This window comes from Pseudactinotalea terrae, assembly GCF_009733845.1.
Classification (GTDB): Bacteria; Actinomycetota; Actinomycetes; order Actinomycetales; family Beutenbergiaceae; genus Pseudactinotalea; species Pseudactinotalea terrae.
Genome location: NZ_WNXZ01000001.1, coordinates 1,470,243 through 1,526,017 on the forward strand (window position 1 = coordinate 1,470,243; position 55,775 = coordinate 1,526,017).

Here is a 55,775-nt window from a genome sequence, read left to right on the forward strand (position 1 = left end):
GCGGGCGCGCAGATCAACGCCGACCTCGTGATGGAACGGGCGCGAACAGCGCTCGCGTGAGCCTCGCCGTCAGGGCAGCGGGGCGATCTCACCGACGAGCTCGGCGGGGCCGGTCAGCTCGACGCTCTTGTTGGCCTGGATGACGACGCGCAGCTGACCGCCAGGGACCAGCACCACCCAGTCGTTGGGAGCACCCGCGCCGAACCAGTGGCGGGTGGCGACGGCGGCCGCGCACGCCCCGGTGCCGCACGAGAGCGTCTCGCCCACACCCCGCTCGTGCACGCGCATCTTGACGACGCCGACCTTCTCGGTGCCGACGACCTCACCCTCCTCGTCGACGATCTCGACCTCACGCTCCCCGAGCGGGACGACGATCTCGACGTTCGTGCCTTCTTCGCCATGCGGGTCGACCTGCGGCGCCACCGAGAAGTCCACCGCCTCCAGCAGGTCGAGGTCATCGAGCGCGATCACGGTGTGCGGGTTGGGCATCTCGATCCGCAGGCCCGGCCGAGGCTCGTCGAGACCCGCGAGCACGACGGTGGCATCGAAGCCCTTCGCCAGCGCTGACCGACCGCCCGTGGCCGACCACGTGCCCATGTCGACGGCGTACTCGTCCAGCTCCTTGCGCACCGTCAGGGTGCCGGCACGGGTGGCGATCTGGGTGCTCGCGCCGTCCTCGAGCCTCAGCAGTCCCTGCTGCTCGAGGTAGGCGACGTAGACCCGGATGCCGTTGCCGCACATCTGCGCGATCGAGCCGTCGCCGTTGCGGTAGTCCATGAACCACTCGGCGGCCTCGGCCTGCTCGGCCACCTCGGGCACGACGGCGGTGCGCACGGCCCGGATCACGCCGTCCGCACCGATGCCGGTGTGCCTGTCAGCGACGGCGATCAGCTCGGGCTCGGTGAGCGACTCGGTGCCCTCGGGGTCGGCGTACAGGAGGAAGTCGTTGCCGGTGCCGTGGCCCTTGACGAAGGTGCGCGCGAGGGTCATGGGATCAGCGTACGGGCGCGCGCGAGCAGGTCGTCGCCAGGGCTCAGCCAGTGGATGCGCGCGTCGCGGCGGAACCAGGTGAGCTGGCGGCGCGCGAGCTGCCGGGTGGCGATCACCGTGGCCTCGACGGCCTCGTCCAGTGTCGCCTCACCGGTGAGCACCGATCGCGCCTGCGCATACCCCACCGCTCGTGAGGCGGTGCGGGGCGGCACCATGCCGGCGGCCACCAGCGCCTCGGTCTCCTCGAGGAGTCCGCCGGCGAATATCGAGCGCGCGCGTGCGGCGATCCGCTCCGTGAGCTCGGGGCGGGGCACGTCGATCGCGATCTGGGTCGTGGGGATCGCAGCGACCGGCTGCTGGGGCTGGGACGCGGCGAACGGCTTTCCGGTCAGCCGCACCACCTCCAGGGCGCGCACGACGCGGCGGGGGTTGCGGCGGTCGATGGTGGCGGCGGCCTGGGGGTCCAGCGAGGCGAGCTCGTCGTGGAGCAGCCCCGGCCCCTCGGTCTCGAGCCGGGCCTCGAGCTCGGAGCGCAGCGCGGCATCGGTCTCGGGAAAGGTCATCTCGTCGAGCAGCGCGCGGACGTAGAGGCCGGATCCCCCGACCACGATCGGGACCCTCCCGCGCGACTGGATCGCGGCAACATCCGCGCGCGCGGCCTCCTGGTATGCGGCGACGGCAGCATCCTCGGTGACGTCGAGCACGTCGATCTGGTGATGCCCGATCCCCCGGCGCTCCTCGACCGGTGTCTTCGCGGTGCCGATGTCCATGCCTCGGTAGAGCTGCATCGCGTCGGCGTTGACGATCTCGCCGCCGAGCGCCTCCGCCAGGGCGAGGCCGAGATCGGACTTGCCGGACGCCGTCGCCCCGACGACCGCGATCACCTGTGCTGCACTCACGCTCGCGAACCTACCGGGCGGCAGCGACCTAGACTGGCGAGCGATGTCCGAGCCAGCCGAGTCCGCCGACGACGCCGAGATCGACCAGCACGAGGTGCGGCCGGTGGACCAGAAGCGGCTGCTGGAGTGGCTCAAGCGCGCCAACCAGCGCCACTTCATCAGCAGCGAGGGCGCCGTCGGCGGGGTCTGGAGCGGCGCGCTGTTCACCTTCGCCATCGCCGGCAAGGGCGGCGTGCTGCAGATCCGCGGCCAGCTCACCCGACCGATCGCGATCGAGCGCCGCGAGGAGATGATCGCGCTGATCAACGACCGGCACAGCCGCTCCGCATGGCCGAAGTGCTTTCTCATGGTGCTCGACGACGGCTCGATGCGACTCGCCGCCGACACCGCCTCCTCGATCGCGCACGGCATGTCGGAACGGCAGCTGGAGCGCGCGATGAGAACCGGGTTGAGCGCGGCATTGAGCGCGTTCGCCGAGCTCAACGCCCGCTACCCCGACCCGTTGGCCACCGCACCGGAGGGACTGGCATGACCGACCCCGCCGGCCTCCCCAGCACCTCGGACCTGCCGCAGGGCGTGAGCATCACGCGGATCGCCGGCCTGCTCGTGCCCGACGGCTGGACCCTCGACGATGCCGGCGCCCTCCGGCGCCGCTGGCCACAGCTGGAGATCGCGATCACGATGCAGAGCACCGACGGCGTGCTGCTGCTGTTCCGCGGCTCGCACGTGGGTGCGCCGATCCCGCTCGAGCGCCGCCGGGCGGTCGAGGCGTTCGCCAACGACTGGCACCGCAGCCGGATCTGGCCCACGATCGCCGTCAGCACCACCGAGAGCGCCGTCGTGATGCAGACGCACCTGGGTGTCGACGTGACCGCAGGGCTGACCACCGCGCAGCTGGACGACTACCTGCGGATCGGGATCGGCACCACGCACCAGTTCTTCGCGACGGCGGCCGAGAGCGCCATCCTGCCGAGCCTGCCCGAGACGGGCGGGGCGTCAGCGGACCCGGAGGCCGGGTAGCCCGAGCGAGACCGGCTTCGGTCCTGCGGGCTGGGGTGAGGCGGCCTCGCGCTCGGCCTGCTCACGTGCGTCGGCCTTGGCCTCGTAGGCATCACCCGAGCGGGTGCGCCGCAGTGCGAAGGTGCCGCCCTGCACGCCGGAGTCCGCGATGAGGTGGTGCGGTGCGCTGCGGGTGACCTGCGCCGTGACCATGTCGCCGGGGCGCGGGGCGGGGCCGTCCCAGCCCTGCGGGATGCCGACGTGCACGAGCCGGTTGTCGGGTGCGCGGCCGCTGACGCGACGGGTCGCGCCGTCCTTGCGCCCCTCGGACTCGCCGAGCAGCACCTCGACGGTCCTGCCCACCTGTGCGGCGTTCTCCTCGCCGCTGATCCGCTCCTGCAGCGCGACGAGACGGCCGTAGCGCTCGGCCATCACCTCGGCGGGGATCTCCGGCAGGTCGGCGGCGGGGGTGCCGGGCCGGGGCGAGTACTGGAACGTGAAGGCCGAGGCGAACCGGGAGGCCTCGACGACGTCGAGGGTCGCCTGGAAGTCCTCCTCGGTCTCGCCGGGGAAGCCCACGATGATGTCGGTGGTGATCGCGGCGTCGGGCATCTGGGCGCGGACGCGGTCGAGGATGCCGAGGAAGCGCTCGCTGCGGTAGGAGCGGCGCATCGCTCGCAGGATCCGGTCGGAGCCGGACTGCAGCGGCATGTGCAGCGTCGGCATCACGTTGGGCGTCGCTGCCATGGCGTCGATGACGTCGTCGGTGAACGCGGCCGGGTGCGGTGAGGTGAACCGCACCCGCTCCAGGCCCTCGATGTTCCCGCAGGCGCGCAACAGCTTCGCGAACGCCGCCCGGTCCCCGAACCCGACGCCGTAGGAGTTCACGTTCTGGCCGAGCAGCGTGACCTCGCAGGCGCCCTCGGCGACGACGGCCTTGACCTCGGCGAGGACGTCGCCGGGCCGGCGGTCACGCTCCTTGCCGCGCAGGTGCGGGACGATGCAGAAGGTGCAGGTGTTGTTGCAGCCGACCGAGATCGACACCCAGGCGGCATAGGCGCTCTCGCGCCGGGTGGGCAGCGTCGAGGGGAAGACCTTGAGCGACTCCTCGAGCTCGACCTGTGCCTCGCCGTTGTGACGGGCGCGCTCGAGCAGCACCGGGAGCACGTCGATGTTGTGGGTGCCGAACACGACATCCACGTACGGAGCGCGCTCGACGATGCCGGCCTTGTCCTGCTGGGCCAGGCAGCCGCCGACGGCGATCTGGAGCCCTGGGCGCTGCTTCTTCAGGCTGGCGAGCTGGCCGAGGTTGCCGTAGAGGCGGTCGGAGGCGTTCTCGCGGACGGCGCAGGTGTTGATGACGACGACGTCCGCACCGGCGGCCTCGCCGAGCAGCGACCCGGCGCCCGAGGTGTCGGCCTGGACGTACCCGGCGTCCTCGAGCAGACCGGACATCCGCTCCGAGTCGTGGGCGTTCATCTGGCAGCCCAAGGTCCGCACCATGTAGGTGCGCGCAGTCGTCGGGGTCGTTGCGGGGGCCGTCACGATCCGCGATTCTACGTGTGCTGGCCGCGTGCTCGACGGTGCGCCCGGCGCCCGGTGATCGGCGGTTGTCCGGCCGGTCTGATCGTGTCCGTTCTGTGACCAGTACGCATGACTCACGAAACAACGAGGAGATAGGTTGCAGGACATGTCAGTCGAAGACGTGACGCCCGTCACCGATGCTCCGGACGACCGGTTCCCGGAGCCGACGCCGGACCCGCTCATCGTCCTCAGCGATGTGCAGAAGCACTTCGGTGACCTGCACGTGCTGCGGGACATCGAGCTCACGGTGCACAAGGGCGAGGTTGTCGTGGTGCTGGGGCCCTCAGGCTCGGGCAAGTCCACCCTCTGCCGGGCGATCAACCGCCTGGAGCCGATCGACGAAGGACAGATCACCCTCGACGGCGAGCCGCTGCCCCTGGAGGGCAAGGCGCTGGCCCGGCTGCGCGCCGACGTCGGCATGGTGTTCCAGTCCTTCAACCTGTTCGCGCACAAGACGATCCTCGAGAACATCACGCTCGGCCCGATCAAGGTGAAGAAGGTCAAGCCGGCGCAGGCGAAGGAGCAGGCGATGGCGCTGCTCGAGCGGGTCGGCGTGGCGAATCAGGCCGACAAGCTCCCGGCGCAGCTCTCCGGCGGTCAGCAGCAGCGGGTGGCCATCGCGCGGGCGCTGGCCATGCAGCCCAAGGCGATCTTGTTCGACGAGCCCACCTCGGCGCTCGACCCCGAGATGGTCAACGAGGTCCTCGACGTCATGGTGGCCCTCGCCAAGGAGGGCATGACGATGATCGTGGTGACCCACGAGATGGGGTTCGCGCGCAAGGCAGCGGACCGCGTCATCTTCATGTCCGACGGGCAGATCGTCGAGGAGGCCGACCCAGAGTCGTTCTTCACCAACCCGCAGAGCGACCGGGCCAAGGACTTCCTCGGCAAGATCCTGACTCACTGATTCTCATCAGACGAACCGCAACAGAAGGAGACAACATGCGGAGATCACGACTGACCATGGTGGCGGGCGTGCTCGCTGTCGGCGCACTTGCGCTCGCGGGCTGCCAGGCTGAGCCTGGTGGCGGCGACGGCGACACCGGCGGCGAGAACACCGGCGGCAACGAGGAGACCGATGGTGGCGATGGTGGTGGCGAGGGCCTGACCATCGGCATCAAGTATGACCAGCCGGGCCTCGGGTTCAAGGACGGCGACACGTTCACCGGTTTCGACGTCGACGTGGCGACCTACGTGGCGGAGAAGCTCGGCTACTCGGCCGATCAGATCACCTTCGTCGAGGCACAGTCGGCGAACCGCGAGACGATGCTCGAGAACGAGCAGGTCGACATGATCTTCGCGACCTACTCGATCACCGACACGCGCGACGAGGTCGTGGACTTCGCCGGCCCGTACTTCGTCGCCGGCCAGGACCTGCTGATCCGGTCCGAGGATGCGGGCGACATCACCGGCCCGGAGAGCCTCGACGGCCGGAACCTCTGCTCGGTGTCCGGCTCCACCTCGGCCCAGCGCGTCAAGGACGAGTACGCCGAGGGCACCCAGCTCGTCGAGGTGGGCGGCTACTCCGAGTGCATCCTGCAGCTGATCCAAGGCACCGTCGACGCGGTCACGACCGACGACATCATCCTGGCCGGACTGGCCGCCGACGAGGGCAGCGGTGCGCTGCAGGTCGTGGGCGCACCGTTCTCCGAGGAGAACTACGGCGTGGGTCTGCCCCCGGGCAGCCCGCTCTGCGAGGACGTCAACGCCGCGATCCAGGAGATGTTCGACGACGGGGCGTGGGAGGCCGCGGTCGAGGCGAACACGGAGGGAACCGGCTACACGCCGAACGCGGACCTCAACCCGCCCACGCTGCGGGAGTGCGAGGCCTGAGCTAGCGAATCGGTGGCGGCCGCAGCCCTGCGGTCGCCACCGTTCCGCTGAGACGTTGATGAGGATCGAGGAGAGCGTTGGCTGACTTCCTGACGGTGCTGTCCGAGTACGACATCGCCGGCGCCTACTGGGTGAACATCAAGCTCACCTTCTTCGCCGGGATCTTCGCACTCGTGCTCGGCACCATCCTGGCGATGTTCCGCATCAGCCCGGTGCCGTCGCTCAACTTCGCCGGATCCACCTACGTCAACATCCTGCGCAACACCCCGCTGACGATCATCATCGTCTTCGGCATCGCCGTCCTGTGGCCGGTGCTCAAGGTCGAGTTCTCCGACGTCTTTGCCGTGAACTTCTTCTGGTTGGGCGTCCTCGGCCTCACCGTGTACCACGCCGCATTCTTCTGCGAGGCGCTGCGCTCCGGCGTGAACACGGTCCCTGCCGGGCAAGCCGAGGCGGCCCGCGCGATCGGTCTCCCGTTCCTGGACTCCGCAAGGCTCGTGATCCTGCCGCAGGCGTTCCGGGGAGCGATCGCTCCCCTCGGCAACGTGGTGATCGCTCTGATCAAGAACACGACCGTCGTCGCCGCAGGGTCGGTCGCGGAGATCTCCATCCTGATGCGCGAGATGGTGGAGAACGAGAGCAACTATGTGTATCTGATCTTCCTGACCGTGGCCGTCGGCTTCGTGATCATCGTGGTGCCGGTGGGATTGCTGGCGACCTATCTCTCCAAGCGGCTGGCGGTGTCCCGATGAGCGCGCAGTCGGTCCTCTTCGATGCTCTCGGCCCTCGAGGCAAGCGGACGGCGACGATCATCAACATCGTCGGCGCAGCGCTGCTCGTGCTGTCCGTGGTGTTCCTCCTGATCAAGCTCAAAGACGCCGGGCAGCTGGCGGGCAACCTCTGGTCGAGCGCTCTCAGCGCCAACGCCTGGACGAACTACTACCTCCCAGGCCTTCAGAACACGCTGATCTCGGCCCTCTACGCCGTCGTCCTCGCGTTGTTGTTCGGACTTCTCTTCGGGGTCGGTCGGCTCTCCTCGAACCGTGCGATCCGCTGGTTCTGCGGCTTGGTGGTGGAGTTCTTCCGCGCAGTGCCTGTGCTGATCATGATGGTGGCGGCGGCGGCGATCGGCTACCTCATCGGCCTGGATCGCACCATCGTGCCGCTGGTGGCCGTCGTCGTGGCGCTGACTCTGTACAACGGCTCGGTGATCGCCGAGCTCGTTCGCAGCGGCGTGCACGGGCTGCCCAAGGGCCAGCGAGAGGCCGGCCTGGCGGTGGGTATGACTCGCGCCCAGTCCATCCGTTCGATCGAGCTCCCCCAGGCGCTGATCGCCATGCTCCCGTCGCTGGTGAGCCAGTTCGTGGTCATCCTCAAGGACTCGGCGCTGGGTCAGCTCATCCTGTACTCGGAGCTCCTCCGCTCTGCTCGTCTCCTCGGCAGCGGCGCGCCGTTCCCGATCCTGCAGACGCTCTTTGTCGCAGCACTCATCTTCATCGCCCTGAACTTCCTGCTGGGGTGGATCGCCCAGAAGCTCGCCAAGCGGCTCGGCAGTCGCACCTCGGGGCGCACCAATGCAAGGGCCCCCGGCGGTGGCGCGATCCAGATCGGTGCTGCCTCGGCCGCTCCCGGCGGTGTGCCTGGAGACGACACACCGTAATCCTCGTCTAGGCTCCGTCGCCCTCAGCCTTGAGCGCCTCGTCGATGACACGGTAGCTGAGGCCGGCGGGGTGCCCCTTGCGAGCGAGCATCGCAGCGAGGCGGCGCTTCTTGACCTCGGGCTCGAGCGTGCGCATGGAGCGCAGTCGCTTGTCGACGACGCGGCGTGCCGACTCCTCCTCGTCGTCGGGGTCGACGGACTCGAGCGCCTGCGCGGCCGTCTCGGTATCGATGCCCTTGCGCTTGAGCTCGACGGCGAGCGCTCGCCTGGCCAGGCCTCGCTCGGCCTGACGCGTGCGCACCAGCATCGCGGCGTACTCGGCGTCGTCGACGAGGCCGACCTCCTCGAACCTGTCGAGCACCTTCTCCGCCACCTCCGGCGGGACGTCCTTGCGCGCCATCGCCTCAGCGATCTGGGCGCGTGAGCGGGCCGAGTGATTGAGCTGGTTCAGGGCGACCGTGCGCGCCACCGACTCCGGATCGGGCTCGCCATCCACCGCGGCGGAACCGGCTGGGGGTGGCTCCTGACCGGGCATGCGTGCGCGGCGACGACGACGCTGCTCCGCCGACCGTCCACGCCCACCTGAGCGCGACCCGGCCATCGGTTCCTCCGGCGGCGCTGCCGGATCCACGGCGCCCTGGTCCGCAGTCCCCTGCGCGTCCGCGCGGTCCTCCGCGGCCTGGTGCGACGACTTGCGCGCCTGCGAGCGCGCGGCTGCGTTGCTGGCCGCTAGCTGCGTCGCGTGCTCGAGCGCTTCGCGCGCACGCTGCAGCCGTTGCTCGGGCGACTCACCGGTCCCCGAGCGCTCGTCGGGCTCAGACATCTGCGGCCCCGTCACTGCGTCGTCCTCAGCTCGCGTGTCGTTCGCGACCGCTGCCGGCAGTGGCGGCGCGCCTCGAGGTCACCCGAGGTGCGCCGACCACCATCAGCGATCGTCAGCAGCAGACTCTCAGAAGTCCACCGCAGCGGCCTTGGCCGGCTTGCCTGCCGGCTCGGCTTCCTCGGGCTTGACCTCGGGACGCACACCGATCCCGAGCTTGACCTTGATCTTCTCCTCGATCTCGAGAGCGAGATCGGGGTTGTCCTTGAGGAACGTGCGAGCGTTCTCCTTGCCCTGGCCGAGCTGGTCACCCTCATAGGTGTACCAAGCACCGGACTTGCGCACGATGCCGTGCTCGACGCCCAGGTCGATCAGGCTGCCCTCGCGGGAGATGCCGACGCCGTAGACGATGTCGAACTCGGCCTGCTTGAACGGCGGGGCCATCTTGTTCTTGACGACCTTGGCGCGGGTGCGGTTGGCGACCGCGTCGGTGCCATCCTTCAGCGTCTCGATGCGGCGCACGTCGATACGGACCGAGGCGTAGAACTTCAGCGCCTTGCCACCGGTGGTGGTCTCGGGCGAGCCGAAGAACACGCCGATCTTCTCGCGGAGCTGGTTGATGAAGATCGCGGTGGTGCCGGAGGCGGACAGCGCGCCGGTGATCTTGCGCAGCGCCTGCGACATCAGGCGCGCCTGCAGACCCACGTGCGAGTCACCCATCTCGCCCTCGATCTCGGCCTTGGGCACGAGCGCCGCGACCGAGTCGATGACGACGATGTCCAGCGCACCGGACCGGATCAGCATGTCCATGATCTCGAGCGCCTGCTCACCGGTGTCGGGCTGCGACACGAGCAGCGCATCGGTGTCGACGCCGAGCTTCTTGGCGTACTCGGGGTCGAGGGCGTGCTCGGCGTCGATGAACGCCGCGATGCCGCCGTTGCGCTGGGCGTTGGCGACGGCGTGCAGCGCCACCGTGGTCTTACCCGAGGACTCTGGGCCGTAGATCTCGACGACGCGGCCACGCGGCAAGCCGCCGATGCCGAGGGCGACGTCGAGGGCGATCGAACCGGTCGAGATGACCTCGACGGGCGGGCGGGTGTCATCGCCGAGGCGCATCACCGAGCCCTTCCCGAACTGGCGGTCGATCTGGCCGAGGGCAGCCTCGAGGGCCTTGGAGCGATCTGCGAGCGGAGTTGCCATGTGAGGTTCCTTCTTCTCGGGCTGTTGCGGTGCAACCGCCACCGGGCTGGGGCTGGTCTGGTTGTCGGGATACGCCCTCGCCGAGCGCTGACCCGTCAGTGACGCTATGTCCGACCACCGACATCCAGCTGAGCCGGCTACCCCGTACTGTGGATAGCGGCGCATCTGTCGTCACCTGTGGACACAGTAGCCGAACACGCGTTCTAAGCGCGGATGCCGTCCGCGACACGCCGAGCGCCGTACGCTCGAGCCGTGACCACACCGACCCCACCGGAGAAGTCACCCGCAGACGTGCCCGGGGTGCTCGGCGCCGTCGCCCATGGCGGTGCGCTGCTGCTCCGCGACCTCCTGCTCAACGGCGGCGTGCTGCTGTCGTTGGTCGTCGGCATCGGCGGCGTGCTCACCCGAACGCTGCCGTGGGTATGGCTCGGTCCGGTCATCGGGGTGGCTGGTCTCGTGGTCTCGTTCGCCGGTCACCGTGAGCGCGTCGTCCAGGGCCCCGACGGAGCGACCCGCCGCACGACATGGCCGTCCGGAGTCGTCTGGGCCGCCGCCATCGGCGTCCCGGTCATCTGCGTTCTCGCGATGGCGGCGATGTGGGGTCCTGGTCGATGACGGGCCTCCCCGAGGGCTCCCAGCGCACCGGACGTGAGTGACCCGACGTCGACCTCCCCACCGTCCTACAGTCGGAACGTGAGCGATGAGAGAGGTCCCGTGCCGGCGCAGGCCCTGCGTCGTCGCGCTCACCGCCAGCACTACGGCGGACGCTTCGCCGAGGCGTTGGACACCTACGCGCGTGCGGACGAGGAGAACGGCGACCCCGCATCTCTCAGCGATGTCGGCCGACTGGTGGAGGCGGCACGGATCCGGGCAGGGCAGTCGAGCTCGCACTGGGCTCGCGGCGAGGTCGCCGCAGCAGCGGCCCTCGCCGAGGAGTCGCGAGAGCTCGCCGAACGATGCGGGGATCATGCCGCCCTGGCCGATGCCCACGTCGCGATCGCATTGGTGTGTGCCGCCGTCGGGGATCGGTCCGGCAACGCGCACGCCTACGACGTCGCGCTCGCGCACGCCGCAGCCAGCGGCGAGCGCGACACCACGCTGCGGATCCTCACCAACGTCGGCTCGCAGCTCAACGAGGAGGGGCACCACGCCGCCGCGGTCGTGCGGCTCGAGCAGGCGCTCACGCTCATCGCCGGCGCCGCAGGCTCCGACGAGACCGCGCTGCTGGCCCCGCTCGCGCACCAGAACCTGGGCGAGGCGTATCTGGGCCAGGCCCGTATCGAGGAAGCGCTGCACGAGTTCGGGCTCGCCGAGGCGGGCTGGCTCCAGGCCGACGCGCCGATGCGCGCGCACGCCCTGCTGGGGATGGGCGAGGCCAACCGCCGCCAGGGCGTGCCCACACGGGCCGCCGCCGCCTACCGTGATGCGGTCGCGATCGCCGAGGTCACCGGATCCGCCCAGGTGCTGGTGCCTGCCCTTGCCGGGCTGAGCCGGACCCTCGTCGAGGACGCACCCGAGGGCGCCCAGCAGGCGCTGTCTCGCTGCCTCGCCACACCGGCTGCGCTCGGCGACGTCTCGGCCCGGCTCGCTGCCGGTTGGCTCGCCTTCCACGCCGACGACCTCGAGCACGCACTCCAGCACGCCCGCGAGGCGCAGGCGGAGGCGGGACGACGCCGCGATCCTGCCGGCCTCGCGGAGGCGCTGCAGCTGCACTCGCTGCTCGACCCTGGACGGGCGTCTGCCCGGCTCGCCGAGGCCCGCGAGCTGCTGATGTCCGTGGGCGACCCGATCGACTCTGCCATCAACGCGCTCATGGTCGCCAGGAACGGCCGCGACCGAGACGGTGAACGGGATGCCCGCCGTCGGCTGCACGCCCTCGGGGTCTCCGACGGCGTCACACGCATCGCCGGGCCGCTTCGCGCCCTCGGACCCACCCCGACGGCGGAGATCCAGATCCGCGTGCTCGGTCACCTCGCCGTGCTCCGACGAGGCCGACCGCTGCCGGTCTGGTCATGGCAGTCCCGCAAGTGCCGCGACGTCGTCAGGATCCTGGCCGCACATCCCCGCGGCATCGGGCGCGAGGCGCTCGCCGAGCTGCTCTGGCCCGGCGATCCTGGTGTCGGCGCCAGGCTCTCGGTCGTGCTGTCGACGCTGCGCACCCTGCTGAACCCGGATCGCAGCGGCACCGGTGCCCTCGTCGCGGACCGCAGCACGGTGAGATTCGATCTCGATCGCGTCGAGATCGACGCCGTCGAGCTGGAGCGGCGCGCCACGGCCGCGCTCAGGATGGTGAGCGATCCACGGTCCCGGATCGCCGCTCTCGAGGAGGTCGTCGCCGGCTACACGGGCGCGTTCGCCGAGGACGAGCCGTACGCCGACTGGGCCGCCCCTGTCCGAGCGCGCCTGGCTGCGCTCGCCGACGAGGTGCGCCGAAGGCTTGCGGACGAGCTGCTCGAGCTCGGCCGGCCCGCCGCCGCGGTCTCGTGGTACCTCGGCCTCGTCGCCGCGGACCCCTACGACGAGCCTTCCCGGCGCGGGCTGCTGCGCGCGCTGCACGCCGACCGGCGTCACGGGCAGGTACGTCGCTACTACGCCGACTACTGCGCGGCGATGGCCGAGCTCGACGTTCCGCCGGTGCCGCTGGCGGCGCTGCTGGAGCCGCCACCTGCCACCGCTCGCCGCGGGACCTGAAGGTTTCCCGAATCCTGGTGAGCGATGGTTCGGGGACCCCATCCCCTGCGAGGAGCGCATGTCGCCCGTGTCTCCCGGCCTCCGCCCGAGCCCGTACTTCGACCCGGTGTAGTCAACCGGTCGCTGTCCCGTCCCGGTCACCCGCGTGCTGCGCGGCGGCGCGTTCGGCTGCCCGCTTGCGCCGCTTGCCCTCGTGCATCGCGGCCACCCGTGCGACCGGGATGCCGTGACCCTCCTCGAGGACATCCCCGGGTACCTGCTGAGGTGACGGGAGGGACGCGGCCCAGGGGTCGCCGTCGAGCATGGGAAGAACGGAGCGGATGGTGAAGTCGGCGGGCACGACGCCGTCGAGGTCACCCCAGGCGACGGGGAACGAGACCGTGGCGCCGGGGCGTACCCGTGGGCTGTAGGCGCACGCGAGGGAGGCGCCGCCGGAGCGGGTGGCGTCGATGAAGACCTTCCCGCCGCGGTCGGCCTTGATGTAGGCGGTGGTGGCGATGCTCGGGTCGAGGCGCTCGGCGCGCGCGGCGAGCGCCCGGGTGGCCGCCGCGGCGTCCGGGAGCTCGACGTCGGCGACCGGGACGATCACGTGCACGCCTTTGGAGCCGGAGGTCTTGAGGGCGCCCGAGAGGCCCGCCTCGGCGAGCGCGCGCTCGACCAGTCGCGCGGTGGCGATCACGACGTCGAACCCGCTCCCTTCCGGTGGGTCGATGTCCAGGACGAGGTGGGTGACCTGGCCGGCGAGGATCTCGGTGCGCTCGCTCGGGTCGTCGGCGATCTCGGGGAGCATGAGTGTCGGGTGGTACTCGACGGCGCGCTGGTTCCCGAACCAGAGGAGGGTGCGCAGATCCTCGCAGAGCGAGTAGTGGATCTCGCGGTTGCCCGCATCGGACCACACGGTGGTGCGTCGGATGAAATCGGGCGCGTGGTCGGGGAGGTTCTTCTGCATGAAGGGTTGCTGACCGGGCCGGACGCGAACCACTGACAGCGGCCGACCTGTCAGCTCGCGCAGGATCGACCCCTGAGCGGCCTCCAGGTAGTCGATCAGGTCACGTTTGGTCGCGTCCGCGCCGCCGAACAGCGGCGCGTCGAGGTTCGTGAGCTCGACGCCCGCGCGGGTCTCGGTCTTCTTCGCCACCCGGCCAGCGTGCCACTCATCGTTCGGTGGCGCTCGAGCTCGGGACGCTCGCTGTCGCGAACCGCGATACTGCGCCGTGGTGCACGAGCAGTCCGGCCACTGAGCCCAATCCGTTGAAGAACTGACATCAACGTCACTCAGCCCGCTCGAAACGGTCGATCAAACCCCTGCTCGAAGGATCGACGCGCAGCTGCGGACCATGGCACCTCCGGTTCTCACGCACCAGGCAGTGTCATCCGCCAGCATGGGCGCATGCACATCACGATCGCGGCGAGGTACTGCGGGCCGTCGTCGTCGGGGAACGGAGGCTGGAGCGCCGGGATGCTGGCGCAAACGCTGCGTGCCTCGACGCCGGCCCGGCTCGGTCCCGTCAGGGTCCGGCTGGATGCTCCCCCGCCGCTCGACACCCCGCTGGACGTCACGATCGAGACCCTCACCGATGATGGCGGTGACCTCGACCCGGTCGCCATCCTCACCTCCGGAGGCATCACGATCGCCACCGCCACCGGTGCGCCGGACTGGCGTTCCGAGCCGCCACCCTTCGTGACGCCGAAGGAGGCAGCCGCCACCGCGGCCGGTTATGTCGACCCCGACCTGCACCCGTTCCCGCAGTGCTTCGTGTGCGGCACCGCCCGCGAACCCGGCGATGGCATGCGCCTCACCCCCGGGCGGCTCCACGAGGGCAGCACGGCCTGCCTGTGGCGCCCCGCCGACGCGTTCGGCACCTCGCCACCGGCCGAGGCCGCGGTCTGGGCGGCGCTCGACTGCCCCAGCGGCTGGACCTCGGACATCCTCGGCCGGCCGCTCGTGCTCGGCACGATGACGGCCGAGATCCTGCAGCTGCCGGATCCGCAGCTGAGCTGCGTCGTCACCGGCCGGATGGACCGCAGCGAGGGCCGCCGCACCTGGACCTCGTCGGCCCTGTGGAGCCCCGGCGGTGAGCTCCTCGCCCGGGCCGAGCACATCTGGTTCGCCGTGGACGCCGCGACCTTCAACGCGATCCTCGCGGGCTGACCGTTCAGGTGAGCAGCAAGCGCTCGATGCGTTTCGCCGTCGCCCAGATCCCCACGGTGCCGAAGATCGCGAGGTACGCGACGTGCACGAGCAACCCCGCGTGCAGGTCGCCCAGCATCAGGCCGCGCACGAGATCGACCCCGTGGTACAGCGGCGTCGCCTGCACCACCCACTGCAGCGCGGCCGGGTAGGTCGACAACGGGTAGAACGTGGCCGAGAACAGGAACATCGGCAGGATCGCCAGCTGCACGTACTCCAGGTGGGTCCAGCTGCTCATGTAGGTCGTCGCCGCCATGCCCACCGAGGCGAACGCCAACCCGATCAGGGTGCAGGCGGGGATCGCGAGCAGCGCCCACCAGGAGTGCACGAACCCGCCGATCGCAGCCACGGCGAGGAACGCCGTCGAGTAGATCAGTCCGCGCAGCAGCGCCCACGAGATCTCCCCGATAGCGACGTCGGTCGGCCGCATCGGGGTGCTGAGCGCGGTGTCGTAGGTCTTGGCGAAGCGCAGCTTCCAGAACACGTTCTGGGTGGAGTCGTACACGGCGCCGTTCATCGCGGAGGTCGCCATCAGCGCGGGTGCCACGAACACCCCGTAACCGATCGCGACGCCGTCGACCATCACATCTCCCACCAGCGCGCCGATGCCCACCCCCATCGCGAACAGGTAGAACACGGGCTCGAAGAACCCGGAGACGATCGTCAGCCAGAAGTGCCGGGCCGCGCGCGCGTTGCGCTCCACGAGGGCGAGGGGCAGCGCGAACGCGACCGGGAACGGAATCCGGGACCGACGGCGATCGCTCACCTCCTGCGTGGTGGTCACCATCACGCTCCCATCCGGGAGCGGAGCGCACGCACCCCGAGCAGGTACCCGCCCACGGCCCACAGCAGCAGGTAGGCGATGTGCAGGAGGTAGCCACCCAGGTCGAGCACGAACGGCGATCCGGGGCCGAGAGCGGCCGCCCGGGTGAGCGCGCCCGCATGCGTGAGCGGCGAGACCCACGCGAGCGCCTCCAACCAGGCGGGCAGCTGCGAGATCGGGAAGAACGTCCCCGAGAACAGGAACAGCGGCATGATGACGAACCGGCTGAGCACGTTGTACCCCTGCTCGGAGCGCACCCGGCAGGAGTAGAAGTACACGGGCATCGCGAACGCGAGCCCGCCGAGGATCGCGAACACCACGGCACCGAGGACGCCCCAGCCGGACAGCGCGCCGAGCGCGATCGACACGATCGCGAACACACCCACGGTGGTCGCGACCCGGATGGCCGCGTACACCACGTGCCCGCGCACGAGATCCTGCACCCGCAGCGGGGTCGCCAGCATGGCCTCGTACGTGTGGTGCCACTTGATCGCACCCATGACCGGGAAGGTCGCCTCCCCGACGCCGGTCTGCATCGCCTGCGCCGCCAGCAGCCCCGTCGCGACGAAGGCCAGGTACGGCACGCCCTCGACCGCCGTCCGCTCCCCCGAGTCGATCAGCGAGCCGAGCCCGATGCCCATGCCCGCGAGGTACGCGAGCGGGGCCAGGAAGGAGGAGATGATCGTGCCCTTCCAGACCCGCTTGTACACGGCCATCCAGTACGCGAGCACCGAGAGCCAACCCCCGCCCGGCGGGCTCTCGACGGCGGTGCTCACCCCGGCCGGTGTGGTCGCCGTCATTCGATCAGGCTCCGCCCGGTCAGGCGCAGGAACACGTCCTCGAGCGAGGCGCGGCGCACGAGCGAGGACATCGGGTGCACGCCGCGCGCCGTCACCTGCTCGAGCGCAACGTCGCCGTTCTCGACATACAGCAGCAGCCGGTCGGCGAGCACCTCCACCCGGGCGCCGATGCCCTCGACGTCGGCGGCCCGCTCGGCGTGGTCCGCCACGTCGAAGCGCAGCTCGAGCACCTCCCGCGAGGCATGCTCGGCGATCAGCGCCCGTGGCGAGCCCTCCGCGACGATCCTGCCCTTGTCCATCACCACGAGCCGGTCGCAGAGCTGCTCGGCCTCGTCCATGTAGTGCGTGGTCAGCACCAGCGTCACGCCCTCACGCTTGAGCCGGAACAGCCGGTCCCACAGGATGTGCCGGGCCTGCGGGTCGAGACCCGTGGTGGGCTCGTCGAGCAGCACGATCTGCGGGGTGTTGATCAGGCCGCGCGCGATCGTGAGGCGTCGTTTCATGCCGCCCGAGAGCTTCTCGACGATCTCGTCACGCTTGTCCACCAGCTGTGCGAACTCCAGCAGCTCCTCGGCGCGTGCGCGCACGGTCGCGCGCGGCAGCCCGAAGTAGCGGCCGTACACCAGCAGGTTCTCGAAGACGGTCAGGTCCGCGTCGAGCGCGTCCTCCTGGGGGACGACGCCGAGCCGTGCCTTGATCTTGCTCGCCTGGCTGGCAGGATCCATCCCCAGGATCCGGATCGTGCCACCGCTCGCGGGCGAGGTGCAGCCGATGATCTTCATCGTCGAGGTCTTGCCCGCCCCGTTCGGGCCGAGGAACCCGAACGACTCCCCCGGCGCGACCTCGACGTCGATGCCGTCCACCGCCGTGAAGTCACCGAACGACTTCCGCAGCCCGACGGCCTTGATCATGGGTTCACTGGCCACCGGGGAACGCTAGCAACTGTGGTGACGCGCGCTGCGCTACTGCAGCCGGGCGAGCACGAGATCGGGCGCGGATCCGTGAGCAGCCGAGGCGCGCCAGCCGATCAGGGTCCCGGAGCCCTCGGCGAGGTCGGCCTCGACGGCGGCCTGAGGCTGCCGGTCGAGGATCACGTCCACACCCGCGCCACCGGTCCCACGCACGAGCAGCGTCTTCGCGACCTGCTCCGTGGTGCCGTCGTCGAGGGAGCGCTCGAGGTCGGCCTCGCTCCCCTGCTGCTCGATCACCGAGCGCAGCACCGCGAGGTACACCGGGTCGCCGAGCGCGTCGTACACGTAGCGCGTGCCCAGCACGGAGTGCTCGAGGGTCCCGATCAGGTGGGCGCCGCCGCCGTCGAGCGCCTCAGCGCGATACGTCAACGGCACCTGCCAGGCCACGCCGTCGTCACCGGTCGCCAGCAGCATCGTCTCGATGCCGACCTCGCCGGCCGGGTCATCGAAGCGGTAGCTGGCCACCGGGCGCGGCGCGGCGGGGTCCGCGCCGTCGTACCAGGGCTGCTGCGGGAGCCAGGCGGCCACGATCTCGGCCTTGGAGGGAACGAGCGTTGCCTTGTGGAGGATCGCCATCCGACCAGCGTAGACGTAGGTCAGCGGCGCTTCGGAGGTTGCCGGCGGTGATGCCAGCGGAGCTCGTCGGGTAGCTGCTGGGCGTCGCAGATGGCATCCCACACCTCACGCGGCGACTCGCCCTGGGCCAGCGCCTGCTCACCGGTGCGGTGCTCGAGCGCGCCGAGCACGAGATCGGCGGCCACCGAGGACGCGCGGGCGCCGAACGCCGCCTCCATGGCGGCCCAGAACTCCGAGTGCTTCATCGCGTGCGCCGCTCGGCGAGCCCCTTGACGTACGCGGCCTGCCCGACGTGCGCGGCGCACTCGTCCATGACGCTCACGAGCCGGACCGCCGCGGTGACCGGCGGGTCCCACGAGGTGTCGACCACGCGCTCGAGCTCGGCCCCGGTGAGGCCCTCGAGGTAGCGGCCGGTCGCCTCGCGCACCGCGCGGTGGTACGCGAGCAGCTCGGCAGGGGGCGTGCGTACCTGTGCGACGTCGGCGCTGCTCTGGCCGTATCCGTGCACCTCCGGCGCGAAGGGCAGCGCGAAACGGTCGTAGAAGCCCTGCGAGGTCCACACCTGCTCGGTGCCGGCGAGGCCGGCGACGTGGTCGTCCTGAACACGCGAGAGGTGCCACAGGAGCCAGGCGATCGTGTTCGCCTCGGCGTCGGGACGCCAGGTCGCATCCTCCTGCGACAGGTCCGCCGCGACCGCGGCGACTCTCTCGGCCACCCGGTCGAAGGCATCGGAGAGCATGGCGCGGAGGTGTTCGTCGGCGGTGTGCTCACTCATGGCAACCATCCTCGCGCATCGCGCTGACATCGCTCCCGACCGCGGGTGTCGGTCCAGGGTGACACGATGAACCGATGAGCGCTCCTGCCGACCCGTTGGCGGGGTTCAGCGCGCCTACGCGCACGTGGTTCTCCGGCGCCTTCGAGGGCCCCACGGCCGCACAGGCGGGTGCGTGGGATGCGATCGCCTCGGGTGAGCACGCGCTCGTCGTCGCCCCCACCGGCTCGGGCAAGACCCTCGCCGCGTTCCTCGCCGCGATCGACCGGCTGCTCACCGAGCCGACCCCCGAGGACCCGGCGCACCGCTGCCGGGTGCTCTACGTCTCGCCGCTCAAGGCGCTGGCAGCGGACGTGGAGCGCAACCTTCGCTCCCCGCTGGTGGGCATCGGCGCGGCCGCGGCGGCGCAGGGGCTCGCACCCGCCGATGTCCGTGTGGGCGTGCGCACCGGCGACACCCCCGCCAACGAGCGCCGCACCTTCGCGAGCAAGCCGCCCGATGTCCTCATCACCACGCCCGAGTCGCTGTTCCTCGTCCTCACCTCGGCGGCCCGCGCAGGCCTGGCCGGTGTCGAGACGGTGATCGTCGACGAGATCCACGCCCTCGCCGGCACCAAGCGTGGCGCCCACCTCGCCCTCTCGCTCGAACGCCTCGATGCGCTCCTCGACCGTCCCGCGCAGCGCGTCGGGCTATCGGCCACGGTCAGGCCGGTCGAGACCGTCGCCTCGTTCCTCGCGGGATCCCGAGCACTGTCCGACGGTGGTCGCACCACCCGGATCGTCCAGCCGCCGTCGAGCAAGGAGCTCCAGATCGATGTGGTGGTCCCGGTCCCCGACCTCGCCGACATCCCGGGCACCCCGGTGCCCGACGGCGGCCCTGACCTCTCGGGCTCGGCCGCCGGTCCGCTCGTGGTCGAGCAGCCGACCACGGGCTCGATCTGGCCGCACGTCACCGAGCGCGTCGTCGACCTCATCACGAGCCACCGCTCCACGATCGTGTTCACCAACTCGCGGCGCGGTGCCGAGCGCCTGACCGCGCGGATCAACGAGGTGCAAGCAGGTCGGCTCGCGGCCGAGCGCGGCGAGGAGACGGAGCTGGATGCCGGGGCGGCCTGGCCGGCCGCCACGCAGGCGCAGTCGGGCGCGGGCCTGGCGGTGCCCGCGGACGCCGTGATCGCCCGCGCCCACCACGGCTCGATGAGCCGCGAGCAGCGCACGAGCATCGAGACGGCGCTCAAGACCGGCACGCTGCGGTCGGTGGTCGCCACCAGCTCGCTCGAGCTCGGCATCGACATGGGCGCCGTGGACCTCGTCGTGCAGGTCGGTGCACCGCCGTCGGTCGCGAGCGCGCTGCAACGGATCGGGCGTGCCGGGCACCAGGTGGGGGCGGTCTCGCACGGTGTGGTGCTGCCCACGCACCGCGGCGACCTGCTCGCTGCGGCGACGTCCTCGGTCCGCGCCCGCGATGGTCACATCGAGGCCGTCAGGATCCCGGCGAACCCTCTCGACGTGCTCGCGCAGCAGATCGTCGCCATGGTGGCGCAGGAGGACTGGGAGGTGAGCGAGGTCAAGGCGCTCGTGCGGCGGGCGGGCCCGTTCGCCCAGGTGAGCGACGCCGTCGTCGACGGGGTTCTCGACATGCTCGCGGGGCGCTATCCCAGCGAGGACTTCGCCGAGCTGCGACCACGGATCGTGTGGGATCGGGTGGCCGGCACGATCAGCGGCCGCCCGGGCGCACTGCGGCTCGCCGCGACCAGCGGTGGCACGATCCCGGACCGCGGCCTGTTCGGCGTGTACGTGGTGGGCACCGACTCGGCGGCCGCGCGAGGCGGGCGGCGCGTCGGTGAGCTCGACGAGGAGATGGTGTACGAGTCGCGCGTGGGCGACACGTTCACGCTCGGCTCCTCCACCTGGCGGATCGAGGACATCACCCCGGACCGGGTGCTGGTCTCCCCCGCCCCGGGGCTGCCCGGCAGGCTGCCGTTCTGGAAGGGCGACGCCCCCGGGCGGCCCGCCGAGCTCGGCGCAGCGATCGGCGCGATGATGCGCGAGGTCGCCGAGGCCCGGTTCGCGCCGGGCTCCCTCGACGGCTGGGGCCTCGACGACTGGGCACGCGACAACCTGCTCGCCTACCTCCGCGACCAGGAGGAGGCCACCGGGCGGCTCGCGACCGACAGGGTGGTCGTCGTCGAGCGGTTCCGCGACGAGCTCGGCGACTGGCGCGTGGTGATCCACTCGCCCTACGGCGCCGAGGTGCACGCGCCGTGGGCGCTCGTGCTGGCGGCGCGGCTGCGGGAGCGCCTGGGCACCGACGTCGCGGCGATGCACTCCGACGACGGCATCGTGCTGCGGCTGCCGGATGCCGAGGCCTCGTGGGACACCGAGTGGGACGACGCCGCACCCCGGGATGTCGCGGTCACCGCCGAGGATCTCCTGCTCGACCCCGAGACGCTCACCGCCGAGGTGGTGGCCGCGCTCGGCGGCTCGGCGCACTTCGCCGCCCGGTTCCGGGAAGCCGCGGCGCGTTCGTTGTTGCTGCCGCGGCGCCGCCCTGACCGGCGGCAACCGTTGTGGCAGCAGCGCCAGCGCAGCGCGCAGCTGCTGGCCGTCGCCGCCGACTACCCGGACTTCCCCGTGGTGCTCGAAGCGGTGCGCGAGTGCCTTCAGGACGACTTCGACGTCCCCGCCCTGGTGCAGCTGATGACGGATCTGCGCGCACGCCGGATCCGGGTCGTCGAGGTCAGCACGCCCTCACCCTCACCGTTCGCGCAGTCGCTGCTGTTCTCCTACGTGGCGCAGTTCCTCTACGAGGGTGACGCCCCGCTGGCGGAGCGTCGCGCGGCTGCGCTGACCCTGGATCCGAGCCTGCTCTCGGACCTGCTCGGCGAGGGCCTCACCGACGTCGCCGACCTGCTCGACGTCGGAGCGCTCGCCTCGGTCGAGGCCGAGGTCGGGTTCCGCACCGAGCGCGTACGTGCCAAGGATGCCGAGGGCATCCTCGACCTGGTCCGCCTCCTCGGCCCCCTGCCGACGGCGGAGCTCGCCGCACGGGCGCTCGAGCCCGAGTCGGTCGAGGGCTGGCTGCTCGAGCTCGCGGCCGCGCGGCGGGTGATCTCGGTGCGGGTCGCCGGTGAGCAGCAGTGGGCGGTCGCCGAGGATGCCGGGCGACTGCGCGACGCGCTGGGGGTCCCGTTGCCGGTGGGGCTCCCCGAGGCGTTCCTGGAGCAGGCGCCGGAGGCCCTGACCGACCTGGTCCGGCGGCATGGGCGCACGCATGGGCCGTTCCGCGCCGGCGAGGTCGCGGCGAGGTTCGGGCTCGGGGTCGGCGCGGTGCTGCCGGTGCTGACGCGGCTGACCGACAAGGGCGTGCTCGCCGAGGGCACGCTACGGCCGGTCGATGCGCACACTCCTGCGAGCGCCGCGCTGCCGGGACCTGACTACTGCGACGCCGAGGTGCTCCGGCGGATCAGGCGGCGCTCGCTCGCCGCGCTGCGCGCCGAGGTGGAGGCGGTCCCGCCTGCGACCCTGGGTGTGTTCCTGCCGCTGTGGCACCACGTGGGCAAGCTGCGCGGCGTCGATGGTGTGGCCGCGGCGGTCGAGGCGCTCGCCGGCACGCCGGTGGCGGCGTCGGCACTCGAGGGCCTGATCCTGCCTGCCCGCGTGCGGGACTACTCCCCCGACCTGCTCGACGAGCTCACGAGCGCGGGCGAGGTGGTGTGGGTCGGTGCGGGCTCGGGGCCGGGCGCCGATGGCTGGGTGACGCTGCTGCCAGCCGACGCTGTCGCCGATCTCGCACCCGATCTCGGCGATCTCACCCTCACCGACGTGCACGAACGCCTGCTCGATGCCCTCGGGACCGGCGGCGGCCGCTTCGCCCGCGACGTGATCGCGCAGGTGCAGGCGGACTGGGCCGGACCGGCAGACGCCCCAGCGGGGTCCGCCGTCGTCGACGCGCTGTGGGAGCTGGTCTGGGCCGGCTGGGTCACCAACGACACGCTGGCGCCGCTGCGGGCTCGGCTCGGCGCGACCCCACGGCCCGGCACCCGGTCGAACCGCCGGCCACGCCCGCGTTCGCTGCGCACCACGGCGCTGCGCACGGCGGCCCTGGGGGCGAGCCGCGCCTCGGTGAGCGGGCTGGCCACCCCGCCGGACGCCGTCGGCAGATGGAGCCTGGTGGGAGGCCGCGCCGATGACGCGCGACGGCGGGCCGCACGGGCACTGTCGTTGCTCGACCGCGACGGGCTCGTGGTCCGCGGCACCGTGCCCGAGACGCTCACCGGTGGGTTCTCCACCGTGTACACGGTGCTCTCGAGCGCCGAGGAGAACGGACAGGTGCGCCGGGGGTACTTCGTCGAGGGGCTCGGGGCAGCCCAGTTCGCGCTCCCCGACGCGGTGGAGTCGCTGCGCACGGCGGCCCGTGACAGCGCCGCCGCTCCCGCGATGCTGCTCGCCGCGACCGACCCGGCGAACCCGTACGGTGCGGCGCTGCCCTGGCCGGAGCCGGTCGGGCTGCTCGAGGAGCGCAGCGGGCACCGACCCGGGCGCAAGGTGGGCGCCAGCGTGGTGCTGGTCGGCGGCACCCCGGCGCTCTACCTCGAGCGCGGCGCCAAGACGCTGCTGTCGTTCACGGGCGACGAGACCACGCTCGCAGCCGCTGCCACCGAGCTGGCCGCCCACGCCCGCGCGGGCTCGCTGGGCCGGTTCACCGTCAGCAAGACCGACGGCGGCTCGGCCCTGGCTGCGCAGCCGGCGTTGAGCAACGCGCTCACCAACGCCGGCTTCATCGCGACCCCCCGAGGGTTGCGGCTGCGGCGCTGACCCGTGGGGATGCTGCAAGGTCGGGCGGTCAACGTTGTCGGGGGCCGCCCTCGCCACCGCCCGTGCCCGGTCGCTAGCCTCACCGGAGCGAGGCATCCGGCCTCGCCGCACCTCGAGGAGCCAGATGACGATCGCAGCAGCACCACGCCGGGTCCCCGTCCTTGCCGACCTCGGGACGAGCTCGCGCGTTCGCGATGCCGGGCTGGTGCTCGGCGGCACGCTGCTGATCGCCGTCTTCGCGCAGCTGGTCGTGCCGCTGCCGTTCACGCCCGTGCCGTTGTCGTTGTCGACGTTCGCGGTGCTGCTGACCGGGCTCGCGCTCGGGCCGCTGCGCGCGCTGCTGAGCACCACGCTGTACCTGGTGCTCGGGACTGTCGGCGTGCCGATCTTCGCCGAGCAGGGATCGGGCTGGGCCTTCGCCTCGTACGGGTACGTGATCGGATACGTCGCCGCAGCTGTCCTCGCCGGTGCCGCCGCGCGGCGGCGCGCGGACCGCTCCCCGATCGGCACCATCGGCGCAGCGGTGCTGAGCACCGCCGTGATCTACGTGCTGGGGGTGCCGTGGCTGATGGCGGCCCTGCAGATCGGCCTGCTCGAGGCGCTGGCCCTGGGCGTGGTGCCGTTCCTCGTGGGCGATGCGATCAAGGCGGTGGCAGCCGCGCTGCTGCTGCCCGGCACCTGGCGGCTGCTGCGCGCGAGCGGGCACGGTGCCCGAGGGTGACGTCGTGCTGCGCACCGCTCGCCGCCTGACCCAGGCACTCGCGGACGGCCCGCTGGTGCGCGCGGAGCTGCGGTGGCCGAGCGTGGCGGGCGCGAACCTGGTCGGGGCGCAGGCGCTGGAGACCGTGAGCCACGGGAAGCACCTGCTGACCCGCTTCGACGATGGCCGCACGCTGCACACGCACCTGCGCATGGAGGGCACCTACCAGATACGACGCACGCTGCCGCAGCCACAACGGTGGCCGCAGCACACGGTCCGCGTGGTGCTCGCGACGAGCCGCTGGACGTGTGTGGGCATCTCGCTCGGCATGGTCGACCTGGTCGCCACCACACAGGAGAGCAGCGTGATCGGGCATCTGGGTCCGGATCTCATGGCCGACGACGTCGACGTCGCCACGGCGGCCGCGAACCTGCGCGCGCAGGGCGATCGGGCGATCGGCGAGGTGCTGCTCGACCAGCGAGTGGCTGCAGGGATCGGCACCATCTACACGGCCGAGACGCTGTGGCTGCACCGCATCAACCCGTGGCTGCCGGCGAGCGAGGTACCCGACCCCGAAAATGTGATGAGCACAGCGGCGCAGATCATGCGCTGCAGCGCCGATGCCCCGTCGATCACCGCCACCGGCGACCCACGGCCAGGGCGCGGCACCCATACCTACGGGCGTGCGAACCAACCGTGCCGCCGCTGCGGAACGCCGATCCGGGAGGGTCGGCTCGGGCAGCCGCCGAGCGACCGGGTGACCTACTGGTGTCCTCGCTGTCAGGCGCGCTGACGTCGGCGTCGCCACCAGCAAGAGCGCCCACCCACCCGGACGGGTGAATGGGCGCTGAGGCTCAGTGGCCAGAAGCTCAGTGAGCGGCGGCGAGCTCGTCGTGAGCGACGTCGCTGAAGTCCGGGGGCAGCGCATCGGGGATGAGGATCCCCTCGAGCAGTGCCACTCGGTCGGAGACCTCGCGCAGCACGACCGAGACCGGGAGGTCCAGGGCATCGCAGATCGAGAACAGCAGCTCCGACGACGCTTCCTTCTGGCCGCGCTCGACCTCGGAGAGGTATCCGAGCGAGACACGGGCGGCGGACGAGATCTCACGGAGGGTCTTGCCCTGGCGCTGGCGGGCAGCGCGGAGCACGTCCCCGATCTGTTGACGGAGCACGATCATCGGCTTGCCCTCCCCTCGTTCCTTCGTCGTGGTCTTCGACGCCTGCGGCGCCGGGATGGTCCTACGGTACATCGGCGAGCCGACAGATGCGTTCTTCAGATCACTGTTTCGGCGGATGGGACGGAGCGTTCCCGTGTATCGCGGCGGCAGCGTGTTCTTCATCATTACCGATTCCAACGCCAAGCACCGCCGCCTTGTTCCCTCAGTCGAGGACGGCGCCGCGGAGCAGCGCAGTGGCCGCGAGCACGGTGGCCTCGCGCAGCTGATCCCGGCCACCGGCCAGCCGCAGCGGCCTCACGAAGGCGCGCTCCGCCGTCGTCACGGCGATGAAGATCGTTCCCACGGCCTGGCCCGACTGGGTGGCGGGTCCAGCGACACCGGTGGTGGCGACGCCGACGGCGGCGCCGAGGCGGGTGCGGACGCCGTCGGCCATCTGCCGGGCCACGAGCGGATCGACCGGGCCGCGCTCGGCGAGGAGGTCGACCTCGACGCCGAGGAGGCTCGCCTTGAGGTCGGTCGCGTAGGCGACAATGCCGCCCCGGACCACGGCCGAGGCTCCGGGGACGGCCACGAGGTGGGCGGTCAGCGCGCCGCCCGTGAGTGATTCCGCGACCGCCACGGTCAGACCGGCATCGGTCAGGCAGCGGATGGTCGCCGCGGCGCTCATCGCTTCGTGGACTGGCCCGTGCGGACGATGCGGAAGGCCTTGACCACGTAGTCGACGGCGGTCACGACAGCGATCAGCGTGGCGGCGTAGAGGATCGCCATGCCCAGCCAGTACAGCCAGGAGCCGACCTGCTCGCCCAGAAGGCCGACCCAGTCGACCGTGAGCACGGACAGCGCCACCATCTGCAGCACGGCCTTGATCTTGCCGCCGCTCGAGGGAGCGATCACCTCGCGGCGGGAGAGCCCGGACTTGAGCGCCATGATCCCGAACTCGCGCACGATCATCACGATCGTGACCCACCACGGCACCTCGCCGATCATGGAGAAGATCACCAGCGCCGCGACGACGAGGATCTTGTCGGCGAGCGTGTCCAGCATGGTGCCGAACTTGGTGATCAGGCCGCGGGTGCGCGCGATATGGCCGTCCCAGCGGTCGGTGAGCGCGGCGACAACGAAGACGATGCAGGCGCCGATGCGGGATCCGACGGTGTCCTGCGCGAGCAGCACGCCGTAGACCGGGACCAAGAGGATGCGGACCATCGTGAGAGCGTTCGGCAGGTTCCAGTTCGACACCGTGGGTGCCGACACCCCCGACTCGCGTTCCTGGCTCACCTGGTCAGGGTAGCGGCGTGACCTGACGGCGCGGACCTCGACGCCGTCGCGGGCGCCGGGACGCCTACACTCACTCGGGTGCCGCAGCCGCCTGCCCGACGCCCGCGCAAGAAGCGTGGGATCACCCGCATCCCGCCCGCTGTCCGGCTCCCGCTGACACTCGTGCTCGTGCTTGTGCTGGCGATCGGTGTCGGCGCGATCGCGCTGCTCGGGCCGTGGAACGACCGTGGCGACGGGTCACCCACGGACGCCGGCACCACGCCGCCGGAGGAGCCGACGCAGACCACGGAACCCACCGAGGAGCCGACCTCCGAGGAGCCCACGACCCCTGCCGTCCAGGACGCGGTCTTCACCATCGGCGCCGTCGGTGACGTGCTCCCCCACGACACCCCGATCGCGACCGCGGCCGCCGACGCGGAAGGCGGCGGCTACGACTTCCGCCCCATGCTCGAGGCGACACGGCCGTACAGCGAGGGTGTGGACCTGATGCTGTGCAACTTCGAGGTGCCGCTGTCGCAGCCTGACGAGCGCCCCTCCGGCTATCCCTCGTTCGGTGCGCCGATGGAGCTGGTGGGCAACCTCGCCGATCTCGGCTACGACGGCTGCTCCACCGGCACCAACCACACGCTCGACCGTGGCGCGGACAACGCCGAGTACACGCTCGACGTCTTCGACTCCAGCGGCCTGGGCCATGCCGGCTCTGCACGGTCGCAGACCGAGGCGGACGCCCCGCAGCTCTACGAGATCGAGCGCGGCGGCCAGACGATCACGGTCGCCCAGCTGGGCGGCAGCTACGGCACCAACGGCATCCCGATCCCCGGCGACGCGCCGTGGGTCATCAACACCTTCAGCCCCGACATCATGAATCCGGGCAACTACGACCCCAGCGAGCTGATCGCGCAGGCGACCGCGGCGCGCGAGGCGGGGGCCGACCTCGTGGTCGCGACGATCCACTGGGGCGTGGAGTACCAGCTGTCGCCGAACGTGGAGCAGACCGCGATGGCGCAGGCGCTCGCCGAGTCCGGTCAGATCGACCTCGTGGTCGGCACGCACCCGCACGTTCCCCAGCCGTTCGCGAAGCTCGACGGCGGCCCCGACGGCTCGGGGATGTGGGTCGCATGGTCGTTGGGCAACTTCATCTCCAACCAGGACTCCAACTGCTGCATCAGCGAGACCGCCACCGGGCTGTTCATGACGGCGACCGTGACCGCTCCGGCCGACGGCCCCGCCCGCGTCAGCGGGATGACGTGGACCCCGATCACGGTCGACCGCGTGGGCCAGCAGCGCGCCTATCCCCTGCTGGACCTGGTGAACGGTGACCGGCCGGGTTTGCTGGCGCTGTCGGAATCGACGTTGCAGCAGCGGCTCTCCGAGGTCGAGGCGATCATGTCCGAGTCCACCGGGGGTGACTTCCCGGTGCTCGACGCGCCCTCGGTCCCGACCGGTGAGCCGCCGTCGGTGATCCCCCGCCCCCGCTGAGCCGCCGGCGGGCTCTCTGCCCTGGGCTGCTCGTGGGACGAAGTCCACGCTCGATGCCATGGCAACCGGTTGCTTCGCGGGTTCAGCAGCGTCGAGCGTGGACTTCGTTCCACATCAGCGTGGACGCACCGAGAACAGGTCGCCCGGGGTGCAGCCGAGCACGTCACAGATGGCGGTCAGCGTGGTGAACCTGATCGCGCGCCCGCGGTCGTTCTTGAGCACCGACAGGTTGACGACCGTGATGCCCGTCGCCTCCGCCAGTGCCGCGAGGGTCATCCCCCGCTCCTCGAGCAGCCTGTCGAGGTGACACACCACCCGGTGCTCGGGGACCTCGTCAGATGACACCTTCGGCGTCCTTCTCGAGCCTGGCGCCATCCTTGAAAGCCCAGCGCAGCGCGAAGGCCACGAACCCGAGCGCGAGCGGCAACCAGAGGATCCGTGGAAGCTCGGTACCGATCCCGGTAGACGTCACGCCGCCGTCGTTGCGCACCGCATCGGCGAACGCCCAGATCTCGACCTCGATCCGCCAGAGTGCGAGCACATCGAGGGCGAGCACGATGAAAGAACCGACGACGAGCAACCACCCGATGCGCCCGAGGCCGCGCTGAACCTCTGCGCCGAACGACCTGCCATCAGCGATCTCGATGAGCACGCGCATCAGCAGGAATGCAGCGGCGGCGAGCATCAGCGCCTGGGCGAGACCGGGCGCAGCGGCCAGGAATCTCACCCAGGCAGGCAGGTCCAGAACCGTCATGGTGGCGTCGCCAGGCTGCTCGAACTGCAGCAGCTGCGGGAGAGAGTCGAGCTCGCGCGGATGGTCCGGTCCGTTGATCATCCAGACGCGACCCCAGACGAGCGAGGCGGTACCGAGCACGCCCGACAGTGCGGCGAACACCCCTAGCACCGAGACCAAGCGCGCTGGCCACAACGTCGCGCGCTGACGCTTGTCGCGATCGCGCCCCACCTCGGAAAGCAGCTGATCTGCCGAATCGTCAGCGTCCGATCGCACCGTCGACCCCCATATCGTTTTTCGTTGTTATCGAAGAACGATATGGCAGACAGGCGTACGTCACAAGGCCTCGCGCCGACACCTCAAGAAGCGGCCCGGGGTCGTTCGGCGCGCGTCCGTGCACCACACTCGTGTCCAGATGTGCCGAAACCAGGGCTACGCAGCCGATCACGCGATCTGGCAACGAGTCTGGTGCACCTCTCGGGTGACGCAGCGCCGTCAGCGGCGCTCGGTGAGGCTCCAGGCGTCCTCGGAGTCCTCGTCACCCTCGTCACCGTCGTGATACTCGACGGCGACCGGCGGGTCGTCTGCGCGCTCGGCCCAGTCGCCGTCGTCGTCAGCGCCCTCGTCGCCACCGCCGCGCGCCGGCCCCGGACCGTCACCGCGGAGCATCGCGAGCGTGGCGGCGAGGTCGTCGGGCTGCACGAGCACGTCGCGCGCCTTCGAGCCCTCCGAGGGGCCGACGATCTCGCGCGACTCGAGCAGGTCCATGAGCCGGCCAGCCTTCGCGAACCCGACACGGAGCTTGCGCTGCAGCATCGAGGTCGAACCGAACTGCGTGGAGATCACGAGCTCGGCCGCCTGGATCAGCAGCTCGAGGTCATCACCGATGTCCTCGTCGACCTGCTTCTTCTGAACGGCGACCGCGACGTCCTCGCGGTACGTCGGCTGCATCTGCTCCTTGACGTGCTGCACGACGGCGTGCACCTCGGACTCGCTGACCCAGGCGCCCTGCACGCGCATCGGCTTGCTCGCGCCCATCGGCAGGAACAGCGCATCACCCTGGCCGATGAGCTTCTCGGCGCCGGGCTGGTCGAGCACGACCCTGGAGTCGGCGAGCGACGACGTCGCGAACGCCAGGCGGGAAGGCACGTTGGCCTTGATCAGCCCGGTCACCACGTCGACCGAGGGTCGCTGGGTCGCGAGCACCAGGTGGATGCCGGCCGCACGAGCCAGCTGCGTGATGCGCTGGATCGAGGCCTCGACGTCGCGCGGGGCCACCATCATCAGGTCGGCGAGCTCGTCGACGATCACCAGCAGATACGGGTAGGGCGTCAGCACCCGCTCCGAGCCCGGCAGCGGCTTGACCTTGCCGGCGCGGATCGCAGCGTTGAAGTCGTCGAGGTGCTTGTACCCGAACTGCGCGAGGTCGTCGTAGCGGGCGTCCATCTCGCGCACCACCCAGTCGAGGGCCTCGGCGGCCTTCTTGGGGTTGGTGATGATCGGCGTGATCAGGTGCGGGATGCCCTCGTAGATGGTCAGCTCCACCCGCTTGGGGTCGACCAGAACCATCCGCACCTCCTCGGGGGTGGCACGCATCATGATCGAGGTGATCATCGAGTTGACGAAGCTCGACTTACCGGCGCCGGTCGCCCCGGCGACCAGGATGTGCGGCATCTTCGCCAGGTTGGCCACGACGTAGCCGCCCTCGACGTCCTTGCCCACACCGATGACCATCGGGTGCTCGTTGCGGCGCGCGGGCGCGCTGCGCAGCACGTCGCCGAGCGCGACCGTCTCACGGTCCGCGTTCGGGATCTCGATCCCGATCGCCTTCTTGCCAGGGATCGGCGAGAGGATGCGGACGTCGGCGCTCGCGACGGCGTAGGCGATGTTCTTGCTAAGCGCTGTCACCCGCTCGACCTTCACACCCGCGCCGAGCTCCACCTCGTACCGCGTGACCGTCGGTCCACGGGTGAACCCGGTGACCTGGGCGTCGACGTCGAAGTCGGTGAGCACCGCCGTCAGCGCCTCGACCACGCGGTCGTTCACCGCCGAACGCGTCTTGTGCGGCGCGCCCTGGACCAGCGCCTCGTCGCTCGGGAGCGTGTACACGAGGTCGGGAGCCAGCGTGAGCTGCTCAGCGCGCTGCGGCAGCGGCGTGGTGGGAGGCGGTGTGAGGTCCTCCTTGGTGTTGGCGGGCTCGTCGATGACCTCGGTCAGGCCTGAGACGTCGACAGGTGCCTCCCTGTCGTCTGCGCGCGCGAAGGCCTCGTCGCCCGTGAACGCGCCCCTCTCGACCTCGGGAGCCTTGTCCGCCTTGCGCTTGCGCGGCTTCTTGGCCGGTCGCTCGATCTCCTCGTGCTCGAGGGCGTCGATCGCGCCCTGGTCGTCCTCGTCGTCGTCCTCGACGTCCTTGCCGCTGACCCAGTCGATCGCCTGGCGGAAGCGCCTCGGGATCGCGGCCACCGGCGTCGCAGTGACGACCAGCAGCCCGAAGATCAGCAGCAGCGCCAGCACCGGCACGGTCACGTACACGGTCAGCGCGGTCGAGAGCGGGTTCGCGGCTACCCATCCGAGCACACCACCGGCGTCGAAGACGTCCTGCCAGGCGGGCGGGTCCGGGAGACCGTTGGCGACGGCGAGGAACCCGGCGATCGCCGTCGTGATGGCTGCGAGGCCGATCGTGATGCGCCCGTTGACCTCACCGCGATCGGGGTGACGCATCAGTCGGATCGCGAAGAACAGCAGGATCAGCGGCACGACGATCCCCAGCATGCCCACGGCACCGGCGATGGCGGCGTGGATGATCTCGCCGGCGGTGCCGGACAGCCCGAACCACTCGCGTACGGCCACCACCACAGCGAGGCCGAGCAGCAGGAAGGCGAACCCGTCGCGCCGGTGCGCGGGGTCGAGGTTCTTGGCGCTGGAGCCGACGCTACGCGCGGTGCCGCCCGCGACGTGCGCGGCACCCATCCAGATGCCCTTGAAGATCCGTACCGGGAGCGCGGGCTTGTCCGACCGCGCGGGCGGTCGGTTGGCGGGCTTCCGCTGACCGGAACGCGACGATGACGAGGGCGCCTTGGCGGCTCTCGTGGTGGTCGTCTTCGTCTTGCGTCCTGGTGCGGCGGTCCGTGCGGGGGAAGACGTACGGGTCGCCATCGTGTCTATGGCCTCCTACCCAGGCGTGCCTGTACGCACACCTGACGGAACCCACTCAACCATCCGGCTGCCTCCGGCGCGGGGACCGACACTCACCCGGACCACCGGACGACGCCCCGGGCGCGCCGTACCGTGGCGGTGTGATGCTCCACCAGGTGGCCCAGCGCGCGACCGATCTCGAGGCGGCGACGACGTTCTACACCCGCCTGCTCGGCCACCCTCCGATGGCCACGTTCGATCCGCCGGGTCTGGTGTTCTTCGCGCTCGACGGCGGGACTCGCCTCCTGCTCGATCGAGCCGCCCCGAGTGCGCTGCTCTATCTCCGCGTGCCCCGTGTGCGGGACCTCGTGGCTGAGCTGCGAGCGGAAGGCGTCGAGATCGCCGGCGAGCCGCACGTGATCTTCGACGACGCCGACGGCACCTTCGGGGAACCCGCCGCCGAGTGGATGGCGTTCCTCAAGGACCCCGACGGGAACCTGGTCGGCCTCGCGAGCCGCGAGCCGGGCGTGGCCGGCTGAGCCTGCGCTCAACCTTTCGTCAATCTCTGCCGAGAATTGGCAGAAGTGGCGTCAGCTGTTGACGTGCTGGGTTGTCGATCGCAACCTGGTTGCCGTGCCACAGCCGGCACCGCCGTCGCTGCGATGGCGCCACGAGAGTCGCACCAGGGCCAGCAGCGGTACGCACGAGCAGACGGTCACTGGATGCGGACGGCATGCGTTCGGCGAACCGTGCGGGTCCGCAGCGCACCGATCACGACGACGAGACATTCGGGGGTCACGACATGCGACGACTGATCACGGCGGGAGGCGCCCTGGCCTTGCTGGCCGGGCTGCTGACGCCCAGCCCCGGCCAGGCCACACCTCAGGAGAACGTGAGTACGTACACCAACCCCGTATCTGCCAGCTTCACACGCAACTTCGCCGATCCCACGATCATCCGGGGGCACGACGGCTACTGGTACGCGTACGCGACCAACGGCCGTCGATTCGAAGGCGACGAGAAGCAGCACATGATGATCAGCCGGTCGGCCGACCTCGTGAGCTGGGAGTGGGTCGGCCCGGTGTTCACCCCGGACTCGATCCCGACCTATGACGGCAAGCCCGCCGATGCGAACCGGCAGTTCTGGGCACCGGAGATCGCCTACCTCGACGGCCGCTACGTCCTCTACTACTCCTACGTCGTTCAGGGACCCGGCACGCCTTGGCGCACGGTCGCCGCTGCGACGGCAGACCACCCGGCAGGGCCGTGGACGGACACAGGTGAGGTGGTCGTCGGCAACGAGACCTGGGAGGTCCGCCCGGGCGTCACGGAGATCCGGAACAACATCGACCCAGAGCTCGTCACGACGCCCGACGGCAGGCGCTACCTGTACTACGGATCCGTGCAAGGCGGTGTGCGGGTGGTCGCGCTCTCCGCGGACGGCCTGCGCGCCGAGGGTGACCCGGTCCAGCTCACCGACGCCCACCGCTACGAAGCGCCGTATGTGGTTCACCGCGACGGCTACTACTACATGTTCCTGTCGGTGATCGGCGGCTGCTGCGCCGGTGCCGCATCGGGTTATCCGATCATGGTGGGCCGATCGACCGAGCCGACCGGTCCCTTCATCGACCGCGACGGCCACTCGCTGAACGGCCCGCACGGCGGCGGCACGCCGGTGCTGTCGCCGAACGGCAACGAGTTCGTGAGCACAGGCCACAACGCGATCGCCACCGACCTGTCGGGCCAGGACTGGATCGTCAGCCATGCGACCGACCGGTTCGATCCGTATGTCGAGGGCACCGAGAATGCGCGTGGCCTCGCGCTGACCAGGCTCGACTGGATCGATGGCTGGCCGGTCGGCAACGCGGGCGAGGGCATGCCATCGGGGCCGACGCCGGGACCCAACAACGACGCGTTCATCAACGACGCGTTCGAGGACGGCCTCGCCGCCTGGGAGCCCTCGGATGGCTGGGAGCACCGGCAGGGCGTGACCGGAGGCTACGCACACACCGACTCGGACGCGGCACTGGGCTCGACCGTGGCGGTCGAGGGCGACCTGCGCGTCCGGGCCCTTGTGCGCCTGTCTGACGACGACGGCGGCACGGCCGGTATCTCGATCCCGGCTCAGGGCCGTCATCAGCTGACCGTGTCCATCGACCGCGCCGCCGGGCAGCTCGTCGTCTCGGGGCTACCCGGCCAGGGAGCTCACCGACCGGCGGTCGCGTCGCTGCCGGAGAGCTTCAGCTACGAGAGCTGGCACGAGATCGAGGTGACCACCTCGGGCGGACGCCTCGACGCCGCGGTCTCCGAGTCCGGTCAGTACGACCCGGTGGCCGAGATCTCGGTCCGGATCCCGAACGGCGTGCGCTCCGGACCGGTGATGCTGCAGGCCGACGGAACCGGTGCCGACTTCGACGACGTGACGGTGGCCCAGCTGTTCACGCCGGTCACGGAGCGGGTGGCGGACCCTGTGGTGGGCGCTCTCGATCCGGCCAACTCCGACGAGTTCGAGGGCGACCTGGCGCCGGAGTGGACGTGGCTGCGCGAGCCCGCTGCCACGACCGCCGACGGCGCGCTCGCCTTCGACATCCAGCGCTCGACGCTGATCAACAGGCGTCCCCAGGCGCCGACTCTGCCCTCGCTGCTGCTGCGCGAGATGCCGGACGGCGCCTGGACCGCCGAGACACGGGTGACGATCCCGTTCGGCGACGCCATCCCCTGGGGCTGGCCGCAGGCCGGACTGATCGCGTACACCGATGACGACGAGTGGGTCGAGCTGGCCTACACGACACGGGAGTCGCGGCGATTCGTCGCGCTCGCTGCGGAGACCGACAGCGCCGGTCCGGTCGCCTACGGGCACTCAGCGCTGGGCCCCACCCAGGACACGATGTGGCTACGGCTGCAGCACACGGTCGCCGAGAACGGCGAGCATCTCTACCAGGCCGCGATCAGCATGGACGGCGATCACTGGGTCTGGCACGGCACACGCACGCTGCCGGCCGGACCGCAGCCCCTGGTCGGTCTGGTGGCGCAGGACCTGGCCGACCGGCCCGATCAGCCTGGGCTCACAGCGCAGTTCGACTGGTTCCGGCTCTACCGATGAACGGCAGCCGATGGGCGGACCTTGTGGCCCGCCCATCGGAGCCGGTGCCAACCCGTGATCAGGCCTGGACGACGACCGGGATGATCATCGGCCGCCGGCGCAACCGCGACGACGCCCAGCGGCCCACGGTGCGACGGATCGCCTGCTGCAGCTGCTGGTTGTCGTAGTTGCCGCCGGCGACCGCCTCGGCGAGCGCCTTCTCGATCTGCGGCACGATCTCCGCGAGCCGGTCCTCGTCCTCGGCGACGCCACGAGCGTGCAGCTGCGGCCCCGCCACGAGATTGCCGGACTGCGAGTCCACGACGGCGAAGATCGAGATGAACCCCTCCTCGGAGAGGATGCGGCGGTCCTTGAGCTCGGCGTCGGTGACGCCTCCGACCGAGGAGCCGTCCACGTACACGTAGCCGCACGGCACAGCACCGGCGATGCGGGCCTTCCCGTCGACGAGATCGACCACGACGCCGTCCTCGGCGAGCACCACGCGCTCGGCGGGCACACCGGTCTGCACCGCGAGCGCACCGTTGGCGACCAGGTGCCGCACCTCGCCGTGCACCGGCATCACGTTGCGCGGGCGGACGATGTTGTAGCAGTACAGGAGCTCGCCGGCCGAGGCGTGACCGGAGACGTGCACGCGTGCGTTGCTCTGGTGCACCACCTTGGCGCCGAGCCGCATCAGCCCGTTGATCACGCGGAAGACGGCGTTCTCGTTGCCCGGGATGAGCGAGGACGCGAGCACCACGGTGTCACCGGGACCCACCGAGACCTGATGGTCGCGGTTGGCGATCCTCGAGAGCACCGCCATCGGCTCTCCCTGGGACCCCGTGCTCATCAGCACCACCCGGTCGTCGGGGAGGTCGTCAACCTTCTTCAGGTCGATCAGCACGCCGTCGGGCGGGTTGAGGTAGCCGAGGTCGGCGGCGATCTTCATGTTCTTCACCATCGAGCGCCCGACGAGGGCGACCCGGCGACCATGGACCGCTGCGGCGTCGAGCACCTGCTGCACGCGGTGCACGTGCGAGGCGAAGGACGCGACCACGAGCCTGCCGGTGGCCTGGGTGAACACCCGGTCCAGCACCGGACCGATCTCACGCTCGGACACCGTGAACCCGGGCACCTCGGCATTGGTGGAGTCGACGAGGAACAGGTCCACGCCCTCCTCGCCCAGCCTCGCGAACGCCCGGAGGTCGGTGATGCGGCCGTCGAGCGGCAGCTGGTCCATCTTGAAGTCGCCGGTGGCCAGCAGGGTGCCGGCAGGGGTGCGCACGAAGACCGCGAGCGCATCCGGGATCGAGTGGTTGACGGCGATGAACTCGCAGTCGAACGCGCCGTAGGTCGCGCGCTGGCCCTCACGGACCTCACGGAGCACGGGCGTGATGCGGTGCTCCTTCATCTTCGACTCGAGGAACGCCAGCGTGAGCTTCGAGCCCACGAGCGGGATGTCGGGTCGGAGTCGGAGCAGGTAGGGCACGGCGCCGATGTGGTCCTCGTGACCATGCGTCAGCACGATCGCGTCGATCTTGTCGAGCCGGTCGGCGATGTAGCTGAAGTCCGGGAGGATCAGGTCGACGCCGGGCTGGTTGTCCTCGGGGAAGAGCACCCCGCAGTCGATGATCAGGATGCGGCCGTCGTGCTCGACGACGGTCATGTTGCGGCCGACCTCGCCGAGGCCGCCGAGCGGGACGACCCGCAGGCCGTTCTTCGCCAGCGGTGGCGGCGTGCCGAGATCAGGGTGTGGGTGGCTCATCGTTCGTTGTCCTCAAGCAGGCCGTGCAGGACCAGCGCGGTGCGCAGGTCGGTGAGCTCGGCGTCGTTGGCTTCGACCAGTGGCGAACGCACGGTCGGGTGGTCGATGCGGCCCTGCAGCGCGAGCGCTGCCTTGGCCATGACGGCGCCCTGCCCGCCGCCCATGAGGGCGTCGCAGACGGGTGCCAGGGTGGCGGAGATGTCGCGTGCGGTCTCGAGCTCGCCCTCGTCGACGGCGGCGACCATGGCCACGTACGAGGCCGCGACCAGGTGGCCGACGACCGAGACGACGCCGGAGGCGCCGTGCACGAGCCAGGCCAGGTTGAGCGAGTCGTCGCCGGAGTAGAACTCCAGACCGGTGCGGCGCATCCGGTCGAAGCCCTGGGCCACGTCGCCGGTGGCGTCCTTGACGGCCTTGACCTGCGGGTGCTCCGCGAGCCTGTCGAGCGTCTCGTCTCCGAAGGCGACGCCGGTCCGGCCAGGGATGTCGTAGAGCATCACCGGCAGTGGTGTGCTCTCGACGATCGCGAGCGTGTGCCGGAACACACCCTCCTGCGAGGGGCGGTTGTAGTAGGGGCTGACCACGAGCAGGCCGTGCGCACCGGCGGCGTGTGCCGCCTCGGCGATGCGGACTGCGTGGGCGGTGTCGTTGGAGCCGGCTCCGGCGATGATCATCGCGCGGTCGCCGACCTCCTCGACGACGGCGGAGATCAGCTCGTCCTTCTCCGGCGTGTGGGTCGTGGGTGACTCCCCTGTGGTGCCGTTGAGCACGAGGGCGTCGCAGCCCGCGTCGACGAGGTACGTGGCGAGTCGGCGCGCACTGGCGATGTCGACCGAGCCGTCAGGGAGCATCGGGGTGACCATCGCCACGGAGACCGAGCCGAAGCTGCGGGACGGGTGGACCATGACGCACCACGCTACCGGTTCAGCCGCCCCTGCGCCGCCTCCGCCCTCCCGGGGCTCGCAACCTCGTAGGGTGGCGGAGTGAGTCACAGCCACAGTCACGGCCACGGCCCTACCGCTGACGTCAGCGTGCGTCCCGGCCTGCCGGAGGATGCCCGCGCCTGGGCGGCGATCCAGGTGGCGGCGTGGCGTTCCTCCTACGAGAGGCTGTGGCCGGAGCATGCGCTCGCCTCGCTCGACGTCGCAGCGATCGAGGAGTCGTGGCGATCGGCGCTGTCCGATCCGCCGACGGCGAAGCACCGGCTGTTCACCGCCTGCGCCGGCCCGGCGGTGGTGGGGTTCGCTGCACTGGCGCCGGTTCCGGACGAGGAGGGCACCGGCGAGATCGTCGCTCTTGAGGTGAGCCCTGCTCGCCGTTCCGACGGCCACGGCTCCCGCCTTCTCGCCGCCTGCGCCGACGTGCTCCGTCAGACCAACGCCTCAGCCATGCGCACGTGGGTGGTCACCGGCGACGATGGGCGTGCGAAGTTCCTTGACTCCGCTGGCCTCGCACCCACCGGCCTGGTCCGCACGATCGATGTCCTCGGGACCGAGGTCACCGAAGAAGCTTGGCGCGCAACGCTGGCCTGAGATCTCTGCACCCGGACCGGCGATCCGGGGTGGTCTCGTGGCTTGCGGACGATCGAGAGTCGCGCGGTCGCTCTCGAGGTCGTTGAGCGCCCCTTCATGGGGTGCCCTGCCGGCGCGCCAGAGCGGTCCCGCATGCCGACACCGGCTCACGGGCAAGATCAGCCAGGATCAGTCAGCCCGCCAGCCGACTCAGCTCACGCTGTGTTGAGGAATCCATAGGTGACGTCATGCTCGTCACGGGTGAGGGGGTCGATGTCATCCCACGGATCCCACGAGGGCGCCCAGTCCTTGGTGTCGGTGCGCGTGTCGGCACTCCGATCGGGGATGTTCGTTTGTGCTAACGGCTCCTCGCCATGCCGTTCGTCATAGACGGTGCAGCTGACGCGCTCGGTCCGCCCGCCGTCACCGATCCGCTCGGCCCCATCGACACACTCACCATCGCCGGCCCACTCGGCCCCATCGACACACTCACCATCGCCGGCCCACTCGGCCCCATCGACACACTCACCATCGCCGGCCCACTCGGCCCCATCGACACACTCACCATCGATGGTCCGCTCGCGTTCGCCGGTCCTCTCACTGTCGGGCCACTCCTTGCCAGCGGTGTGCTCGTGCTCCGTGGTAGCGCTACGGCCAGCAGCGGTGATGACTGTCTGCGCGAGCCGAGCTGAGCTGGTGCGCGTGTCGATGCCATTGAGCTGGGTGGTGGTGCCGTTGGTGACGAGGTAGATGGCGCCGGCGGGTGAGGTCCAGATCCAGACGCCCGGGGTCGGGGTGGTGACTTTCCAGCCGGCTTTGTCCTTGGCGCGGTGGTGCTTGCGACAGGGCAGGTGTGTGTTCGGGGTGGCGGTGGGACCGCCCTGGCGGTAGGGCACCTGGTGATCGACATCGCCGGCGCGGGCGCGTCGGTGGCAGTAGGGGAAGGGGCAGTAGCCGGCGTTGAGCAGCGCGAGCTGTTCCTTCAGGCGCGGCGGGGCCACGTACCCGGTGTAGGAAGGCGGCTCGGCCAGATCCAGTACCGGCCGCACACTCACCTTGGCGTGCCCCACCACCGCGCGTGCCTGTCCCGGGGTGAGCACTCCACCACGTTCCTCGCACCAGGTCCCGGAGGCCTGGTCCAGATGCAGGTACAGCACCGTGGAGGTCAGACCCGCGAACTTCTCCAACAGCCCCGGCGGACATCCCGCCACACCCGCGACCGGATTCGGTGCCACGGTCACGTCGTCTGTTCCATCGGCGGGCTTGCCTCCGACACCGGCTCCGACGCCCCATAAGGGGTCAGCGGCGGCGGGTGGCGGCAACGCCCCCGACACCACCGGCTCCTGCGCGGGGATGGGTTCCTCCTGAGCTGCAGATTCGGGCCGCCACCGCGGGGCTTCGTCACGTCCTACCGCCTCAGGTGGTGCGTGCTCTCCCTCTTGAGAGAGCCTCGCCTGCGACTCATCGAGGGAGGTACTGCCGCGTCGCCTGTCGTGGGGCGGAGACTCCGTGTCCCGCGGTTGCCTCGTGGACGGTTCGGCGACGAGTGGTTCCGCGTCCGGCGGCTCCGTGACGGCCGGTTCCGTGACGGGCGGTTCCGCGACGGGTGGTCCCCCGGCGCGTGGTGCCGTCGGCGGTTCCGCGGCTCCTGTCTGCGAGGACGCGGTCGCATGATCCGTTCCGACGTCGCTGGACTCGCCGACGTCGTTGGGTTCGCTTGTGGCCGTCGGGCTCATGGCGGTGTCTCGGTGCTGCTTGCGGAGGTCCTCGAGGGCTCGCAGCAGTGCGGGATCGGCCAGCAGCCCGAGGGCCACGGCACGCAGGATCGCCTTCGGGCGGGAGTCACCGACCTGGGTCAACCAGCCGGCGATCTGATCCAGGCGCCGGTCCAGACGGACCGCATCAGTGACCTCCAGACGCGCAGCAACATCCGCAGCACCCGGCTCGCCCGCGCTGACCTGGACGAACAACGAGGCCGCCACCCGCGCCTGGGCCTCGGCCTGACTCTCCGGCCCCCGCACCGTGATCACCGCCTGATCCACCACCGTGCGCAACCGCGACATCGCCACCACCGCGACCACCGGAGCCGGACCCAAACTCGTGTCCCTGGGCTGGCACAACCGCTCCTGCACCAGCGCAGCCTGCTCCCTGCTCAGCTCCCGAGTGCGCCGCGCGATCACCCGCGCCCGGGAGAACCCCAGCACCCCCGCACGCACCGCCGAAGCCAACCGCGGCAACCGATACGCCAGATCCAGCACATCCGCACACAGGACCGTGGCAGCAGGCTGCGTCAGCCCCAACGTCGTCGCGACCTCCACCACCGCGAACTCCGGCACCTCAGGAGTCCCGGCACCACCGAGCCGGATCGCCCGCTCCGCACCCCGGCCCTGCCACAGCGGCGGCTCCCCATCCGCAGCAACCTCCCCGAGATACTGCACCAGATGATCCAGCCGCACCCCCTCCATCCGAGTCACCTCACGATCGGCCACAGCAGCAGCACGCAACGCGCCATCACCGACCAGACCCAGAGGTAGAACATCCATACGAGAAGTAGATCACCGACCACTGACAACGGCCCTGACCAGCACAGATGTGACGGCTAGGACAGCTCCCGGGGTGCACGGACCCATGACCCCAAGATCCCCACGACGGCTCCAGGGCGCGCACTCCGATGCTCCGAGGCCCTCCCCGGGACGATTCCCAGGCCACGCACTCCCATGACCCCACGGCCCTCCCAGAACGGCTCCCGGGCCACGCACTCCCATGACCCCACGGCCCTCCCAGAACGGCTCCCGGGCCACGCACTCCCATGACCCCACGGCCCTCCCAGAACGGCTCCTGGGCCGCGCACTCCCATGACCTTGAGGCTCCCTCCCGAGCACCGCCCAAGGGCGGTGCCCGCTGGCCATCGCAGCGTCGAGCGTCGTCGCCGCCCTACCGACGCGGCCGGGTCGCGGCTGCAGAGCCAGGCACGGCGCACTGGATCACGGCTGTCCAGCCACCCACCCGCCGCTTGCCGCTTGCCGCTTGCCGCTTGCCGCTTGCCGCTTGCCGCTTGCCGCTTGCCGCTTGCCGCTTGCCGCTTGCCGCTTGCCGAGCCACTCACACGACCGGGGCGGCCCTGTGCGCCCTAACGTCGCCGTCCGCGACGAGAGGGCTTCTGACGACTCTTGCTCCGCGGTCGTGGCCCTCCTTGCCCGCCGCGTGTCGCCGCCTGTCCGCGCTGCGGCGGTGACGGCGACGGCGGCGACGACGACGACCCAGGCTCCTCACCCGCCGGCTGTTGCCGCCCGCGCGAGCTGTTGACGGTCCGGCCGCGCACGATCCCGATGAGGTCCTCGGTACGTTCGTCCTCACGGTCGATCGCCCACGCGAGCGCGACCGGCGCCTCGGGTGCGTGTGCCAGCGCTCGCGCGGTGACGTCCTTGCGGTGGTGCAGCCGCGCCAGCGACCTGGGCACCACGACGACCCCGACCCCGGCCGCCGCGAGCTCGATCGCCTCGACGGTCATCGTCGGCACCTCGCGCGGCGCCTCGCCCGGGGGTGCGAGCGCGCCCTCGACTGCTCCCGGGCGCCCCGCCCACAGCAGCACGTCGTCGGCAGGCTGCAGCAGCACGTCGTCCGCGAGATCATCCGGCTGGACGGCCTCGTCGTCCCCGAGGGCAGCGATCGCGTGCTCGCGAGAGACCACGACCACGGGCTCCTCGGTGTACAGGACGATCGCGTGCAGCACATCCCGGTCGACCGGCGGCCGGAGGATCGCTGCATCGAGATCACCGTCGATCACGGCTTGCGCCGCCTGGTCCGCGGAGATCGGGACCAGCTCGAGCCGGACACCCCGGTGGCGCTGCTGCCAGATTCCTGCCCACTTCGCGGGGGTCACGCCCGGCACGAAGCCGAGGCGAAAACCGGGATCCACGGCGTGATCGTCAGCAGGCCCTGGGTTGTCCACCACTCCAGCGTAGGCGTGGGAACGTCGCTGCCGCGGTCCTACGCTGGTCCCATGACCACAGAGCCCTCCCCGCACGCCATGAAGCCGGCAACGGCTGCCAAGAAGCTCGGCGTGCACCTGCCGGCCACCCCCGAGGAGTTCCGCGCCGGTGGGATCACGCGCGACCAGCTGGCCGACCTGCAGCAGAACCCGCCGGAGTGGCTCACCGAGCTACGGCGCAGCGGGCCGCACCCGCGGCCGGTCGTGGCCGGCCGTCTGGGAGTCTCGATCTCGGGCCTGGCGCGCGGCGGCGTCGAGGATGCGCTCACGACCGAGCAGATCAACCAGCTGCGGGACGATCCGCCCGCATGGCTGGTCGCCGAGCGTGAGACGCACGCCAAGGTCGTCGCCGAGGAAGAGCGGCTGCGCGCCGCGCGCCGGACCGAGGACTGAGGGCGTGGCTGGGCTGAGGGTCGCCGTGATCGGTGCCGCGGGTCGCATGGGTCGGACCGTCTGCGAGGCGGTCGACGGCGCACCGGACCTCGAGCTGGTGGCTCGGCTGGACGTGGGCGACGACATCGACACCCTCGCGGGGGTCGCGGACGTCGGGATCGACTTCACCGTCCCCGCTGTGGCCGAGGCGAACGTCAACGCGCTGATCGACGCCGGCGTCCACGCCGTGGTCGGCACCACCGGGTGGGGCGAGGCGGCGTTGCAGCGGGTCCGCGACCGGCTCGGCGACACCGACCTGGGTGTCGTGATCGCCCCGAACTTCGCGCTCTCCGCCGTGCTGGCGATGCGCTTCGCGGCGCAGGCCGCCCGGTGGTTCGAGAGCGTCGAGGTCGTCGAGCTGCACCACCCCGACAAGGTCGACGCGCCCTCGGGCACCGCCGTCCACACCGCGCACGCGATCGCGGAGGCACGCCGGGCGGCCGGACTCGCCCCTGCACCGGATGCGACGTCCTCGGCTCTCGACGGCGCTCGTGGTGCCGATGTCGACGGGATCCCCGTGCACGCGGTCCGCCTGCGCGGCCTCGTCGCCCACGAGGAGATCCTGCTCGGCAACCCCGGCGAGCTGCTCACGATCCGCACCGACTCCTTCGATCGCTCCTCGTTCATGCCCGGCGTGCTGCTGGCCACCCGTCGGGTCGCCGAGCGCCGGGGGCTCACCGTCGGCCTCGACGCCCTGATCGACTGAGCGAGCGGCGCTCAGCCCATCGTCTTGGCGCCGTCGATCGCCTCACGGATGATGTCGGCGTGGCCGGCGTGCTGGGCCGTCTCAGCCACGATGTGGATCATCGTGCGGCGCACGGTCCACTCCGCTCCGGGCTCGAACCATGGCGCCGCGGGAAGCGGGTGAGAGGTGTTGAGGTCGAGGCTGCGCAGGGTCTGCTCGGTCTCGGCCGCGACCTGCTCGTACATCGCGAGCACGCCTGCAACGGTCTCGCCCGGACCCATCGCGAACTCGGCCTCGCGGGCCGCGACGAACGCGAGCACGTCGGGTGAAGGGTCGGACCAGTCGATGGCGCCCCAGTCGACCGGGTCCTCGGGATGCTGCTCACCGTGGACCGCGAACTCCATCCAGCTCTTCTCGGTGGCGGCGACGTGCTTGACCAGCCCTCCGAGGCAGAGCGCGCTGACCGTGGACCGCTCCCCCGCCTGCTGGTCCGTGACACCCGCCAGCGTCTGACGCAGGAATCCCCGGTGCCGGGCCAACGCCTCGATCAGGTCCTCGAGCTCACGTGACTCTTCGTTGATCGTCATGCACCGACGCTATCGGCGGGCACCGACACCGTGAGGCTCGCGCCATCCGCGACTCAGTGCTCGGCCGCGACCTCGGCGTCAGTCTTGGCGTTCGCCGCGCGCTGGTGCGCGGTGAGCGACATCCGGTCGATCCACGCCAACGCCATCGCAGACACGATGAAGGCGAGGTGGATGATCGTCTGCCACATCATGTCGTCGGGCGTCGGCGGGTCGACACCTTCGATCGTCTGGCCTGAGGCGATGAATGTCCGAAGGAGATGGATCGAGCTGATGCCGATGATGCTCATCGCGAGCTTGGTCTTGAGCACGTTCGCGTTGACGTGGCTGAGCCACTCGGGCTGATCGGGGTGCCCGTCGATCCGCAGTCGGGAGACGAAGGTCTCGTAACCACCCACGATCACCATGATCAACAGGTTCGAGATCATCACGACGTCCACCAGCCCGAGGACCGCCAGCATCGTGGTGGCCTCGTTCATGTGGGTCGGGTCGAGGATGACGTCGTGGATCAGGTGCCAGAGCTCGACCATGAACTGCCACACGTAGACGAGCTGCGCGACGATCAGGCCGAGATAGAGCGGAGCCTGCAGCCAGCGCGACAGGAAAATGAGGTGGCCGAGCGGAGCGATCGGACGCTGCGGCTGCGAGGGGGACGATGTCACGGCGGGAAGAGTAACAACCGGCGCTGATGCCTCTGCTGCCACGGACCCGGTCGATCTGCCCTGTGTGGCGAACGCCACACGCTGCGTCTCGATCAGGCGGCGCGTTGCATCTCACGGGGTCGCACGTACACGAATCCTCGGCCCGGCCTGTCGTGCAGGATGAGCCGCGGTCGCAGCCCACGGCGGTGGGCCAGGATCGCTCCGACCAGCGCCGCACCCAGCAGCGGACCGAGGCCGGTGACCACCATGGCCAGCTGGGCACCTGAGTGGTCGGCGACGAACCCGATGAGGGTTCCCGAGATCGCCTGCGCACCGAAGAAGACCATGATGTAGACCGCCATCACGCGGCCGCGCATCGACGGCGAGACCGTCGTCTGGATGAGCGTGTTGCCACCGGTCAGGTAGTACAGCGCCACCGCTCCGACGGCCACCAGCACCACGACGAACAGCACCTGCACGCCCACGAGGGCAGCGACCACCTGCAGCGCACCCAGCGCCATGGCCAGGTACACGAGCTGACGCAGCCCCACCCGCGCGCGCCGCGCCGAGGCGATCGAGCCGATCACGGCTCCGGCGGCCACGGAGGCGCTCAGCAGCCCGTACCCACCGGCTCCGGAGCGGAACACGTTGTCGGCGTAGGCGGACAGCACGGTGGCCAGGTTGATGCCGGTGAGCGCCACGAAGCCGATCAGCACCACGGTCCACATGATCTCCGGGCTCTGACGAACGTGCACGAGACCGGCCTTGAGCTGTCCCTTCTCGCGTGCGACACGCGGCGCCGGGGACAGCTTCGAGGCGTCCATCTTCGCCAGCAGCATCACCGCCACCACGCCCGCAGCCGCGTTGATGAGGAACGCGGGACCCTCGCCCCAGGCAGCGATCGCGACACCCGCGATCGCGGGCCCGACCAGACCGCCCAGCTGGAACACCGTGGAGTTCAGGCTGATCGCGTTGCGGAGGTTGTCACCTCCGGCGACCTCGACGACGAAAGCCTGCCGTGCCGGGTTGTCCGGCACGGTGGCGAGACCCAGGATGAAGGCGCTGAGCAGGATGTGCCAGGGCTGCACCGCACCCGTGACCACGAGCACACCGAGGGTGAGCGCGGAGGCAGCGAAGATCGACTGGGTGATCGCCAGGATCGCGCGCTTGCTGTACCGGTCGGCGAGGACGCCGCCCCACAGCCCGAACAGCAGCATGGGACCCAGCTGCAACGTCACCGTCAGGCCGACGAGAGCCACGTTCCCCGACAGCTGCAGGATCAGCCAGTCCTGGGCGATCCGCTGCATCCAGCCGCCGGGGTTCGTGAGGAGCTGCGAGGCCACGTAGAGCCGGTAGTTCGACTCCCGCAGCGCTGGAAAGGTGCGGACGATGCCGCGCCGTGGCGCGGACCGGAGTGCATCGAAGGAGAGGTGTGGGCGGGGCGCAGCGACGGTCACGGGTTCCTGGAAGTCTCGAGTCGTAACGTTTCGAGTTTTGAGGGTACCGTCGTCGACGCTAGCGACCAGACTTATCCGCCCTATAGTCGTGATAATCCCCTGTGATGAGCGTCTCAGAGAGGTGGACTCGTGTTCGAGCCACAGCACCTCCGCACCTTCCTCGCGGTCACCTCGACCCTGAGCTTCACGCGAGCCGCGCACCTGCTCGGCGTGAGTCAGCCGAGCGTCAGCCAGCAGATCAAGCGGCTGGAGCAGGCCGCCGAGCGGCCGTTGCTCAACCGCGACACCCACTCGGTCCGACTGACCGAGCACGGTGAGGCGATGGCGGGGTTCGCGCGCACGATCCTCGCTGCGCACGAAGAGGCCGAGGCCTACTTCGCCTCCCCCACGATGACCGGTCGGCTGCGCTTCGGCGCCGCGGACGACCTCGCGCTCGCCCAGCTCCCCGGCGTGCTGCGCGCCTTCCGACAGCTGCACCCCTCGATCCAGCTCGACCTGACCGTCGGCCAGACGTCGATGCTCCGGCGCCGGCTGGACGCCAACCAGCTCGACCTGGTCTTCGTCAAGGAGGCGCCAGGCACCACCACGGGCACCCTCGTGCGCCGCGACCCGCTCGTGTGGGTCGCGATCCCGGGCACCCGACTCGTGCCGGACGAGCCGATCCCGCTCGTCGCCTACTCGGCGCCCTCGCTCAGCCGCCTCACGGCGACCCGGGTGCTCGCCGAGGCCGGCCGCACCTGGCGCATCACGTGCAAGGTCCTCGAGGTCAACGGCGTGCTCGCCGCGGTCCGTGCCGGGCTGGGCATCGCCCCGTTCCCGGCATCGCTGGTACCAGCGGACCTCCAGGTGCTGTCCCCCGGCCCAGACCTACCCGCACTCGGGGACGTCGATCTCACGCTGCTCGCCAACCCGCTGACCGAGCGCGCACCGATCGAGGCGCTCACGACGGCGATCCTGCGACACCGCCCAGCGAGCTGAGCCCCGGGCCCTCGGCTCAGGCGAGGACGGGGAGCAGTCGGGTGGCGACGTCGTCCTGGTACGGCCCGACGATCACGAGGTGACGAGGCAGCGAGGTGAGCTCGGCGGCCAACGCACGAACGTCGTCGGCGGTCACAGCCTGGATCTTGGCGAGGTTCTCCTCGACGGTGGTGAACTCCCCGAGCGTCAGCTCGGCGCGCCCCAGCCGGGACATGCGCGAGCCGGAGTCCTCCAGGCCCAGCACCAGTCCGCCGCACACCTGGCCGATACCCCGCTGCAGCTCAGCGCCGTCGACAAGCTCGGCCGCGAGCCGCTCGAGCTGGTCGGCGAGGATCTCGACGACGGCGTCCACCTTGCCGGGCGCGCAGCCGGCGTACAGGCCGAACAGGCCCGCGTCGGCGTAGCCCGAGGCGAACGAGTACACCGAGTAGGCGAGGCCACGCTTCTCACGGACCTCCTGGAACAGGCGCGAGCTCATCGAGCCGCCGAGGATCGCGTTGAGCACACTCATCGCGAACCGGCGCTCGTCACCGGCGACCAGGCCGAGCCCCCCGAGCACCACGTTCGCCTGCTCGGTGGGGCGGGACACCGTCAGCGCGGTGCCCTCGGTCGGGACCGCCGTGACATCACCGGGATGCCGCCGGCCGGCGGGGTGGGCACCCTGCTCGAGCGACCACCCGCCGGCCTCGACGGCCTCCAGGACCTGGTCGCAGAGCGTGTCGTGGTCCACACCGCCGGCAGCGGTGACGACCAGCTCGGCGGGGTTGTACGTGCGCCGGTAGTGATCGAGCACGGCCGCGCGGGGCACGGACTGGATCGTCGTAGGCGTTCCGCCGATCGGGCGGCCCAGCGGGTGCTCGCCGAAGACGGCGCCCGCGAACCGCTCGTGCACGACGTCGGTCGGGTCGTCCTCGTTCATCGCGATCTCTTCGAGGATGACGCCGCGCTCGCTCTCGAACTCATCGGCATCGAGCAGCGAGGAGGTGACCATGTCGATGATGACGTCGGTCGACATGGGCAGGTCGGCATCGAGCACCCGGGCGTAGTAGCAGGTGTGCTCCTTGCCGGTGGCGGCGTTGACCTCACCGCCCACGGCGTCGAAAGCCGAGGCGATCTCCATCGCCGATCGGCTCGGGGTGCCCTTGAACAGCAGGTGCTCGAGGAAGTGGGTCGAGCCGTGGTGACCGTCGCTCTCGTCACGAGAGCCGACGCCCACCCACGCCCCGATGGCGGCCGAGCGCTGACCGGGCATCGCCTCGGTCAGCACTCGGACCCCACCAGGTAGGACGGAGCGGCGCACCGTCCCCGAACCGTCGCCGGCCTCGATGGTCAGCTCGGTGTCCGGCTGACCGGCCGGGCCGAGGATCAGCTCAGGCATGGAGGCCGATCAGGCCTCGACCGACTCGTCGGCCTCGTCGGCTGTGCGCTCGGCAGCGTCGTCCTCCTCGACCACGGCGTGAAGCGAGAGCTTCCCGCGCGGATCGATCTCGGCGAGCTCGACCTGGACCTTCTGACCCACGCTGAGCACGTCCTCGACCGCCTCGATCCGCTTGCCGCCGACCAGACGACGGACCTGGCTGATGTGCAGCAGGCCGTCCTTGCCCGGGCTGAGCGAGATGAACGCGCCGAACGACGTGGTCTTGACGACCGTGCCGACGAAGCGCTCGCCGATCTCCGGCATGTGCGGGTTCGCGATGGCGTTGATCGCCTGCCGCGCGGCCTCGGCCGACGGTCCGTCGGTCGCGCCGATGAACACGGTGCCGTCGTCCTCGATCGAGATGTCGGCGCCCGTGTCGTCCTGGATCTGGTTGATCATCTTGCCCTTGGGGCCGATGACCTCACCGATCTTGTCGACGGGGACCTTGACGGTGATGACGCGCGGCGCGGTCGGAGCCATCTCGTCCGGGGAGTCGATGGCCTCGGCCATGACGTCCAGGATGTGGAGGCGGGCCTCCTTGGCCTGGGTGAGCGCCGAGGCGAGCACCGAGGCGGGGATGCCTTCCAGCTTGGTGTCGAGCTGGATCGCGGTCACGAACTCACGGGTACCGGCGACCTTGAAGTCCATGTCGCCGAACGCGTCCTCGGCACCGAGGATGTCGGTGAGAGCCGCGAACTTGGTCTCGCCGTCGATCTCCTCGCTGACCAGACCCATCGCGATGCCGGCGACCGGGGCGCGCAGCGGCACACCGGCGTTCAGCAGCGACAGCGTGGACGCGCACACCGATCCCATCGAGGTCGAGCCGTTGGAGCCCAGCGCCTCGCTGACCTGACGGATCGCGTAGGGGAACTCGTCACGCGAAGGCAGCACCGGCATGATCGCGCGCTCGGCGAGCGCACCGTGGCCGATCTCGCGACGCTTCGGCGACCCGACGCGGCCGGTCTCACCGGTCGAGTAGGGCGGGAAGTTGTAGTTGTGCATGTAGCGCTTGCGCGTCTGGGGCGACAGCGTGTCGAGCTGCTGCTCCATCTTGAGCATGTTCAGCGTGGTGACACCCATGATCTGGGTCTCGCCGCGCTCGAACAGCGCCGAGCCGTGCACGCGAGGAAGCACCTCCACCTCGGCGGACAGGGTGCGGATGTCCCGCAGGCCGCGGCCGTCGATGCGGAAGCCGTCGGAGATGATCCGGCGGCGGATCAGCTTCTTCTGCACGCTGCGGTACGCGGCGTGCAGCTCCTTCTCGCGACCGTCGAAGCCTGCCTGCAGGGCGCCGATCATGGCGTCCTTGATCTCGTCGAGGCGGTTCTCCCGCTCCTGCTTGCCCGCGATGCTCAGCGCCTCCTCGAGCGCGCTGGTGACCTCGGACTCGACGGCGGCGTAGGCGTCGTCGGCGTAGTCCGGGAACAGCGGGAACTCCTGGACCTCCTTGGCGACGCGACCCGCGAGGTCGAGCTGCGCCTCGGCCAGCACCCGGATCGGCGCCTTGGCGGCCTCGAGGCCCTCGGCCACGATCTCCTCGGTCGGGGCTCCGACGCCCTGCTCCTTCATGAGCGTCCAGGCGTTGTCGGTGGCCTCGGCCTCGATCATGGCGATCGCGACATCGTCGCCGACGATCCGGCCCGCGACGACCATCGAGAAGACGGCCCGCTCCAGCTCGGAGTAACGCGGGAACGCGACCCACTGACCGTCGATCAGCGCGATGCGGACGGCGCCGACCGGGCCGGAGAACGGCAGACCGGAGATCTGCGTGGAGATCGAGGCGCCGTTGATGGCGACCACGTCGTAGGCGTCGTCGGGGTGGATCGAGAGCACCGTCTCGACGACCTGGACCTCGTTGCGCAGGCCCTTGACGAACAGCGGGCGCAGCGGGCGGTCGATCAGGCGGCAGGCCAGGATCGCCTCGGTCGAGGGGCGGCCCTCGCGGCGGAAGAACGAGCCGGGGATCTTGCCCGCGGCGTACTGACGCTCTTCCACGTCGACCGTCAGCGGGAAGAAGTCGAAGCCTTCACGGGGGTGCCTGCCCGCCGTGGTGGTCGACAGGACGGTCGTCTCCTCGTCGAGGTAGACGACGACCGCGCCGCCGGCCTGCTTGGCCAGCCGACCGGTCTCGAAGCGGATGGTGCGCGTGCCGAAGGTGCCGTTGTCGATGACGGCCTCGGCGAACTGGATCTCGGGACCCTCCATGGGTGCCCTCCTTCGTGTTCGGCCCCCGGGCTTCACGTGGTCATCGATCGAGGCCCACGGATCCGGGACAAGCCCGCTCCGGGAGCCACTACCGAGGACCGCGGGTCCGGCGGGCAGTGGTGGTATTCGTGTTGTGGGTGATGCGGTGCCGCGTGGTGCGACACAAGAACCGGCCCGGACCCGAGGAGGGTCCGAGCCGGTGTGAGCGCTATCGGCGCAGGCCGAGCCGCTCGATGAGCGAGCGGTAGCGCTCGATGTCGACGTCGCGCAGGTAGCCGAGAAGACGGCGACGCTGACCGACGAGGAGGAGCAGACCACGACGGCTGTGGTGGTCGTGCTTGTGGTCCTTGAAGTGCTCGGTGAGGTCGGTGATGCGCTTGCTGAGCAGCGCGATCTGCACCTCGGGAGAGCCCGTGTCGCCCGGGGTCGTGGCGTACTCGGCGATGATCTGCTGCTTGACGGCTGAATCCAGGGCCACTGGTTCTCCTTCAGAGAATCGTTGCGCGGAGCACCGGGGCTGGTTCACCCGGGCATGACGAGACCGCGGCCGATCGAACGGCAGCGCTCAGACTATCAGCCGGGCTCGGGATCGGTGAATCTGCGCCCCAGGAGGTGCGATCCGGGCGCGATCTCCGCGACGTGCACCCATCCGGAGGCGCTGTACAGGGCACGGGCCGCGTGCGCCTCGGCATCGACCACGAGCAACGCCGTGCGGGCCCCGACCGCACGCAGGTCCTCGACCGTGGCGTCGTGCAGCAGCCGGCCCAGCCCACGTCCGCGCGCACCGCTCGTCACGGCGAGCTCCACCAGCTCTCCGTGCCCGCCCAGCCAGCCCTGGGCCACCGCCGCCGGGAGCCGCTGCCGAAGCGTCTGGGTGAACCACTGGTCGTCCGCGCCGAGCAGCCCGTACGCGAAGCCGACCACCCTCCCCGCCTGCAGCGCGGCGACCAGCCGGAAACCGGGGTAGCCGGCGTGCTGCACCAACTTGCCCTCCGCCCACTGCCCTGCCCGCACCGGGTCCTCGTGGTGGGGCGGCTCGGTGAACGCCTCGACGAAGATCTCGCCCAGCCGTGCGCGGAGCGCCGTGTCCGCGCGGATCGCCTCGCCGTCGTACCGGCGGATCTCGACGGCGGGGCTCACCCGATCGGGCGCCTCACGCCCAGCAGGTCGGCAGCCTGGGCGACGTCGGCGTGCATCTGCCCCACCAGCGGCTCGATGCCCTCGAACTTCAGGGTCGGCCGCAGGTGGTGCGTGAACTCGACCACGACCTCCTCGTCGTACAGGTCGAGGTCGGTGCGCCCGAGCACGTGGGCCTCGACCTGGCGCACCTCGCCGTCGAAGGTCGGGTTGGTGCCGACCGAGATCGCGGCCGGCAGCCGCACGGCGTCGGGCGTGCCCCAACCACGCCAGAGCCATCCGGCGTACACGCCGTCGGCGGGAACGGTGCCCGACGAGGTCGGGGCCAGGTTCGCCGTCGGGAACCCCAGCTCCCGACCGCGCGCCTCCCCGTGCACCACGACGCCGCGCATCCGGTGCGGGCGGCCGAGCACGGCGGCCGCCTGCGCCACGTCACCGGCGGCGAGGAGCTCGCGCACCCACGTGGAGGACCAACGCCGCCGCGTGCCGGCGGCCTCGATGTCGTGGACCACGTCGACGGCGAAGCCCAGCTCCTCCCCCAGCTCGCGCATGGTCTCGCGGTCGCCCGAGTTCTCCAGTCCGAACCGGATGTCCTCGCCGACGACGACACGGCGCACCTTGAGCGCGTCGACCAGGTAGCGGGAGACGAACTCGCGCGGGGTCAGCCGCGCGAAGTCGAGGTCGTAGGCGATCACGAGCACGCCGTCGAGGCCGGTCTCGGCGAGGAGCTCGAGGCGGTCCTCGGGCCCGGTGAGCAGCACCGGCGAGGCGTCCGGTCGGTGCACGGCGGCAGGGTGCGGCTCGAACGTGACGGCGACCGCGCTGGCCTCCACGGCGCGGGCCGCGGCGATCGTGACACCGAGCACGGCGCGGTGCCCGAGGTGGACGCCGTCGAAGTTCCCGATCGTGGCGACGCTGGCGCGCAGCTCAGCAGGGACCTCATCGATTTCGTGCCAGACCTGCACCCGTTACCCTCGCTCGTTGTCATCGCTGCCGCGGGCCAGCCTGCCACCGCGGGCCACCGGGTGACGAATCAGGCCCGATCATCCCGCGGAGAGGACCTCGAGCTCGGCGATCGTCGTGTAGCAGCCGGACCCGCCGGGCGTCCCCGCGATCCTGACGCCGTCGACCGCCACCGGCTCGAACGTGAACCGGTACTCGGCCTCGTCGGCCGCGCTGGCGTCGCCAGGGTACGCGGGCGAGACGGTGACGCCCCCGAGGGCGCTCCAGACACCGTCGATGCGCACCTCGACGGCGGGGACGCCCTCGAACCAGCCGCCGTCGTCGGGCGTGGGGCCGGGAACCATGACCACCTCATCGATCACGACGGGGTGCGGGAGCTCGATGCCCCACTGGTCGCGCAGCTTCGAGGTCCCGTTCCACGAGGAGACGGCCGTGGTCGGGTTGTCATCGGTCAGCGCACCGATGTTGCCGTAGCGCGCGTGCGTGTCGACGACCACCGCGCCGCTGCCGGTCGCCGGGTCGGTGAGGTCGGTGCCCGGCTCGGGCTCGAACGGCGCGGCCTCGGGATCGCGCAGGGTCAGCGCGATCGGGCGCAGGGCGTAGTGATAGGTGGTGAGCTCGCCCGGGCCGGCGGCGCCCACGAACCAGTTGGCCTGCGCCCACAGGTGCAGGCCGTCCGCGGAGATGAACTTCGACGGCGTGGTGACGGCGTAGCCGCCGTTGACCCAGCCGGCCGGGTTCTCGGCGCCGTACCAGGGGTACGGCCCGAAGTCGCGCCGGGCGAACAGCTCCCAGGGACCCCAGGGCGCCGAGGACTCGTAGAGCTCCCACGTGAACTCGGTCCAGGAGGTGTACAGGTACCGGTCGATCGGGGCGTCGTAGACGATCCCGCCCTGCGAGATCACGGTCGAGCTCCGCGGCCCGTCGACGGAGAGGTCCTGGTAGACACGGCGCTCGTCGTGCAGCACCGCGACGCGCTCCTCGATCTCGGCGGACCACCGCGGCGCCTCACCCTCGGCGCCCGCGAAGAACTCCCAGGCGGAGCGGTCCTGGATGGAGCTCGCCGGCACCCGCGCGAGGTAGAGGTCCACGGGATCGGGCACCGTGTCGCTGAAGGAGTCGCGCCAGTTGTTGTCCAGGCCGTAGGCGTAGACATACTCCTCACCACCGGGCTCCACCGCGGCCGCCAGGCCGTTGCTCTGGCCAAGATCGAGGAACATCACGGTGGTGAAGACGTAGTCCGAGAACATCGGCTCGTCCGCCCAGGTCCAGGTGCGGCCGTAGTCGTCCGAGCGGACGATCGTCGCCGCCGGTGCGTCGTTGAACGCGAGCGCGGCCGGCTTCATGCGCAGGTCCTGGACGGCCAAGTAGAGCTCGTCGCGGCCGTCGCCGTCACCGTCGACGGCGACCATCCCGGTGGGCTTGCGGTTGTACTCGGCCGGGTCGGACCACAGCGGCGCGACGGCGGCGCCTGATGCGAGCCGCATGCCGGTCAGCCCCTCCTCGGGCGTGCCGTCCACGCGGTTGACGACGATGTCGGCGAACGCCGCGGTCGAGAACCCGCGGCCGTCGCCGTTGGCGGTGTAGAGGTAGCCGTCGTCGGCCCAGGCGGCCGGCCACAGGTCACCGTCGCTGTCGGTCGCGACGCTCGAGTGGTACGGGATGTCGATCGTGGCGAAGGTGGTCGACGTCGGCGCGTGCGGGTCGGCCGGCGGCGGCTCCCCTGTCGGCGACTCCGAGGTGCACGCTCCGAGGGCGAGCGCGGCGGCCGCGAGCGGTGCAGCCGCAGTGCGCGCGCGGGATCGAGTGGTCATACGTTCGCCCCGCCTTCGCCAGTAATCGTTTTCTCACCGTAGGCGACGAAGGCCGCCCGGTCAATCCGAGCGGCCTGGGTCTCACGCCGTACGACGTGCGGTGTCAGTCGGCCGAGCCGTCCTCGGCGAGGATGCGGTAGACGGCGGTGCGCGCGTCGGTCAGCGCCTGGGCCGCCCGCTTCTGCTGGTCGGGCGTGCCGACCCGGAACACCTGCTTGCTGGCCTCGGCCAGCCCCATCATCGCCTCGCGCAGGGCGAAGACGGTCTCGCCGCCCTCCCCCTCCGGCTGCTCCCAGGGACTGCCGAGGCGCTCACGGTTCTCGTTGACATAGGTCCCGCCGGCCTCGGTCAGCGAGGCGGTCTTGCGGCCATCGACGGGCTCGATGGTCACGAGCCCCTCGTCCTCGAGAACCTGCAGCGTGGGGTAGATCGACCCCGCACTCGGGGTCCATGCCCCGTCGGAACGCTCGGCGATGTCCTGGATCAGCTGGTAGCCGTGCCGCGGCCCCTCCTCCAGCAGGAGCAGGATCGCCGCACGCACGTCACCGCGCGGTCGCCCTCGGCCACGACGGCCGCGATGTCCTCCCGGTCCGAAGCCGGGGCCGAACCCCGGCCCGAAGCCCGGCCCGCCTCGGCCGCGGCCCCGGCCGCGACGCGGCCTGTCGCCCTCCTCGGCATCCTGGTCGTCGAACGCCCTGTGCACGAAGCCGGGGCCCACCGCGTCGCCGAAGCTGGGGCGGCGGCGACCGCGACGCGGCGCGCTGTCCCCGGCGCTGTTGTGGTCTGTGAATCGCATGTGTGTCTCCTTTCGCGATGCACTCACGATATATCGACACTGTATCGGATGTCAACACGCGTCGCGCTGTCAGATGCCACGGCCGCGGAAGTTTCCGCCTGGTCACCTCTGGTGGGGACGACGGCCGCGTCCGTACCGTCGGTCGCATGTCCTCCACCCCGGTCGCCGCGACGAGGATCTCGACGGCG

The 55,775-nt window shown here is 70.7% G+C and carries 53 protein-coding genes (2 of these 53 cut by a window edge); 21 read left to right on the forward strand and 32 right to left on the reverse strand.

Annotated elements, in window-relative coordinates; translation table 11 throughout:
- Positions 1 to 60: the final stretch of an NAD(P)/FAD-dependent oxidoreductase gene (locus GPA03_RS07195; RefSeq protein ID WP_156251214.1), read on the forward strand. 888 nt of this gene lie to the left of the window's left edge; 60 of the gene's 948 nt are visible here — the last part of the coding sequence; the start codon falls outside the window, past its left edge; the stop codon is at positions 58 to 60.
- 9 nt (positions 61 to 69) lie between these two features.
- Here the strand turns inward: GPA03_RS07195 and dapF are convergent, their stop codons facing one another.
- Together dapF and miaA are read right to left on the reverse strand one after the other, a co-directional pair.
- Complete coding sequence (gene dapF / locus GPA03_RS07200) at positions 70 to 990, reverse strand: diaminopimelate epimerase (protein ID WP_156251215.1); 921 nt, start codon at positions 988 to 990, stop codon at positions 70 to 72.
- On the reverse strand, positions 987 to 1,889 hold the full coding sequence (gene miaA, locus GPA03_RS07205; RefSeq protein WP_241681115.1) for a tRNA (adenosine(37)-N6)-dimethylallyltransferase MiaA: 903 nt from the start codon (positions 1,887 to 1,889) through the stop codon (positions 987 to 989). The genes dapF and miaA overlap by 4 nt, the downstream gene beginning before the upstream one ends.
- Positions 1,890 to 1,932: 43 nt before the next feature.
- On the opposite strand from miaA, the gene GPA03_RS07210 reads away from it, so the two are divergent.
- Entirely contained in the window at positions 1,933 to 2,421 is a 489-nt protein-coding gene (locus GPA03_RS07210) for a type III secretion system chaperone family protein (RefSeq protein ID WP_156251217.1), read from the forward strand.
- The gene (locus GPA03_RS07215; protein WP_156251218.1) at positions 2,418 to 2,909 is read left to right on the forward strand and encodes a YbjN domain-containing protein; all 492 of its coding nucleotides are present in this window, start codon (positions 2,418 to 2,420) and stop codon (positions 2,907 to 2,909) included. Before GPA03_RS07210 ends, GPA03_RS07215 begins: the two co-directional genes overlap by 4 nt.
- On the opposite strand, the gene miaB is transcribed toward GPA03_RS07215, so the two are convergent.
- Complete coding sequence (miaB, locus tag GPA03_RS07220) at positions 2,886 to 4,391, reverse strand: tRNA (N6-isopentenyl adenosine(37)-C2)-methylthiotransferase MiaB (protein WP_241681148.1); 1,506 nt, start codon at positions 4,389 to 4,391, stop codon at positions 2,886 to 2,888. The two genes, GPA03_RS07215 and miaB, sit on opposite strands and share 24 nt — an antisense overlap.
- A gap of 187 nt (positions 4,392 to 4,578) precedes the next feature.
- Here miaB and GPA03_RS07225 point away from each other — a divergent pair, with 187 nt between their 5' ends.
- From GPA03_RS07225 to GPA03_RS07240, 4 genes are all read left to right on the forward strand, one after another.
- Positions 4,579 to 5,379, forward strand: coding sequence for an amino acid ABC transporter ATP-binding protein (locus GPA03_RS07225; RefSeq protein WP_156251220.1), 801 nt, complete (start codon positions 4,579 to 4,581; stop codon positions 5,377 to 5,379).
- Positions 5,380 to 5,414: 35 nt separating this feature from the next.
- Complete coding sequence (locus GPA03_RS07230) at positions 5,415 to 6,305, forward strand: glutamate ABC transporter substrate-binding protein (protein WP_156251221.1); 891 nt, start codon at positions 5,415 to 5,417, stop codon at positions 6,303 to 6,305.
- Between the two features lie 77 nt (positions 6,306 to 6,382).
- On the forward strand, positions 6,383 to 7,057 hold the full coding sequence (locus GPA03_RS07235; protein WP_156251222.1) for an amino acid ABC transporter permease: 675 nt from the start codon (positions 6,383 to 6,385) through the stop codon (positions 7,055 to 7,057).
- Positions 7,054 to 7,965, forward strand: a complete 912-nt coding sequence (locus tag GPA03_RS07240; RefSeq protein WP_156251223.1) for an amino acid ABC transporter permease — start codon at positions 7,054 to 7,056, stop codon at positions 7,963 to 7,965. Before GPA03_RS07235 ends, GPA03_RS07240 begins: the two co-directional genes overlap by 4 nt.
- Positions 7,966 to 7,972: 7 nt before the next feature.
- On the opposite strand, the gene GPA03_RS07245 is transcribed toward GPA03_RS07240, so the two are convergent.
- Positions 7,973 to 8,788, reverse strand: a complete 816-nt coding sequence (locus GPA03_RS07245) for a regulatory protein RecX (RefSeq protein WP_241681116.1) — start codon at positions 8,786 to 8,788, stop codon at positions 7,973 to 7,975.
- 126 nt (positions 8,789 to 8,914) lie between these two features.
- Positions 8,915 to 9,985, reverse strand: a complete 1,071-nt coding sequence (recA, locus tag GPA03_RS07250; RefSeq protein ID WP_170296872.1) for a recombinase RecA — start codon at positions 9,983 to 9,985, stop codon at positions 8,915 to 8,917.
- Between the two features lie 252 nt (positions 9,986 to 10,237).
- Between recA and GPA03_RS07255 the strand changes: the two genes are divergently transcribed.
- Both GPA03_RS07255 and GPA03_RS07260 read left to right on the forward strand, forming a co-directional pair.
- Positions 10,238 to 10,600, forward strand: coding sequence for a hypothetical protein (locus GPA03_RS07255; RefSeq protein WP_156251224.1), 363 nt, complete (start codon positions 10,238 to 10,240; stop codon positions 10,598 to 10,600).
- Positions 10,601 to 10,678: 78 nt separating this feature from the next.
- The gene (locus GPA03_RS07260; protein ID WP_156251225.1) at positions 10,679 to 12,676 is read left to right on the forward strand and encodes an AfsR/SARP family transcriptional regulator; all 1,998 of its coding nucleotides are present in this window, start codon (positions 10,679 to 10,681) and stop codon (positions 12,674 to 12,676) included.
- 112 nt (positions 12,677 to 12,788) lie between these two features.
- Here the strand turns inward: GPA03_RS07260 and GPA03_RS07265 are convergent, their stop codons facing one another.
- A complete protein-coding gene (locus GPA03_RS07265) occupies positions 12,789 to 13,814 on the reverse strand; it encodes a DNA polymerase domain-containing protein (protein WP_156251226.1) in 1,026 nt (341 codons plus the stop codon).
- A gap of 252 nt (positions 13,815 to 14,066) precedes the next feature.
- On the opposite strand from GPA03_RS07265, the gene GPA03_RS07270 reads away from it, so the two are divergent.
- A complete protein-coding gene (locus GPA03_RS07270) occupies positions 14,067 to 14,828 on the forward strand; it encodes a hypothetical protein (protein WP_156251227.1) in 762 nt (253 codons plus the stop codon).
- 4 nt (positions 14,829 to 14,832) lie between these two features.
- On the opposite strand, the gene GPA03_RS07275 is transcribed toward GPA03_RS07270, so the two are convergent.
- Genes GPA03_RS07275 through GPA03_RS07300 form a run of 6 tightly spaced genes read right to left on the reverse strand, consistent with a single transcriptional unit; the run spans position 14,833 to position 18,812 of the window.
- The gene (locus tag GPA03_RS07275; RefSeq protein WP_156251228.1) at positions 14,833 to 15,654 is read right to left on the reverse strand and encodes an ABC transporter permease; all 822 of its coding nucleotides are present in this window, start codon (positions 15,652 to 15,654) and stop codon (positions 14,833 to 14,835) included.
- Positions 15,654 to 16,490 carry an ABC transporter permease gene (locus tag GPA03_RS07280; RefSeq protein ID WP_156251229.1) on the reverse strand — a complete coding sequence of 279 codons (837 nt, stop codon included), beginning with the start codon at positions 16,488 to 16,490 and terminating at the stop codon, positions 15,654 to 15,656. Before GPA03_RS07280 ends, GPA03_RS07275 begins: the two co-directional genes overlap by 1 nt.
- On the reverse strand, positions 16,487 to 17,401 hold the full coding sequence (locus GPA03_RS07285; RefSeq protein ID WP_156251390.1) for an ABC transporter ATP-binding protein: 915 nt from the start codon (positions 17,399 to 17,401) through the stop codon (positions 16,487 to 16,489). Before GPA03_RS07285 ends, GPA03_RS07280 begins: the two co-directional genes overlap by 4 nt.
- A 51-nt stretch (positions 17,402 to 17,452) precedes the next feature.
- Positions 17,453 to 18,037 (reverse strand): CG0192-related protein, encoded by a 585-nt coding sequence (locus GPA03_RS07290; RefSeq protein ID WP_156251230.1) that lies wholly within the window; start codon positions 18,035 to 18,037, stop codon positions 17,453 to 17,455.
- A 20-nt stretch (positions 18,038 to 18,057) separates the two neighbouring features.
- A complete protein-coding gene (locus GPA03_RS07295) occupies positions 18,058 to 18,282 on the reverse strand; it encodes a DUF3046 domain-containing protein (RefSeq protein ID WP_156251231.1) in 225 nt (74 codons plus the stop codon).
- The gene (locus GPA03_RS07300) at positions 18,279 to 18,812 is read right to left on the reverse strand and encodes a mycothiol transferase (protein WP_156251232.1); all 534 of its coding nucleotides are present in this window, start codon (positions 18,810 to 18,812) and stop codon (positions 18,279 to 18,281) included. The genes GPA03_RS07295 and GPA03_RS07300 overlap by 4 nt, the downstream gene beginning before the upstream one ends.
- Positions 18,813 to 18,886: 74 nt before the next feature.
- On the opposite strand from GPA03_RS07300, the gene GPA03_RS07305 reads away from it, so the two are divergent.
- From GPA03_RS07305 to GPA03_RS07315, 3 genes are all read left to right on the forward strand, one after another.
- The gene (locus GPA03_RS07305) at positions 18,887 to 23,626 is read left to right on the forward strand and encodes an ATP-dependent helicase (protein WP_156251233.1); all 4,740 of its coding nucleotides are present in this window, start codon (positions 18,887 to 18,889) and stop codon (positions 23,624 to 23,626) included.
- 124 nt (positions 23,627 to 23,750) lie between these two features.
- A complete protein-coding gene (locus tag GPA03_RS07310) occupies positions 23,751 to 24,347 on the forward strand; it encodes a biotin transporter BioY (protein ID WP_156251234.1) in 597 nt (198 codons plus the stop codon).
- Between the two features lie 4 nt (positions 24,348 to 24,351).
- The gene (locus GPA03_RS07315; RefSeq protein WP_241681118.1) at positions 24,352 to 25,119 is read left to right on the forward strand and encodes a DNA-formamidopyrimidine glycosylase family protein; all 768 of its coding nucleotides are present in this window, start codon (positions 24,352 to 24,354) and stop codon (positions 25,117 to 25,119) included.
- A gap of 76 nt (positions 25,120 to 25,195) precedes the next feature.
- Here GPA03_RS07315 and GPA03_RS07320 read toward each other — a convergent pair whose 3' ends face one another.
- From GPA03_RS07320 to pgsA, 3 genes are all read right to left on the reverse strand, one after another.
- Positions 25,196 to 25,504 (reverse strand): helix-turn-helix domain-containing protein, encoded by a 309-nt coding sequence (locus tag GPA03_RS07320; RefSeq protein WP_156251391.1) that lies wholly within the window; start codon positions 25,502 to 25,504, stop codon positions 25,196 to 25,198.
- Positions 25,505 to 25,706: 202 nt separating this feature from the next.
- Positions 25,707 to 26,171 carry a CinA family protein gene (locus tag GPA03_RS07325; protein WP_156251236.1) on the reverse strand — a complete coding sequence of 155 codons (465 nt, stop codon included), beginning with the start codon at positions 26,169 to 26,171 and terminating at the stop codon, positions 25,707 to 25,709.
- On the reverse strand, positions 26,168 to 26,782 hold the full coding sequence (gene pgsA / locus GPA03_RS07330) for a CDP-diacylglycerol--glycerol-3-phosphate 3-phosphatidyltransferase (protein WP_241681119.1): 615 nt from the start codon (positions 26,780 to 26,782) through the stop codon (positions 26,168 to 26,170). Before pgsA ends, GPA03_RS07325 begins: the two co-directional genes overlap by 4 nt.
- Positions 26,783 to 26,860: 78 nt before the next feature.
- Here pgsA and GPA03_RS07335 point away from each other — a divergent pair, with 78 nt between their 5' ends.
- Positions 26,861 to 28,261: a CapA family protein gene (locus GPA03_RS07335; protein ID WP_156251237.1), complete on the forward strand. Its 1,401-nt coding sequence runs from the start codon at positions 26,861 to 26,863 to the stop codon at positions 28,259 to 28,261.
- Between the two features lie 114 nt (positions 28,262 to 28,375).
- Here the strand turns inward: GPA03_RS07335 and GPA03_RS22820 are convergent, their stop codons facing one another.
- The 3 genes from GPA03_RS22820 to GPA03_RS07350 form a co-directional block, all read right to left on the reverse strand.
- On the reverse strand, positions 28,376 to 28,636 hold the full coding sequence (locus tag GPA03_RS22820) for a helix-turn-helix domain-containing protein (protein ID WP_156251238.1): 261 nt from the start codon (positions 28,634 to 28,636) through the stop codon (positions 28,376 to 28,378).
- The gene (locus tag GPA03_RS07345; protein WP_156251239.1) at positions 28,596 to 29,156 is read right to left on the reverse strand and encodes a DUF2975 domain-containing protein; all 561 of its coding nucleotides are present in this window, start codon (positions 29,154 to 29,156) and stop codon (positions 28,596 to 28,598) included. The genes GPA03_RS22820 and GPA03_RS07345 overlap by 41 nt, the downstream gene beginning before the upstream one ends.
- Positions 29,157 to 29,489: 333 nt before the next feature.
- Positions 29,490 to 31,964 carry an FtsK/SpoIIIE family DNA translocase gene (locus tag GPA03_RS07350; protein ID WP_241681120.1) on the reverse strand — a complete coding sequence of 825 codons (2,475 nt, stop codon included), beginning with the start codon at positions 31,962 to 31,964 and terminating at the stop codon, positions 29,490 to 29,492.
- Between the two features lie 329 nt (positions 31,965 to 32,293).
- On the opposite strand from GPA03_RS07350, the gene GPA03_RS07355 reads away from it, so the two are divergent.
- Entirely contained in the window at positions 32,294 to 32,668 is a 375-nt protein-coding gene (locus GPA03_RS07355; RefSeq protein WP_338325724.1) for a VOC family protein, read from the forward strand.
- 263 nt (positions 32,669 to 32,931) lie between these two features.
- Entirely contained in the window at positions 32,932 to 35,232 is a 2,301-nt protein-coding gene (locus GPA03_RS07360) for a family 43 glycosylhydrolase (RefSeq protein WP_162458287.1), read from the forward strand.
- A 58-nt stretch (positions 35,233 to 35,290) separates the two neighbouring features.
- Here the strand turns inward: GPA03_RS07360 and GPA03_RS07365 are convergent, their stop codons facing one another.
- Together GPA03_RS07365 and dapA are read right to left on the reverse strand one after the other, a co-directional pair.
- Positions 35,291 to 36,976 (reverse strand): ribonuclease J, encoded by a 1,686-nt coding sequence (locus tag GPA03_RS07365; protein WP_156251243.1) that lies wholly within the window; start codon positions 36,974 to 36,976, stop codon positions 35,291 to 35,293.
- Complete coding sequence (dapA, locus tag GPA03_RS07370) at positions 36,973 to 37,881, reverse strand: 4-hydroxy-tetrahydrodipicolinate synthase (protein ID WP_156251244.1); 909 nt, start codon at positions 37,879 to 37,881, stop codon at positions 36,973 to 36,975. Before dapA ends, GPA03_RS07365 begins: the two co-directional genes overlap by 4 nt.
- Before the next feature lie 78 nt (positions 37,882 to 37,959).
- Here dapA and GPA03_RS07375 point away from each other — a divergent pair, with 78 nt between their 5' ends.
- Entirely contained in the window at positions 37,960 to 38,508 is a 549-nt protein-coding gene (locus tag GPA03_RS07375; protein ID WP_156251245.1) for a GNAT family N-acetyltransferase, read from the forward strand.
- Positions 38,509 to 38,702: 194 nt separating this feature from the next.
- Here the strand turns inward: GPA03_RS07375 and GPA03_RS07380 are convergent, their stop codons facing one another.
- The gene (locus GPA03_RS07380) at positions 38,703 to 41,030 is read right to left on the reverse strand and encodes an HNH endonuclease signature motif containing protein (RefSeq protein WP_156251246.1); all 2,328 of its coding nucleotides are present in this window, start codon (positions 41,028 to 41,030) and stop codon (positions 38,703 to 38,705) included.
- Between the two features lie 587 nt (positions 41,031 to 41,617).
- A complete protein-coding gene (locus GPA03_RS22640) occupies positions 41,618 to 42,439 on the reverse strand; it encodes a LysR family transcriptional regulator substrate-binding protein (RefSeq protein WP_241681121.1) in 822 nt (273 codons plus the stop codon).
- A gap of 51 nt (positions 42,440 to 42,490) precedes the next feature.
- Between GPA03_RS22640 and GPA03_RS07390 the strand changes: the two genes are divergently transcribed.
- Together GPA03_RS07390 and dapB are read left to right on the forward strand one after the other, a co-directional pair.
- Positions 42,491 to 42,871, forward strand: coding sequence for a DUF5997 family protein (locus GPA03_RS07390; RefSeq protein ID WP_194239497.1), 381 nt, complete (start codon positions 42,491 to 42,493; stop codon positions 42,869 to 42,871).
- A gap of 46 nt (positions 42,872 to 42,917) precedes the next feature.
- Positions 42,918 to 43,616, forward strand: a complete 699-nt coding sequence (gene dapB / locus GPA03_RS07395; protein ID WP_241681150.1) for a 4-hydroxy-tetrahydrodipicolinate reductase — start codon at positions 42,918 to 42,920, stop codon at positions 43,614 to 43,616.
- Positions 43,617 to 43,627: 11 nt separating this feature from the next.
- Here dapB and GPA03_RS07400 read toward each other — a convergent pair whose 3' ends face one another.
- From GPA03_RS07400 to GPA03_RS07410, 3 genes are all read right to left on the reverse strand, one after another.
- Positions 43,628 to 44,182, reverse strand: a complete 555-nt coding sequence (locus tag GPA03_RS07400; RefSeq protein WP_156251248.1) for a DinB family protein — start codon at positions 44,180 to 44,182, stop codon at positions 43,628 to 43,630.
- Between the two features lie 53 nt (positions 44,183 to 44,235).
- Entirely contained in the window at positions 44,236 to 44,841 is a 606-nt protein-coding gene (locus GPA03_RS07405) for a TIGR00645 family protein (RefSeq protein WP_156251249.1), read from the reverse strand.
- Positions 44,842 to 44,933: 92 nt separating this feature from the next.
- Entirely contained in the window at positions 44,934 to 46,277 is a 1,344-nt protein-coding gene (locus tag GPA03_RS07410; protein WP_241681122.1) for an MFS transporter, read from the reverse strand.
- Between the two features lie 129 nt (positions 46,278 to 46,406).
- Here GPA03_RS07410 and GPA03_RS07415 point away from each other — a divergent pair, with 129 nt between their 5' ends.
- Positions 46,407 to 47,255 (forward strand): LysR substrate-binding domain-containing protein, encoded by an 849-nt coding sequence (locus tag GPA03_RS07415; protein ID WP_156251250.1) that lies wholly within the window; start codon positions 46,407 to 46,409, stop codon positions 47,253 to 47,255.
- A gap of 16 nt (positions 47,256 to 47,271) precedes the next feature.
- Here the strand turns inward: GPA03_RS07415 and GPA03_RS07420 are convergent, their stop codons facing one another.
- From GPA03_RS07420 to GPA03_RS07450, 7 genes are all read right to left on the reverse strand, one after another.
- Positions 47,272 to 48,633, reverse strand: a complete 1,362-nt coding sequence (locus GPA03_RS07420; RefSeq protein ID WP_156251251.1) for a M16 family metallopeptidase — start codon at positions 48,631 to 48,633, stop codon at positions 47,272 to 47,274.
- Between the two features lie 9 nt (positions 48,634 to 48,642).
- Positions 48,643 to 50,877: a polyribonucleotide nucleotidyltransferase gene (locus tag GPA03_RS07425; RefSeq protein WP_156251252.1), complete on the reverse strand. Its 2,235-nt coding sequence runs from the start codon at positions 50,875 to 50,877 to the stop codon at positions 48,643 to 48,645.
- 208 nt (positions 50,878 to 51,085) lie between these two features.
- Complete coding sequence (rpsO, locus tag GPA03_RS07430) at positions 51,086 to 51,355, reverse strand: 30S ribosomal protein S15 (protein ID WP_156251253.1); 270 nt, start codon at positions 51,353 to 51,355, stop codon at positions 51,086 to 51,088.
- Positions 51,356 to 51,450: 95 nt separating this feature from the next.
- Positions 51,451 to 52,017: a GNAT family N-acetyltransferase gene (locus tag GPA03_RS07435; RefSeq protein WP_156251254.1), complete on the reverse strand. Its 567-nt coding sequence runs from the start codon at positions 52,015 to 52,017 to the stop codon at positions 51,451 to 51,453.
- Positions 52,014 to 52,979 (reverse strand): bifunctional riboflavin kinase/FAD synthetase, encoded by a 966-nt coding sequence (locus GPA03_RS07440; protein WP_156251255.1) that lies wholly within the window; start codon positions 52,977 to 52,979, stop codon positions 52,014 to 52,016. The genes GPA03_RS07435 and GPA03_RS07440 overlap by 4 nt, the downstream gene beginning before the upstream one ends.
- A gap of 78 nt (positions 52,980 to 53,057) precedes the next feature.
- Positions 53,058 to 54,791: a DUF4185 domain-containing protein gene (locus tag GPA03_RS07445; RefSeq protein WP_156251256.1), complete on the reverse strand. Its 1,734-nt coding sequence runs from the start codon at positions 54,789 to 54,791 to the stop codon at positions 53,058 to 53,060.
- A 103-nt stretch (positions 54,792 to 54,894) separates the two neighbouring features.
- Positions 54,895 to 55,587 (reverse strand): PadR family transcriptional regulator, encoded by a 693-nt coding sequence (locus GPA03_RS07450; protein WP_156251257.1) that lies wholly within the window; start codon positions 55,585 to 55,587, stop codon positions 54,895 to 54,897.
- Between the two features lie 146 nt (positions 55,588 to 55,733).
- Between GPA03_RS07450 and GPA03_RS07455 the strand changes: the two genes are divergently transcribed.
- On the forward strand, positions 55,734 to 55,775 hold the beginning of the coding sequence (locus GPA03_RS07455) for a hypothetical protein (protein WP_156251258.1). 474 nt of this gene lie beyond the right edge of the window; 42 of the gene's 516 nt are visible here — the first part of the coding sequence; the start codon lies at positions 55,734 to 55,736; the stop codon falls past the right edge of the window.

What these genes read in the sequence shown, in the direction of transcription:
- dapF (WP_156251215.1), bottom strand. Translation starts at nt 990, where the DNA reads ATGACCCTCGCGCGCACCTTCGTCAAGGGCCACGGCACCGGCAACGAC.
- GPA03_RS07210 (WP_156251217.1), top strand. Translation starts at nt 1,933, where the DNA reads ATGTCCGAGCCAGCCGAGTCCGCCGACGACGCCGAGATCGACCAGCAC.
- GPA03_RS07215 (WP_156251218.1), top strand. Translation starts at nt 2,418, where the DNA reads ATGACCGACCCCGCCGGCCTCCCCAGCACCTCGGACCTGCCGCAGGGC.
- miaB (WP_241681148.1), bottom strand. Translation starts at nt 4,391, where the DNA reads ATGGTGCGGACCTTGGGCTGCCAGATGAACGCCCACGACTCGGAGCGG.
- GPA03_RS07225 (WP_156251220.1), top strand. Translation starts at nt 4,579, where the DNA reads ATGTCAGTCGAAGACGTGACGCCCGTCACCGATGCTCCGGACGACCGG.
- GPA03_RS07230 (WP_156251221.1), top strand. Translation starts at nt 5,415, where the DNA reads ATGCGGAGATCACGACTGACCATGGTGGCGGGCGTGCTCGCTGTCGGC.
- GPA03_RS07240 (WP_156251223.1), top strand. Translation starts at nt 7,054, where the DNA reads ATGAGCGCGCAGTCGGTCCTCTTCGATGCTCTCGGCCCTCGAGGCAAG.
- GPA03_RS07245 (WP_241681116.1), bottom strand. Translation starts at nt 8,788, where the DNA reads ATGTCTGAGCCCGACGAGCGCTCGGGGACCGGTGAGTCGCCCGAGCAA.
- recA (WP_170296872.1), bottom strand. Translation starts at nt 9,985, where the DNA reads ATGGCAACTCCGCTCGCAGATCGCTCCAAGGCCCTCGAGGCTGCCCTC.
- GPA03_RS07270 (WP_156251227.1), top strand. Translation starts at nt 14,067, where the DNA reads ATGCACATCACGATCGCGGCGAGGTACTGCGGGCCGTCGTCGTCGGGG.
- GPA03_RS07275 (WP_156251228.1), bottom strand. Translation starts at nt 15,654, where the DNA reads ATGGTGACCACCACGCAGGAGGTGAGCGATCGCCGTCGGTCCCGGATT.
- GPA03_RS07280 (WP_156251229.1), bottom strand. Translation starts at nt 16,490, where the DNA reads ATGACGGCGACCACACCGGCCGGGGTGAGCACCGCCGTCGAGAGCCCG.
- GPA03_RS07285 (WP_156251390.1), bottom strand. Translation starts at nt 17,401, where the DNA reads ATGATCAAGGCCGTCGGGCTGCGGAAGTCGTTCGGTGACTTCACGGCG.
- GPA03_RS07290 (WP_156251230.1), bottom strand. Translation starts at nt 18,037, where the DNA reads ATGGCGATCCTCCACAAGGCAACGCTCGTTCCCTCCAAGGCCGAGATC.
- GPA03_RS07295 (WP_156251231.1), bottom strand. Translation starts at nt 18,282, where the DNA reads ATGAAGCACTCGGAGTTCTGGGCCGCCATGGAGGCGGCGTTCGGCGCC.
- GPA03_RS07300 (WP_156251232.1), bottom strand. Translation starts at nt 18,812, where the DNA reads ATGAGTGAGCACACCGCCGACGAACACCTCCGCGCCATGCTCTCCGAT.
- GPA03_RS07305 (WP_156251233.1), top strand. Translation starts at nt 18,887, where the DNA reads ATGAGCGCTCCTGCCGACCCGTTGGCGGGGTTCAGCGCGCCTACGCGC.
- GPA03_RS07310 (WP_156251234.1), top strand. Translation starts at nt 23,751, where the DNA reads ATGACGATCGCAGCAGCACCACGCCGGGTCCCCGTCCTTGCCGACCTC.
- GPA03_RS07320 (WP_156251391.1), bottom strand. Translation starts at nt 25,504, where the DNA reads ATGATCGTGCTCCGTCAACAGATCGGGGACGTGCTCCGCGCTGCCCGC.
- GPA03_RS07325 (WP_156251236.1), bottom strand. Translation starts at nt 26,171, where the DNA reads ATGAGCGCCGCGGCGACCATCCGCTGCCTGACCGATGCCGGTCTGACC.
- GPA03_RS22820 (WP_156251238.1), bottom strand. Translation starts at nt 28,636, where the DNA reads ATGGCGCCAGGCTCGAGAAGGACGCCGAAGGTGTCATCTGACGAGGTC.
- GPA03_RS07350 (WP_241681120.1), bottom strand. Translation starts at nt 31,964, where the DNA reads ATGGGTGCCGCGCACGTCGCGGGCGGCACCGCGCGTAGCGTCGGCTCC.
- GPA03_RS07355 (WP_338325724.1), top strand. Translation starts at nt 32,294, where the DNA reads ATGCTCCACCAGGTGGCCCAGCGCGCGACCGATCTCGAGGCGGCGACG.
- GPA03_RS07360 (WP_162458287.1), top strand. Translation starts at nt 32,932, where the DNA reads ATGCGACGACTGATCACGGCGGGAGGCGCCCTGGCCTTGCTGGCCGGG.
- GPA03_RS07365 (WP_156251243.1), bottom strand. Translation starts at nt 36,976, where the DNA reads ATGAGCCACCCACACCCTGATCTCGGCACGCCGCCACCGCTGGCGAAG.
- dapA (WP_156251244.1), bottom strand. Translation starts at nt 37,881, where the DNA reads ATGGTCCACCCGTCCCGCAGCTTCGGCTCGGTCTCCGTGGCGATGGTC.
- GPA03_RS07380 (WP_156251246.1), bottom strand. Translation starts at nt 41,030, where the DNA reads ATGGATGTTCTACCTCTGGGTCTGGTCGGTGATGGCGCGTTGCGTGCT.
- GPA03_RS07390 (WP_194239497.1), top strand. Translation starts at nt 42,491, where the DNA reads ATGACCACAGAGCCCTCCCCGCACGCCATGAAGCCGGCAACGGCTGCC.
- dapB (WP_241681150.1), top strand. Translation starts at nt 42,918, where the DNA reads ATGGGTCGGACCGTCTGCGAGGCGGTCGACGGCGCACCGGACCTCGAG.
- GPA03_RS07400 (WP_156251248.1), bottom strand. Translation starts at nt 44,182, where the DNA reads ATGACGATCAACGAAGAGTCACGTGAGCTCGAGGACCTGATCGAGGCG.
- GPA03_RS07420 (WP_156251251.1), bottom strand. Translation starts at nt 48,633, where the DNA reads ATGCCTGAGCTGATCCTCGGCCCGGCCGGTCAGCCGGACACCGAGCTG.
- GPA03_RS07425 (WP_156251252.1), bottom strand. Translation starts at nt 50,877, where the DNA reads ATGGAGGGTCCCGAGATCCAGTTCGCCGAGGCCGTCATCGACAACGGC.
- GPA03_RS07445 (WP_156251256.1), bottom strand. Translation starts at nt 54,791, where the DNA reads ATGACCACTCGATCCCGCGCGCGCACTGCGGCTGCACCGCTCGCGGCC.
- GPA03_RS07450 (WP_156251257.1), bottom strand. Translation starts at nt 55,587, where the DNA reads ATGCGATTCACAGACCACAACAGCGCCGGGGACAGCGCGCCGCGTCGC.